This window comes from Burkholderia sp. YHN3-13 (assembly GCF_055810675.1).
In genome coordinates this window covers 1-56,344 of sequence record NZ_JBVVNQ010000030.1, presented here as the reverse complement: position 1 = coordinate 56,344, position 56,344 = coordinate 1, and the positions used below count along the sequence as shown (strand labels likewise).

The 56,344-nt window shown below is 68.3% G+C and carries 46 protein-coding genes and 7 tRNA genes; 21 read left to right on the top strand and 32 right to left on the bottom strand.

The features are described 5' to 3' along the window. On the top strand, positions 1-1,213 hold a 1,213-nt coding region (locus AC0KUR_RS35635; RefSeq protein WP_473377215.1), incomplete at its 5' end, for a pseudouridine synthase. 79 nt (positions 1,214-1,292) lie between these two features. Here AC0KUR_RS35635 and def read toward each other — a convergent pair. The 5 genes from def to AC0KUR_RS35610 all read right to left on the bottom strand — a co-directional run bounded on the left by def (position 1,293) and on the right by AC0KUR_RS35610 (position 10,029). Further along, positions 1,293-1,826 carry a peptide deformylase gene (gene def, locus AC0KUR_RS35630; protein WP_034188851.1) on the bottom strand — a complete coding sequence of 178 codons (534 nt, stop codon included), beginning with the start codon at positions 1,824-1,826 and terminating at the stop codon, positions 1,293-1,295. After that, positions 1,823-3,898 carry an NAD-dependent DNA ligase LigA gene (gene ligA / locus AC0KUR_RS35625; protein WP_473377214.1) on the bottom strand — a complete coding sequence of 692 codons (2,076 nt, stop codon included), beginning with the start codon at positions 3,896-3,898 and terminating at the stop codon, positions 1,823-1,825. The genes def and ligA overlap by 4 nt, the downstream gene beginning before the upstream one ends. A 165-nt stretch (positions 3,899-4,063) precedes the next feature. Further along, positions 4,064-5,350 (bottom strand): cell division protein ZipA C-terminal FtsZ-binding domain-containing protein, encoded by a 1,287-nt coding sequence (locus AC0KUR_RS35620; RefSeq protein WP_124610091.1) that lies wholly within the window; start codon positions 5,348-5,350, stop codon positions 4,064-4,066. An 85-nt stretch (positions 5,351-5,435) separates the two neighbouring features. After that, the gene (gene smc / locus AC0KUR_RS35615; protein WP_069706326.1) at positions 5,436-8,948 is read right to left on the bottom strand and encodes a chromosome segregation protein SMC; all 3,513 of its coding nucleotides are present in this window, start codon (positions 8,946-8,948) and stop codon (positions 5,436-5,438) included. Between the two features lie 139 nt (positions 8,949-9,087). Then, positions 9,088-10,029: a DMT family transporter gene (locus AC0KUR_RS35610; protein ID WP_034188855.1), complete on the bottom strand. Its 942-nt coding sequence runs from the start codon at positions 10,027-10,029 to the stop codon at positions 9,088-9,090. Between the two features lie 166 nt (positions 10,030-10,195). Here AC0KUR_RS35610 and dapC point away from each other — a divergent pair, with 166 nt between their 5' ends. The 6 genes from dapC (at position 10,196) to cls (ending at position 16,366) form a co-directional block, all read left to right on the top strand. Beyond that, positions 10,196-11,428 (top strand): succinyldiaminopimelate transaminase, encoded by a 1,233-nt coding sequence (dapC, locus tag AC0KUR_RS35605; protein ID WP_473377213.1) that lies wholly within the window; start codon positions 10,196-10,198, stop codon positions 11,426-11,428. Positions 11,429-11,472: 44 nt separating this feature from the next. Further along, positions 11,473-12,300, top strand: a complete 828-nt coding sequence (gene dapD, locus AC0KUR_RS35600; RefSeq protein WP_006759623.1) for a 2,3,4,5-tetrahydropyridine-2,6-dicarboxylate N-succinyltransferase — start codon at positions 11,473-11,475, stop codon at positions 12,298-12,300. Beyond that, a complete protein-coding gene (locus AC0KUR_RS35595) occupies positions 12,300-12,668 on the top strand; it encodes an ArsC family reductase (RefSeq protein ID WP_124669738.1) in 369 nt (122 codons plus the stop codon). The genes dapD and AC0KUR_RS35595 overlap by 1 nt, the downstream gene beginning before the upstream one ends. Positions 12,669-12,758: 90 nt before the next feature. Continuing rightward, positions 12,759-13,898 carry a succinyl-diaminopimelate desuccinylase gene (gene dapE / locus AC0KUR_RS35590; RefSeq protein WP_049030978.1) on the top strand — a complete coding sequence of 380 codons (1,140 nt, stop codon included), beginning with the start codon at positions 12,759-12,761 and terminating at the stop codon, positions 13,896-13,898. Between the two features lie 11 nt (positions 13,899-13,909). Continuing rightward, positions 13,910-14,818, top strand: a complete 909-nt coding sequence (prmB, locus tag AC0KUR_RS35585; RefSeq protein ID WP_034188858.1) for a 50S ribosomal protein L3 N(5)-glutamine methyltransferase — start codon at positions 13,910-13,912, stop codon at positions 14,816-14,818. A 108-nt stretch (positions 14,819-14,926) separates the two neighbouring features. Next, positions 14,927-16,366, top strand: a complete 1,440-nt coding sequence (gene cls / locus AC0KUR_RS35580) for a cardiolipin synthase (protein ID WP_473377212.1) — start codon at positions 14,927-14,929, stop codon at positions 16,364-16,366. 37 nt (positions 16,367-16,403) lie between these two features. Here the strand turns inward: cls and AC0KUR_RS35575 are convergent, their stop codons facing one another. Further along, a complete protein-coding gene (locus AC0KUR_RS35575) occupies positions 16,404-16,883 on the bottom strand; it encodes a glutathione peroxidase (RefSeq protein ID WP_034188860.1) in 480 nt (159 codons plus the stop codon). Between the two features lie 136 nt (positions 16,884-17,019). Here AC0KUR_RS35575 and AC0KUR_RS35570 point away from each other — a divergent pair, with 136 nt between their 5' ends. After that, entirely contained in the window at positions 17,020-18,951 is a 1,932-nt protein-coding gene (locus AC0KUR_RS35570; protein ID WP_034188861.1) for an ATP-binding cassette domain-containing protein, read from the top strand. 145 nt (positions 18,952-19,096) lie between these two features. Here the strand turns inward: AC0KUR_RS35570 and AC0KUR_RS35565 are convergent, their stop codons facing one another. The 3 genes from AC0KUR_RS35565 to alr all read right to left on the bottom strand — a co-directional run bounded on the left by AC0KUR_RS35565 (position 19,097) and on the right by alr (position 21,969). After that, a complete protein-coding gene (locus AC0KUR_RS35565; RefSeq protein WP_034188862.1) occupies positions 19,097-19,363 on the bottom strand; it encodes a DUF2866 domain-containing protein in 267 nt (88 codons plus the stop codon). Between the two features lie 147 nt (positions 19,364-19,510). Next, entirely contained in the window at positions 19,511-20,887 is a 1,377-nt protein-coding gene (radA, locus tag AC0KUR_RS35560; protein WP_034188863.1) for a DNA repair protein RadA, read from the bottom strand. A gap of 11 nt (positions 20,888-20,898) precedes the next feature. After that, positions 20,899-21,969 (bottom strand): alanine racemase, encoded by a 1,071-nt coding sequence (gene alr / locus AC0KUR_RS35555; RefSeq protein WP_034188864.1) that lies wholly within the window; start codon positions 21,967-21,969, stop codon positions 20,899-20,901. Positions 21,970-22,187: 218 nt separating this feature from the next. Here alr and lplT point away from each other — a divergent pair, with 218 nt between their 5' ends. Then, positions 22,188-23,495, top strand: a complete 1,308-nt coding sequence (gene lplT, locus AC0KUR_RS35550; RefSeq protein ID WP_034188865.1) for a lysophospholipid transporter LplT — start codon at positions 22,188-22,190, stop codon at positions 23,493-23,495. Positions 23,496-23,553: 58 nt separating this feature from the next. Then, positions 23,554-24,363: a bifunctional hydroxymethylpyrimidine kinase/phosphomethylpyrimidine kinase gene (gene thiD / locus AC0KUR_RS35545; RefSeq protein ID WP_200088337.1), complete on the top strand. Its 810-nt coding sequence runs from the start codon at positions 23,554-23,556 to the stop codon at positions 24,361-24,363. A gap of 18 nt (positions 24,364-24,381) precedes the next feature. On the opposite strand, the gene AC0KUR_RS35540 is transcribed toward thiD, so the two are convergent. From AC0KUR_RS35540 to tsaB, 4 genes are read right to left on the bottom strand one after another with little or no spacing between them, the layout of a single operon-like run. Continuing rightward, positions 24,382-25,344, bottom strand: coding sequence for a DUF1853 family protein (locus AC0KUR_RS35540; RefSeq protein ID WP_473377211.1), 963 nt, complete (start codon positions 25,342-25,344; stop codon positions 24,382-24,384). Next, entirely contained in the window at positions 25,341-26,333 is a 993-nt protein-coding gene (locus tag AC0KUR_RS35535; RefSeq protein WP_473377210.1) for a uracil-DNA glycosylase, read from the bottom strand. The genes AC0KUR_RS35540 and AC0KUR_RS35535 overlap by 4 nt, the downstream gene beginning before the upstream one ends. Beyond that, on the bottom strand, positions 26,320-26,820 hold the full coding sequence (gene rimI / locus AC0KUR_RS35530) for a ribosomal protein S18-alanine N-acetyltransferase (RefSeq protein ID WP_034188869.1): 501 nt from the start codon (positions 26,818-26,820) through the stop codon (positions 26,320-26,322). Before rimI ends, AC0KUR_RS35535 begins: the two co-directional genes overlap by 14 nt. Further along, positions 26,817-27,584, bottom strand: coding sequence for a tRNA (adenosine(37)-N6)-threonylcarbamoyltransferase complex dimerization subunit type 1 TsaB (gene tsaB / locus AC0KUR_RS35525; RefSeq protein WP_034188870.1), 768 nt, complete (start codon positions 27,582-27,584; stop codon positions 26,817-26,819). The genes rimI and tsaB overlap by 4 nt, the downstream gene beginning before the upstream one ends. Before the next feature lie 147 nt (positions 27,585-27,731). On the opposite strand from tsaB, the gene AC0KUR_RS35520 reads away from it, so the two are divergent. From AC0KUR_RS35520 to aceA, 3 genes are all read left to right on the top strand, one after another. Next, positions 27,732-28,001 carry an acyl-CoA-binding protein gene (locus AC0KUR_RS35520; protein ID WP_034188871.1) on the top strand — a complete coding sequence of 90 codons (270 nt, stop codon included), beginning with the start codon at positions 27,732-27,734 and terminating at the stop codon, positions 27,999-28,001. Between the two features lie 361 nt (positions 28,002-28,362). Continuing rightward, positions 28,363-29,913, top strand: a complete 1,551-nt coding sequence (locus AC0KUR_RS35515; protein ID WP_124669744.1) for a DEAD/DEAH box helicase — start codon at positions 28,363-28,365, stop codon at positions 29,911-29,913. A 397-nt stretch (positions 29,914-30,310) separates the two neighbouring features. Beyond that, positions 30,311-31,618 carry an isocitrate lyase gene (gene aceA / locus AC0KUR_RS35510; protein WP_124610100.1) on the top strand — a complete coding sequence of 436 codons (1,308 nt, stop codon included), beginning with the start codon at positions 30,311-30,313 and terminating at the stop codon, positions 31,616-31,618. A 204-nt stretch (positions 31,619-31,822) separates the two neighbouring features. Here the strand turns inward: aceA and AC0KUR_RS35505 are convergent, their stop codons facing one another. Together AC0KUR_RS35505 and AC0KUR_RS35500 are read right to left on the bottom strand one after the other, a co-directional pair. Next, positions 31,823-32,257, bottom strand: a complete 435-nt coding sequence (locus tag AC0KUR_RS35505; protein ID WP_034188874.1) for a universal stress protein — start codon at positions 32,255-32,257, stop codon at positions 31,823-31,825. 129 nt (positions 32,258-32,386) lie between these two features. After that, complete coding sequence (locus AC0KUR_RS35500) at positions 32,387-33,322, bottom strand: LysR family transcriptional regulator (RefSeq protein WP_301741542.1); 936 nt, start codon at positions 33,320-33,322, stop codon at positions 32,387-32,389. 154 nt (positions 33,323-33,476) lie between these two features. On the opposite strand from AC0KUR_RS35500, the gene AC0KUR_RS35495 reads away from it, so the two are divergent. Both AC0KUR_RS35495 and aceB read left to right on the top strand, forming a co-directional pair. Beyond that, positions 33,477-34,238: a haloacid dehalogenase type II gene (locus AC0KUR_RS35495; protein WP_473377209.1), complete on the top strand. Its 762-nt coding sequence runs from the start codon at positions 33,477-33,479 to the stop codon at positions 34,236-34,238. 67 nt (positions 34,239-34,305) lie between these two features. After that, complete coding sequence (aceB, locus tag AC0KUR_RS35490; RefSeq protein ID WP_343727426.1) at positions 34,306-35,898, top strand: malate synthase A; 1,593 nt, start codon at positions 34,306-34,308, stop codon at positions 35,896-35,898. A gap of 123 nt (positions 35,899-36,021) precedes the next feature. On the opposite strand, the gene AC0KUR_RS35485 is transcribed toward aceB, so the two are convergent. Beyond that, the gene (locus AC0KUR_RS35485) at positions 36,022-36,438 is read right to left on the bottom strand and encodes a gamma-glutamylcyclotransferase family protein (RefSeq protein ID WP_034188877.1); all 417 of its coding nucleotides are present in this window, start codon (positions 36,436-36,438) and stop codon (positions 36,022-36,024) included. A gap of 255 nt (positions 36,439-36,693) precedes the next feature. Here AC0KUR_RS35485 and AC0KUR_RS35480 point away from each other — a divergent pair, with 255 nt between their 5' ends. Continuing rightward, positions 36,694-37,572, top strand: a complete 879-nt coding sequence (locus AC0KUR_RS35480; protein WP_034188878.1) for an AraC family transcriptional regulator — start codon at positions 36,694-36,696, stop codon at positions 37,570-37,572. 23 nt (positions 37,573-37,595) lie between these two features. Here AC0KUR_RS35480 and AC0KUR_RS35475 read toward each other — a convergent pair whose 3' ends face one another. The 9 genes from AC0KUR_RS35475 to gltX form a co-directional block, all read right to left on the bottom strand. Further along, on the bottom strand, positions 37,596-38,060 hold the full coding sequence (locus AC0KUR_RS35475; RefSeq protein WP_034188879.1) for a GNAT family N-acetyltransferase: 465 nt from the start codon (positions 38,058-38,060) through the stop codon (positions 37,596-37,598). A 337-nt stretch (positions 38,061-38,397) separates the two neighbouring features. Beyond that, positions 38,398-38,474, bottom strand: a tRNA-Asp gene (locus AC0KUR_RS35470). Between the two features lie 73 nt (positions 38,475-38,547). After that, positions 38,548-38,623 (bottom strand) — tRNA-Glu (locus AC0KUR_RS35465). 65 nt (positions 38,624-38,688) lie between these two features. Continuing rightward, positions 38,689-38,765 (bottom strand) — tRNA-Asp (locus AC0KUR_RS35460). 79 nt (positions 38,766-38,844) lie between these two features. Further along, positions 38,845-38,920, bottom strand: a tRNA-Glu gene (locus tag AC0KUR_RS35455). Positions 38,921-38,983: 63 nt separating this feature from the next. Then, a tRNA-Asp gene (locus tag AC0KUR_RS35450) sits at positions 38,984-39,060 on the bottom strand. Positions 39,061-39,141: 81 nt separating this feature from the next. Further along, positions 39,142-39,217, bottom strand: a tRNA-Glu gene (locus AC0KUR_RS35445). Between the two features lie 137 nt (positions 39,218-39,354). After that, positions 39,355-39,430 (bottom strand) — tRNA-Ala (locus tag AC0KUR_RS35440). A gap of 127 nt (positions 39,431-39,557) precedes the next feature. Further along, on the bottom strand, positions 39,558-40,967 hold the full coding sequence (gene gltX, locus AC0KUR_RS35435; protein WP_034188880.1) for a glutamate--tRNA ligase: 1,410 nt from the start codon (positions 40,965-40,967) through the stop codon (positions 39,558-39,560). 279 nt (positions 40,968-41,246) lie between these two features. On the opposite strand from gltX, the gene AC0KUR_RS35430 reads away from it, so the two are divergent. After that, entirely contained in the window at positions 41,247-42,161 is a 915-nt protein-coding gene (locus AC0KUR_RS35430; RefSeq protein WP_034188881.1) for a patatin-like phospholipase family protein, read from the top strand. A 135-nt stretch (positions 42,162-42,296) separates the two neighbouring features. Here the strand turns inward: AC0KUR_RS35430 and AC0KUR_RS35425 are convergent, their stop codons facing one another. From AC0KUR_RS35425 to AC0KUR_RS35400, 6 genes are all read right to left on the bottom strand, one after another. Then, positions 42,297-42,971, bottom strand: a complete 675-nt coding sequence (locus tag AC0KUR_RS35425) for a C40 family peptidase (protein WP_034188882.1) — start codon at positions 42,969-42,971, stop codon at positions 42,297-42,299. Between the two features lie 128 nt (positions 42,972-43,099). Further along, entirely contained in the window at positions 43,100-44,722 is a 1,623-nt protein-coding gene (locus AC0KUR_RS35420) for an ABC transporter ATP-binding protein (protein WP_473377208.1), read from the bottom strand. Beyond that, entirely contained in the window at positions 44,719-45,816 is a 1,098-nt protein-coding gene (locus AC0KUR_RS35415) for an ABC transporter permease (protein ID WP_034188884.1), read from the bottom strand. Before AC0KUR_RS35415 ends, AC0KUR_RS35420 begins: the two co-directional genes overlap by 4 nt. A 48-nt stretch (positions 45,817-45,864) precedes the next feature. Then, on the bottom strand, positions 45,865-46,908 hold the full coding sequence (locus AC0KUR_RS35410; protein WP_034188885.1) for a microcin C ABC transporter permease YejB: 1,044 nt from the start codon (positions 46,906-46,908) through the stop codon (positions 45,865-45,867). 51 nt (positions 46,909-46,959) lie between these two features. Then, on the bottom strand, positions 46,960-48,843 hold the full coding sequence (locus tag AC0KUR_RS35405; protein WP_473377207.1) for an extracellular solute-binding protein: 1,884 nt from the start codon (positions 48,841-48,843) through the stop codon (positions 46,960-46,962). 150 nt (positions 48,844-48,993) lie between these two features. Beyond that, entirely contained in the window at positions 48,994-49,359 is a 366-nt protein-coding gene (locus AC0KUR_RS35400) for a hypothetical protein (protein WP_034188887.1), read from the bottom strand. 296 nt (positions 49,360-49,655) lie between these two features. On the opposite strand from AC0KUR_RS35400, the gene AC0KUR_RS35395 reads away from it, so the two are divergent. The 4 genes from AC0KUR_RS35395 to AC0KUR_RS35380 all read left to right on the top strand — a co-directional run bounded on the left by AC0KUR_RS35395 (position 49,656) and on the right by AC0KUR_RS35380 (position 55,815). After that, positions 49,656-52,874 carry an efflux RND transporter permease subunit gene (locus AC0KUR_RS35395; protein WP_034188990.1) on the top strand — a complete coding sequence of 1,073 codons (3,219 nt, stop codon included), beginning with the start codon at positions 49,656-49,658 and terminating at the stop codon, positions 52,872-52,874. Further along, the gene (locus tag AC0KUR_RS35390; RefSeq protein ID WP_473377206.1) at positions 52,864-54,039 is read left to right on the top strand and encodes an efflux RND transporter periplasmic adaptor subunit; all 1,176 of its coding nucleotides are present in this window, start codon (positions 52,864-52,866) and stop codon (positions 54,037-54,039) included. Before AC0KUR_RS35395 ends, AC0KUR_RS35390 begins: the two co-directional genes overlap by 11 nt. Further along, complete coding sequence (locus AC0KUR_RS35385; RefSeq protein WP_124670786.1) at positions 54,032-55,447, top strand: efflux transporter outer membrane subunit; 1,416 nt, start codon at positions 54,032-54,034, stop codon at positions 55,445-55,447. Before AC0KUR_RS35390 ends, AC0KUR_RS35385 begins: the two co-directional genes overlap by 8 nt. Before the next feature lie 110 nt (positions 55,448-55,557). Then, positions 55,558-55,815 (top strand): DUF4148 domain-containing protein, encoded by a 258-nt coding sequence (locus tag AC0KUR_RS35380; RefSeq protein WP_124609704.1) that lies wholly within the window; start codon positions 55,558-55,560, stop codon positions 55,813-55,815. 73 nt (positions 55,816-55,888) lie between these two features. On the opposite strand, the gene AC0KUR_RS35375 is transcribed toward AC0KUR_RS35380, so the two are convergent. Then, positions 55,889-56,344 (bottom strand): response regulator transcription factor (locus AC0KUR_RS35375; RefSeq protein ID WP_473377205.1); only part of this gene is annotated, 456 nt, incomplete at its 5' end.

The following is a 56,344-nucleotide window of genomic DNA, read 5'->3' as shown; positions in this document are numbered from 1 at the left end:
CCCCGCTGGCGACGACGACAAACGCCCGTCCTATCGCGACAAGGCTGCCGGCGAAGGCGCAAAACGCAGCTTCGGCGACCGCCGCCCGTCGTCCGACCGTCCGCCGCGTCGTGACGACGATGCCCGCCCGCGCCGTGCGGGTGGCGACGACGACAAACGCCCGTCCTATCGCGACAAGGCTGCCGGCGAAGGCGCAAAACGCAGCTTCGGCGACCGCCGCCCGTCGTCCGATCGTCCGCCGCGCCGCGATGACGATGCGCGCCCGCGCCGCGCAGGCGCCGACGACGGCAAGCGTCCGTCCTATCGCGACAAGGCATCCGGCGAAGGCGCGAAGCGCAGCTTCGGCGACCGTCCGGCCCGTCCCGCACGCGATGGCGAGCGCCGCTCGTTCGGCGCGGTCAAGACCGCGCAACCGGTCAAGCGTGCGTCGGCCGACGTCGACTACGGCGACGAAACGGGCCTGATGCGCCTGTCGAAGCGGATGTCCGAGCTCGGCATGTGCTCGCGCCGCGAAGCCGACGAATGGATCGAAAAAGGCTGGGTGCTCGTCGACGGCGAACGCATCGACACGCTCGGCACCAAGGTCCGCGCGGACCAGAAGATCGAGATCGACGAGCGCGCGAGCGCCGCGCAGGCCGCGCAGGTGACGATCCTGCTGCACAAGCCGGTCGGCTACGTCTCGGGTCAGGCCGAAGACGGCTACGAGCCGGCGGCCGTGCTGATCACGCGCGCGAACCGCTGGAGCGGCGACCATTCGCCGGTGCGCTTCTCGCCGCAACACCTGCACGCGCTCGCGCCGGCCGGCCGGCTCGACATCGACTCGACCGGCCTGCTCGTGCTGACGCAGAACGGCGTGATCGCGAAGCAGCTGATCGGCGAGCAGTCGGACATCGACAAGGAGTACCTGGTGCGCGTGCGCTTCGGCGAGCGGCTCATCGACATCGACCAGCACTTCCCGGCGGAATCGCTCGCGAAGCTGCGCCACGGCCTCGAACTCGACGGCGTCGCGCTGAAGCCCGCGATGGTCAGTTGGCAGAACGGCGAGCAACTGCGCTTCGTGCTGCGCGAAGGCAAGAAGCGCCAGATCCGCCGCATGTGCGAACTGGTCGGCCTCGACGTGATCGGCCTGAAGCGCGTGCGCATGGGCCGCGTGATGCTCGGCGCGCTGCCGCAAGGCCAATGGCGCTACCTGTCGGCCGACGAGACGTTCTGAGCGCGGGCACACCCGGTGCGCCATGCAATGAAAAAGCCCGCGCAAGCGGGCTTTTTTCTTGTCCGCCGGACGCGGACGATCAGTCGTCGTCGGTCGGGTCGAGCCCCGGGAACAGCACCTCGGTGAAGCCGAAGCGCGTGAAGTCGGTGATCCGCATCGGATACAGCTTGCCGATCAGGTGATCGTATTCATGCTGGACCACGCGCGCGTGGAACCCGTCGGCGACGCGGTCGATCTTCGCGCCGAACTGGTCGAAGCCGCTGTAGCGCACCTTCGCGTAGCGGCTGACGACGCCGCGCATGCCCGGCACCGACAGGCAGCCTTCCCAGCCCTCTTCCATGTCCGGCGGCATGTACTCGACCTTCGGGTTGATCAGCACGGTCTCCGGCACCGGCGGCGCGTCCGGGTAGCGGTTGTTGTTGCCGAAGCCGAAGATGATGATCTGCAGGCCGATGCCGATCTGCGGCGCGGCCAGCCCGGCGCCGTTCGCGTGATGCATCGTCTCGAACATGTCCGCGACGATTTCGTGCAGTTCGGGGGTATCGAACTGCTCGACCGGCTTGGCGATGTCGAGCAGGCGCGGATCGCCCATCTTCAGGATCTCGCGAATCATGGCGTATTGCCCTCCAGGAGTTGGTGCAGACCGTCTTCGTCCAGCACGGGGATGCCGAGTTCCTCGGCCTTCGCGAGCTTGCTGCCGGCTTCGGCGCCCGCGACCACGTAATCCGTCTTCTTCGATACCGAGCCCGCGACCTTCGCGCCCGCCGCCTCGAGCATCTCCTTCGCGGCATCGCGCGTGAGGTTCGGCAGCGTGCCCGTCAGCACGACCGTCTTGCCGGCCAGCACGCCCTGCGGCGCCTTCGGCGCGGGCGGCCCTTCCGGCCACGTGACCTTGCCCGGCGCGCGCAGCTGCTCGATCACCGTCCGGTTGTGCGCTTCCGCGAAGAACTGGTGGATCGACTCGGCGACGATCGGGCCGACGTCGTTGACTTCGAGCAGTTCCTCGATCGACGCGTCCATGATCGGCGTCAGCGAGCCGAAATGCTTCGCGAGATCCTTCGCGGTCGATTCGCCGACGTGGCGGATGCCGAGGCCGTAGATGAAGCGCGCCAGCGTCGTGTGCTTCGCCTTCTCGAGCGAGTCGAGCAGATTCTGCGCGGACTTCTCCGCGAAGCGGTCGAGCTCGGCCAGCGTCGCGAAACCGAGATTGAACAGGTCGGCCGGCGTGCGCACGAGATTCAGCTCGACGAGCTGGTCGATGATCTTCTCGCCGAGCCCGTCGATGTCGAGCGCGCGGCGCTGCGCGAAGTGCCACAGCGCCTGCTTGCGTTGCGCCGGGCAGAACAGGCCGCCCGTGCAGCGGGCGATCGCCTCGTCCGGCAGGCGCTCGATCTTCGAGCCGCACACCGGGCATTCGGTCGGCATCACGAATTCGGCCGCGTCGGCCGGACGCCGGTCGAGCAGCGCGCCGACCACCTCGGGAATCACGTCGCCCGCGCGGCGCACGATCACGGTGTCGCCGATCCGGATGTCCTTGCGGCGCACTTCGTCCTCGTTGTGCAGCGTCGCGTTGGTCACGGTCGCGCCGCCGACGAACACGGGCTCGAGGCGCGCGACCGGCGTGATCGCGCCGGTACGGCCGACCTGCACGTCGATCGCGACGAGCTTCGTCAGCGCTTCCTGTGCGGGAAACTTGTGCGCGAGCGCGAAGCGCGGCGCACGCGACACGAAGCCCAGGCGCTCCTGCTCGTCGCGCCGGTTGACCTTGTAGACGACGCCGTCGATGTCGTACGGCAGCGACTCGCGCTTCTCGCCGACCTGGCGGAAGAAATCGAGCAAGCCCTCGGCGCCGTGCACGACCGCGCGCTCGCGGTTCACGGGCAGGCCGAGCGACTCGTACCAGTCGAGCAGCGCGCTGTGCGTGTCGGGCATCGGCATCCCGTCGAGCACGCCGATCCCGTACGCGAAGAACGACAGCGGACGCTGCGCGGTGATCTTCGAATCGAGCTGGCGCAGGCTGCCGGCCGCCGCGTTGCGCGGGTTCGCGAATTCGCGCTGCTCGGCCGCGCGCTGGCGTTCGTTCAGGCGTGCGAAATCGCGCTTGAACATCAGCACCTCGCCGCGCACGTCGAGCACGGCCGGTACGTGCTTGCCCTTCAGTTTCAGCGGAATCGAGCGGATCGTGCGCACGTTCTCGGTCACGTCCTCGCCCGTCGTCCCGTCGCCGCGCGTCGAAGCCTGCACGAACACGCCCTGCTCGTAGCGCAGCGAGATCGCGAGACCGTCGAATTTCAGTTCGCACGCGTATTCGACGGGTTCCGTCACCGAGCCGGCGAGATCGGTCGGCTTGTCGAGCGCATCGGCGACACGCTTGTCGAATGCGACGATGTCCTCGTCGGCGAAGCCGTTGTTCAGCGACAGCATCGGCGCGTCGTGGACGACCGGCGTGAAGCCGCCGGCCGCCTCGCCGCCCACGCGCTGCGTCGGCGAATCGGGCGTCACGAGTTCGGGATGGTCGGTTTCGAGCTGCTGCAGTTCGAGGAACAGCCGGTCGTATTCGGCGTCGGGCAGATCCGGCTGGTCGAGCACGTAATAGGCGTGGTTCGCCCGCTCGAGTTGGTCGCGCAGCCACGCGGCACGCGCGTCGGGCTGGCTGGCTGGCGGTTCGGCTTGGGTTCGGGCCATGCTGGCGGCAGATTCGTTCTGAAAAATCGGATGCCCGATTATCTCAGTTTGACGCCGCGACGGGGCGTGCAATGCAAGCCCGACGAGCGTGTTGCGGCGCACACGGAAGGGGGTGCGCCGCGGCGGCGAACGGTGGCGCGCACGCCCGCCGTCCGCGCCGTCGCGTTACTGGCTGAAGAGGCGGCGCGTGACGGCCGAACCGGCCGGGATGCCGGCTTCCTCGAGCTTCGCGTACAACTTCATCAACTGCTGCTCGATCGCGAGCAGCGTCGATTCCGGCAACGGCCGGCGCGAATCGTCGACGACGCGCGCGCCGATCCGTTCGGACAGCGATTTCGCGTAGTCGCACATCAACCGGAACGGCAGGATGTCCTCTTCGGCAACCGGCACGTCGAGCACCAGCGTGATCATGTTGCCGCCCTTGTAGGTCAGGTCGTCGCGCAGGAAGTTCGTGTCACCGAACTGCAGCATGAACACCGGGTTCTGCTTCGCGTCGAGCTTCACGAACCGCGTGCCGTCACGCGACAGCAGCAGCCCGTCCTGCGACGCGACCGCCTGCACGTAGTTCGCCGACCACGGCGCGCCGTCCGACATCACGTTGATCGACAGCTGCGCGTCGCACTGCGCGGCGAACGCGTCGAGCTCGCGCGCCATCGCGACCGTTTCCATCATGTCCGGGAATTCCGGGGCGCCGTCGATCGTGTCGGCGAACTGCTGGACGCCCGTCACGAATTCCGAGAATTCGAGTTCGTTGAGCGCGCCGCTGCGGTTCGCGAGCTGCGCGGCCGCGCGCAGTTCCTCGTAGCGCACGCCGTTCTGCAGCAGCTCCCACTGGCCGCCTTCCGGCTTGCCTTCGATGTGCACGGGCTTGCTGCCCGCGCGGCGCAGCCGCTGCGCGGCCGGCAGGATCTTGTCGCCCGGCAGCGGCCCGGCGAGGCGGATCGGCACGATGCAATCGATCCGGCGATCGACGATCGCGGGCGGCGCCGACGAAATCGTCGTCGCGGCCGGGATCACGGGTTCGGTCGGCTCGACCGGTTCGGCCGCCTCGCCGGTTGCCGCGTGCTCGGCGGCGTGTGCGGCCGCTTCACCGGCGGCCGGTTCGATCGCCTCGGACGGCGTATCGCCGCCGGTCGCCTCGGCCTGCAGATCGGCCGGCGTGTCGGCCGGTGCGACCCCGCCGAACGTCGGTTCGACGCGCGCGACATCCGCCGACGCAGCGGCGGCGGCCGCGACCGGAGCCGCGGGCTCGCGGCGCACCGGCTGACGCACCGGCTCGATGAACGGCAACTCTTCGTCGCGCTCGGGGCGGTTCATCGCCTCGGCCGCTTCCTCCGGCATCGGGCGCGGCATCCTGCGCCGTACTTTCGCGCCCTGCCACGCGTTGTAGACCACGACGCCGCCCACCACGACAGCACCCGCGCCGATCAAACCGAGTGTCAACTCGTCCATGCACGCTCCATCAGCAATTCTTTTTGTCGGGACCGCGAACGGGCGCGTCATGCGCCGCGCGAACGCGATCCGGTTTCGTCAAACGTCAATTCTGGGCAAAACCCGCGGCCGTTTCCATGTCCACCGCGACGATCCGCGACACGCCCTGCTCCTGCATCGTCACGCCGATCAGTTGCTGCGCCATTTCCATCGCGATCTTGTTGTGCGAGATGAACAGGAACTGCGTCTTGTCGGACATCGCGCGCACGAGATTCGCGAAACGCTCGGTGTTCGCGTCGTCGAGCGGCGCGTCGACCTCGTCGAGCAGACAGAACGGCGCCGGGTTCAGCTGGAACATCGCGAACACCAGCGCGGTCGCGGTCAGCGCCTTCTCGCCGCCCGACAGCAGGTGAATCGTCGCGTTCTTCTTGCCCGGCGGCTGCGCCATCACCTGCACGCCGGCATCGAGAATCTCGTCGCCCGTCATGATCAGCTTCGCCTGGCCGCCGCCGAACAGACGCGGGAACAGGTCGCTGAAATGGCGGTTGACCTCGTCGAAGGTGCCCTGCAGCAGCGTGCGGGTTTCCTGGTCGATCTTGTGGATCGCATCCTCGAGCGTCGTGATCGCGTCGATCAGGTCGGCCGACTGCGCGTCGAGGAACACCTTGCGCTCGCTCGCGGCCTTCAGCTCGTCGAGCGCGGCCATGTTCACCGGGCCGAGCGCGTTGATCGCGTTGTTCAGGCGCGTGACTTCGCCCTGCAGGTACGACGGCTTCAGGTCCGGCGTCAGCTTCGCGGACAGCGCGGCCTCGTCGACCTCGGCCGTCGCGAGCTGCTCGGCGAACTGCTCGACGGACAGGCGCGCGGCCTGCTCCTTCAGCTGCAACTCGGTGATGCGGTCGCGCAGCGGCTGCAGCGAGCGCTCGGCCACGAGGCGTTGCTCGTCCGACGCGCGCAGCTTCGCGGTCAGGTCGTCGAGCTCGATCCGTGCGGCCTGCAGCGCCTCTTCCTTCACCGCGCGAATCTCGAGCGCGTCCTGCAGGCCCGTGTGCGCGGTCTGCTCGTTGATCGTCTCGAGTTCGGCGCGCGCGTCTTCGAGCGACCCGGCGACGCGCTCGCTCTGCTCGTGCGCGACCTGGATGCTGCGCTTGAGCTCGTCGATCCGCGTCACCGCGTTGCGCGCGGCGAAGCGCGCGTCGTTCGCGCCGCGCTCGAGGTCGCGCGATTCCTGGCGCGCCTGCGTCAGCGATTCGTCGAGCGATTCGAATGCGAGCTGGTTGTCTTCGAAGCGCGCCTGCAGCTCCGCGAGCTCGCCGTCGAAGCGCTCGAAATTCGCTTCCGATTCCGCGCGCAGCGCGCGCTGCTCCTCGATCTGCGCGCCGATTTCCTCGAGTTCCTCGCGGATCTGCGTGCTGCGCTGCGTGTAACGTTCGTGCGCCTGCGCCAGCTTCAGCACGTCCATCTGCAGCGCGTGCACGCGCTGGGTCGCACGTTCGGCCTGCGCGCGCACGTCGCCGAGCGCCTGCGTGGCCTGCGTGTGCGCGGCTTCCGCACGCACGGCGGCCGTGCGCGCCTCGTCGGCGAGCAATGCCTGCGCACGCACCTGGCGCGTCAGGTTTTCGATTTCCTGCTGGCGGGCCAGCATCCCGGCCTGCTCCGAATCGGCGGCGTACAGCTGCACGCCGACGCGCGTGACGATATGGCCGGCCTTCACGACGAACGCGCCGCCTGCCGGCAGCTGCGCACGCGCGGCAAGCGCCTGCGCGACGTCGTCGGCGACGTACACGCTGCCGAGCCAGTCGTTGAGCACCGCGCGGATGCCCGCGTCGTCGATGCGCACGAGCGACAGCACCGGACGCAGCCCGGCCACCGCGGCGGGCGGCTCACCGGCCGCGGGCGGCGCGTAGAACGCGAGCTTCGCCGGCGGCGCATCGGTCGCGAACGCCTTCACCCAGTCGAGATTCGACACTTCGAGCGCCGCGAGGCGCTCGCGCAGCACGGCCTCGAGCGCCGCTTCCCAGCCGGCCTCGACGTGCAGCTTCTTCCACAGACGCGGCAACGCGCCCAGCTCGTGCTTGTCGAGCCACGGCTGCACCTTGCCTTCGGTCTGCACGTTTTCCTGCAGCTGCTTCAGCGCGGCGAGGCGCGCCTCGAGCTGGTGGATCTGCGCGGCTTCGGCCTGCACGCGCTCCTGCGCGGCGCGGCGCTCGCCGTCGAGGCGCGGCACGGTTTCCTGCGCGTCGGCCAGGCGCGCCTGCGCTTCGGCGAGGATCTCTTCCTGCTCGGCCAGCTGCATGCGCAGCTCCTCGAGCTGCGCCTCGTCCGGCGCGTCGAGCCCGCCCGCTTCGCTCTTCAGGCGCTCGTGGCGCTGCTGAAGCTGCTGCAGCTGCTGGTCGGCGTTGCGCTGGTGCGCCGCCTCGAGCTTCAGCGACTGCTCGGTCTGCGCGATCCGCGCGCGCTCGTCGTTGAGCTGCGCCTGCGCGTCGCGCCACTTCGCTTCGAGCGCCGGCAGCGCATCGTGCTTCGCGGCCGCGTTGTCTTCGGCGAGCGCGGCCTTTTCGTCGGCCATCGCGCGGGCCTCCTCGGCCTCCTCCAGCTCGTCCTGCGACTTCTCGGCCTGCGCGCGCCATTGCTCGCGCTGCGCGTTCAGCGCGGCGATCTGCGCCTGCACGCGATTGCGCGATTCGACGATGAACTTGATCTCGGCTTCGAGGCGGCTGACCTCGGCGTTGGCCTCGTAGAGCGCGCCCTGCGCGCCCTGCATCGCGTCGCTTGCCGAGTAGTGCGCGACGCGCAGCGTCTCGAGCTGCGCCTCGACTTCGCGCAGCTTCGCCGTCTGCGCCTCGAGGTCGATCTGCGCCTGCTCGATCGCGCGCTGCTGCTTCTGCTGCTCTCCGGCGGCCTCGTTCTTGCGCAGCAGCCACAGCAGGCGCTGCTTCTCCTCGCCGTCGGCGACGAGTTCCTTGTACCGGGTCGCGACGACGGCCTGCGCCTCAAGCTTCTCGAGGTTCGCGCCGAGCTCGCGGACGATGTCCTCGACGCGCGTCAGGTTCTCGCGCGTGTCGTGCAGGCGGTTCTCGGTTTCGCGGCGGCGCTCCTTGTACTTCGACACGCCGGCGGCTTCCTCGAGGAACACGCGCAGCTCTTCCGGCTTCGCCTCGATGATCCGCGCGATCATGCCCTGCCCGATGATCGCGTAGGCGCGCGGCCCGAGGCCCGTGCCGAGGAAGATGTCCTGGATGTCGCGGCGGCGCGCCGGCAGGTTGTTGATGTAGTAGCTCGACGTGCCGTCGCGCGTGAGCACGCGCTTCACGGCGATCTCGCCGTACTGGCCCCACTGCCCGGCCGCGCGGCCGTCGGAGTTGTCGAAGATCAGCTCGACGCTGGCCCGGCTGCCGGGCTTGCGTGCGGTCGAGCCGTTGAAGATCACGTCCTGCATCGACTCGCCGCGCAGCTCGGAGGCGCGCGACTCGCCGAGCACCCAGCGCACGGCATCGATGATGTTGGACTTGCCGCACCCGTTCGGGCCCACCACGCCGACAAGCTGGCCCGGAACCTGGAAATGCGTGGGATCGACGAAGGATTTGAAGCCAGCGAGTTTGATCGAGCTCAGACGCACGGCGGTATCGGATGTGAAGAAGGTGTGAAACGGACGAGGCCGCACTGCGCGGGGCCGGAGGGCCCCTGCGCGCGACGCGCCCCGGAATTCAAAAACGGGGCCGCGCGCATCCAGCGTTGGGCCCCGCAAACGGCTTCCATCATACCATCGCGCGTGCGCCGTCCCGACCGTCGCCGGGTTTGCCCGATGCGGGCGCGGCACGATGGACCCGGCTCGACAGCAGCGTGGCCAGCACGATGCACGCGCCGCCCGCCCATTCGCGCGCGGTCGGCAGCTCGCTGGCGAACACCCACGCCGACAGCGCGGTGATCACGATCTCGAACAGCATGATGATCGACGCGCGGTTCGCCGGCACGCGGGCGAGGCCGTATTGCACGAGCAGGTTGTTCGACGCCATCGTCACGCCGATCGCGGCGATGATCAGCGCGGCCACGCCGAGCTGGCCGCCTGCCGGTGCGGCCGGCAGCCCTTCGAACAGCGACGCGATCGCGCCGAACACGGCCGCGCCGCCGAACAGCGTCGCGGTGCGCATTTCCGCGCGCATCTCCGGCAGTTCGCGGCTTGCCTTGATCACGAGCACGTTGCTCATCGCGAAGCTCAGCCCGGCCGCGAGGCCGGCCCATTCGGCCGGGTTGGCCGGCAGCGGCAGGCCGAGCTTCGGCGACCACAGCATCAGCATCGCCCCGCCGATCGACAGCGCCGCGAGCCCCGCGCCGGCCCAGGTCAGCCGCTCGCGCAACAGGAAGTGCGCGTAGACCGCGGTCCAGGCCGGGGTCAGGTAGAACAGCAGCATCACGCGCAGCACCTCGCCGTGGATCGTGCCCCACACGAAGCCGAGGTTCGTCACGCCGGCCGTCAACGCGATGCCCGGCAGCACCCAGTGCCAGCGCAGCGTCGCGATCGTGCGGCGCCGCGCGACGACCACGAACAGGAAGGCGACGAGGCTCGTCAGCGCGCTGGCCAGCGTACCCGTCACGCCGAGCGACGCGAGGATCCGCAACGGATACCAGATCAGGCCCCATACCGATGCGCCGATCAGGATGGCCAGCGTCGGCAGGCTGCCGCGTACCGCGTTATTCATTTGGTTCAATACCCTTCATTCCCTTTATTCGGCGGGCCTGGCCGCCGTTCCGGCCGGCCGTGACCGCATTCCGTCACGCTATAATCGTCCGTTGCGACCCGCGCCGTCGGCGCCCGTTCGCAGCCGTGCGGCACGCCCGCCGCTTCTTTCGCTCCAACCGGCCGCGATGGCCGCTTCGCCCGTGAACCCTCGACTCGACTCGCTCCAGCCCTATCCCTTCGAAAAGCTGCGCGCCCTGTTCAAGGACGTGACGCCTTCCGGCGACCTCAAACCGATCAGCTTCGGAATCGGCGAGCCCAAGCACGCGACGCCGGCGTGGATCCGCGACGCCGTGGTGGCCGCCCTCGACGGCCTCGCGTCGTACCCGGCCACGGCCGGCTCGGACGCGCTGCGCACGTCGATCGCGCACTGGCTCGAGCGCCGCTACGGGCTGCCGGCGATCGATCCGGCCACGCAGGTGCTGCCCGTGTCGGGGTCGCGCGAGGCGCTGTTCTCGCTCGCGCAGACGGTGATCGACGCCCGCCCGACCGCGCACGGCGAGAAGGCGATCGTACTCTGTCCGAATCCGTTCTATCAAATTTACGAAGGCGCGGCGCTGCTGGCCGGTGCCGAACCCTATTTCGCGAACAGCGACCCGGCCCGCAACTTCGCGTGCGACTACGCGGCCGTGCCGGATGACGTCTGGGCGCGCACGCAGCTGCTGTACGTGTGCTCGCCGGGCAACCCGACGGGCGCCGTGCTGACGCTCGACGACTGGCGCGAACTGTTCGCGCTGTCCGACCGCCACGGTTTCGTGATCGCGTCCGACGAGTGCTACTCGGAAATCTATTTCGACGAAGCCGCACCGCCGCTCGGCGGCCTCGAGGCCGCGCACCGCCTCGGCCGCGGCTTCGAGCGGCTCGTGATGCTGTCGAGCCTGTCGAAGCGCTCGAACGTGCCGGGCATGCGCTCGGGCTTCGTCGCCGGCGACGCGGCGTTGCTGAAGCAATTCCTGCTGTACCGCACGTACCACGGCGCGGCGCTGTCGCCGGTCTGGCAGCACGCGAGCATCGCCGCGTGGAACGACGAGGCGCACGTGCGCGAGAACCGCGCGCTGTACCTGCAGAAGTTCAATACGGTCACCCCGATGCTCGCCGACGTGATCGACGTGAAACTGCCCGACGCCGCGTTCTACCTGTGGGCCAACGTGTCGCGCACCGGCCTGTCGGACACCGAGTTCGCCCGCCGCCTGTACGCCGACTATAATGTGACGGTTCTGCCCGGCTCGTACCTGGCGCGCGATGCGCACGGCACGAATCCGGGCCGCGATTTCATCCGGATCGCGCTCGTCGCGGGCACCCCCGAATGCGTCGAGGGCGCGCAACGCATCGTCGATTTCTGCCGGGCTCTCGCGCGGTAATCGTCCATCCCGATCAATTCCATCCATCTCCTGCGAAAACGAACATGTCGCAACAACTTCAGCAAATCATCGATACCGCCTGGGAAAACCGCGCCGAGCTGTCGCCCAAGGCCGCGCCCGCCGACGTCCGCGAAGCCGTCGCTCACGCGATTGAGCAACTCGACCGCGGCGCACTGCGCGTCGCCGAGAAGATCGACGGCAACTGGACCGTGCACCAGTGGCTGAAGAAGGCCGTGCTGCTGTCGTTCCGCCTGGAAGACAACGCGCCGATGCCGGCCGGCGGCTACTCGCAGTTCTACGACAAGGTGCCGTCGAAGTTCGCGAACTACACGGCCGAAGATTTCGCCGCGGGCGGCTTCCGCGTCGTGCCGCCGGCGATCGCACGCCGCGGCTCGTTCATCGCGAAGAACGTCGTGCTGATGCCGTCGTACACCAACATCGGCGCGTACGTCGACGAAGGCACGATGGTCGATACGTGGGCAACGGTCGGTTCGTGCGCGCAGATCGGCAAGAACGTGCACCTGTCGGGCGGCGTCGGCATCGGCGGCGTGCTCGAGCCGCTGCAGGCGAACCCGGTCATCATCGAAGACAACTGCTTCATCGGCGCACGCTCGGAAGTCGTCGAAGGCGTGATCGTCGAGGAAAACTCGGTGATCTCGATGGGCGTGTACCTCGGCCAGAGCACGAAGATCTACGATCGCGAGACGGGCGAGGTCAGCTACGGCCGCATCCCGGCCGGCTCGGTCGTCGTCGCCGGCAACCTGCCGTCGAAGGACGGTTCGCACAGCCTGTACTGCGCGGTGATCGTCAAGAAGGTCGACGCGAAGACGCGCGCGAAGGTCGGCCTGAACGAGCTGCTGCGAGGCGACTGATGGCCAAGCCGCACACCGTGGTCGTCTACGGCATTCCGAACTGCGACACCGTGAAGAAGGCCCGCGTGTGGCTCGACGATCACGGCGTCGAGTTCGAGTTTCACGACTTCAAGAAGCTCGGCGTCAGCGCGCCGCTGATCGAGGACTGGCTGAAGGACGTGTCGCTCGACGCGCTCGTGAACAAGCGCGGCACCACGTGGCGCGGCCTGGACGACGCCATGAAGGCGGCCGCCGAAACGAAAACCGGCGCGGTCGCGCTGATGACCCACAAGCCGTCGGTGATCAAGCGCCCCGTGCTCGTCGTCAACGGCCGCGTGAAGTCGCTCGGCTTCGTGGCCGATCAATACGCGGCGCTGTTCGCCGCCTAGGGCCGCCCGCGCTGCGCCCGTCGGCGCAGCCCGACGTCCCGTCGCTGCCGGCCACCGCGCCGGCATTTTTTATCGAAAGTGGTCCGAACCATGTCCGCCACCCTAGCCCTTACCGAACAGCTGATCGCCCGCGCGTCCGTGACGCCCGACGACCAGCACTGCCAGCAGATCATGACCGAGCGCCTCGCCGCGCTCGGCTTCGAATGCGAGACCATCGCGTCGCACGGCGTGACCAACCTGTGGGCCGTCAAGCGCGGCGCCGACGGCCGCGCCGGCAAGCTGCTCGCGTTCGCGGGCCACACCGACGTCGTGCCGACCGGCCCGCTCGAGCAATGGACCTCGCCGCCGTTCATTCCCGCCCATCGCGACGGCAAGCTGTACGGCCGCGGCGCGGCCGACATGAAGACGTCGCTCGCGGCGTTCGTCGTCGCGTCCGAGGAATTCGTCGCGGCCCACCCCGGCCACCGCGGCGCGATCGCGTTCCTGATCACGAGCGACGAGGAAGGCCCGGCCACCGACGGCACCGTGAAGGTCGTCGAATTGCTGCAGGAGCGCGGCGAACGCCTCGACTACTGCATCGTCGGCGAGCCGACGTCGACGACCGAGCTCGGCGATGTCGTCAAGAACGGCCGCCGCGGGTCGATGTCGGGCGAACTGGTCGTCAAGGGCGTGCAGGGCCACATCGCGTACCCGCATCTCGCGAAGAACCCGATCCACCTGCTCGCGCCGGCGCTCGCCGAGCTCGCCGCCGAGCAGTGGGACGAAGGCAACGAATATTTCCCGCCGACCACCTGGCAGGTGTCGAACCTGCACGCCGGCACCGGCGCGACCAACGTGATCCCCGGCCACGCCGACCTGATGTTCAACTTCCGCTTCTCGACCGCCAGCACGGTCGAGGGCCTGCAGGCACGCGTGCACGCGATTCTCGACAAGCACGGCCTCGAATACACGCTGAAGTGGTCGGTCAGCGGCCTGCCGTTCCTCACGCCGCGCGGCGAACTGTCGGGCGCGCTGGAGAACGCGATCCGCACCGAGACCGGCATCACGACCGAGCTGTCGACGACGGGCGGCACGTCGGACGGCCGCTTCATCGCACGCATCTGCCCGCAAGTGATCGAATTCGGCCCGCCGAACGGCAGTATCCACAAGATCGACGAGCACATCGAGGTGCGCTTCGTCGATCCGCTGAAGAACGTGTACCGCCGCGTGCTCGAACAACTGATCGCCTGATGGAGCCTCGCATGACGACACCTTTTGCCACCGTTCGCGACCTGCTGCGCTACGCGGTCACGCGTTTCTCGAAGGCGAAGCTCGCGTTCGGCCACGGCTCGGACAATGCGTACGACGAAGCGGCCTACCTCGTGCTGCGCACGCTCGACCTGCCGCTCGACACGCTCGAACCGTTCCTCGACGCGCGCCTGCTGCCCGACGAGATCGCGGCCGTGCTCGCGGTAATCGAGCGGCGCGCGGCCGACCGCGTGCCGGCCGCGTACCTCACGCATGAAGCGTGGATGCACGGCCACCGCTTCTACGTCGACGAACGCGTGATCGTGCCGCGCTCGTTCATCGGCGAGCTGCTCGACGACGGCCTGCAGCCGTATGTCGCCGACCCCGAGCAGGTCGGCGCGGTGCTCGAACTGTGCACGGGCTCGGGCTGCCTCGCGATCCTCGCCGCGAGCGCGTTCCCGAATGCCGAGATCGACGCGGTCGACCTGTCGGACAAGGCGCTCGAAGTCGCCGAGATCAACGTGCGCGACTACGGCCTCGAGGACCGCATCGGGTTGTACCGCGGCGACCTCTACGCACCGCTGCCCGCCTTCCGCACCGACCCGGGCTCGCGCTACGACGTGATCCTGACGAATCCGCCGTACGTGAATGCGGCGTCGATGGCCGCGCTGCCGCCCGAATACCGGCACGAGCCGGAGATGGCGCTCGCGGGCGGCGACGACGGCATGGACATCGTGCGGCGCATCGTCGCCGAAGCGCACCGCTGGCTGCACGACGACGGCGTGCTCGTCGTCGAGATCGGCAACGAGCGCGAGCACGTCGAAGCCGCGTTCGGCGGCCTCGAACTCACGTGGCTGCCCACCAGCGCGGGCGACGACGCCGTCTTCCTGATCCAGGCGTCGGACCTGCCGCGCAAGGCCTGAGCCTTTCCGGCCCGCCCGCCGTGCGGCGCACCATTGCGCCGCACGGTTGGGTAAGATGCGCGTAGGCGGCCGCCCGGCCGCCCGACTTCAGGAGTCCGTCACGCGCCCATGACCCTCGACTGGCTACATCTCGGCACCCTGATCCTGACCGTCCACGTGCTCGGGATCGTCGCGGCGTGCCACGCGATCATGAACACGCGCACATCGCAAGGCGCGATCGCGTGGGCCGTCTCGCTTGCGGCCATGCCGTACCTGACGCTCGTTCCGTACCTGTTCCTCGGCCGCAGCAAGTTCTCCGGCTACGTCGACGCGCGACGCCACGAGCTGGAAATGTTGCGCATGCACACACCGCGCTCGCCGTGGCTCAGCACCGACGCGACCGACGGTCCGGCCGCCGACGCGCTCGGCCAGTCCGCCGTGCTCGCGCTGACGCGGCTCGGCGGCATGCCGTTCCTCGGCGGCAACTCGGTGCGCACGCTCGTGAACGGCGACGCGACGTTCTCGGCGATCCTGTCGGCGATCGACGCCGCGCGCGACTACGTGGTCGTCCAGTTCTTCATCGTGCGCGACGATGCGCTCGGCCAGACGCTGCGCGACTCGCTGCTCGCGCGCGCGGCCGCCGGCGTGCGCTGCTGCCTGCTGTACGACAGCATCGGCAGCTTCGACCTGCCGCACAGCTACGTCGACGCCTTGCGCCGCGGCGGTGTCGAGGTCCATCCGTTCGCGACCAACCGGAAGTTCGTCAACCGCTTCCAGCTGAACTTCCGCAACCATCGCAAGATCGTCGTGGTCGACGGCAATCGCGCGTTCGTCGGCGGCCACAACGTCGGCGTCGAGTATCTCGGCGCGAAACCGCGCCTGTCGCCGTGGCGCGACACGCACATCGAGATCCGCGGCCCGGTGGTCGCGAGCATCCAGTACGTATTCGCCGAAGACTGGCACTGGGCGACGCAGAAGCTGCCGCCGATCGCGCTGCCGCCGCCGGCCGAGCCCGGCGACGGCATGCATTGCCTCGCGGTGCCGATGGGGCCGGCCGACAAGCAGGAAACCGGCTCGCTGTTCTTCGTCGAGGCGATCAATGCCGCACGCGAGCGGGTCTGGATCACCACGCCGTATCTCGTCCCCGACGAGGCGGTGATCTCCGCGCTGAAGCTCGCGGTGATGCGCGGCGTCGACGTGCGCATCCTGATCCCGAGCCGGCGCGATCACTACGTGGTGTTCGAGGCGTCGAAGCTGTACGCGCGCGACCTCGTCGATGCGGGCGTGAAGGTATTCCGCTACCGGCCCGGCTTCCTGCACCAGAAGGTCGTGCTGATCGACCGCATCGCCGCGGCGATCGGCAGCGCCAATCTCGACAACCGCTCGTTCCGGCTCAATTTCGAGATCATGGTGCTGACCGTCGACCGCGCGTTCGCCGGCGAGGTCGAGGCGATGCTCGAGGCCGACTTCGCGCAGGCTTACGAGGTCGACGCGAACGAATACCGCCAGTCGCCCGCGTGGCGGCGCATCGCGATGCACGTCGCGCGGCTGTTCGCGCCGATCCTGTAGCGGCCCGGGCAACATCGGAGCCGCCCGGCCGCCGCCCTCACAGCAGCTTGTCGATGTCGGCGGCGATTTCCTCGGGCTTCGTCGACGGCGCGTAGCGCTTGACGATGCGCCCGTCGCGATCGACCAGGAACTTCGTGAAATTCCACTTGATCGCCTTGAGGCCGAGAATGCCCGGCGCCTCGTCGGTCAGGTAGCGGTACAGCGGATGCGCGTGATCGCCCTTCACGTCGATCTTCGCGAACATCGGGAACGTGACGCCGTAGTTGCGCTCGCAGAACGCGCCGATCTGCGCGGCGTCGCCCGGCTCCTGCTTGCCGAACTGGTTGCACGGGAAACCGAGCACGAAGAAGCCGCGCGCCGCGTACTGGTCGTACAGCTTCTGCAGGCCCGCGTACTGCGGCGTGAAACCGCACTCGCTCGCGGTGTTGACGATCAGCAGCACCTTGCCGCGATACGCGTCGAGCGGGGCCGGCGCGCCGGCGAGTGTCTCTGCGCTGAACGAATACAGGGTGGACATCGGGCACTCCTTTTACGAAACCGGATCGACGTGGAGTCTAGGCGAAATTGCGCGGTTGCGGCATTCGCCGAGCGGCCGATGCCCGGCGAGCGCGGCGCGCAGTCTAGAATAGCGGTTTTGGCCAGTTATTTCCGCCGTGATCCGTTTCAATCAGTTCAGTCTTGCGCGCGGCACCAAGCCGCTGTTCGAGTCGACCTCGTTCGTGCTCAATCCCGGCGAGAAAGCCGGCCTGATCGGCGCGAACGGCGCCGGCAAGTCGACGCTGTTCGCGGTCCTGCGCGGCGAGCTGCACTCGGACGGCGGCGATTTCTCGATGCCGCCGTCGTGGCGAATCGCCCATGTGTCGCAGGAAACGCCCGCCGTCGACCGCTCGGCGCTCGACTACACGCTCGACGGCGACGCCGCACTGCGCGAGATCGAAGCGCGCATCGCCGCAGCCTCCGCCGCGCATGACGGGGCGGCGGAAGCCGACGCGCACGCGGCGTTCGCCGACGCCGACGGCTACACCGCGCCGGCCCGCGCCGAAGCGCTGCTGCTCGGCCTCGGCTTCACGCTCGCGCAGACGCGCGAATCCGTCGCGAGCTTCTCCGGCGGCTGGCGCATGCGCCTGAACCTCGCGCAGGCGCTGATGTGCCGTTCCGATCTCCTGCTGCTCGACGAACCGACGAACCACCTCGACCTCGACGCGATCGTCTGGCTCGAAGACTGGCTGCACCGCTACCCCGGCACGCTCGTCGTGATTTCGCACGACCGCGAGTTCCTCGATTCGATCTGCAACGTCACGCTGCATCTGGAAAACCGCCAGGTGAAGCGCTACGGCGGCAACTACTCGCAGTTCGAAGTGCTGCGTGCGCAACAACTGGCGCTGCAGCAAAGCGCATACGAAAAGCAGCAGAAGACGATCGAACACCTGCAGAGCTTCGTCGACCGCTTCAAGGCCAAGGCGACCAAGGCCAAGCAGGCGCAGAGCCGGATGAAGGCGCTCGAGAAGATGGAGCTGATCGCGCCCGCGCACATCGCGTCGCCGTTCACGTTCGAATTCCGCACGCCCGACGCCGCGCCGAACCCGATGATGGTGATGGAAGACGTCCGCTGCGGCTACCATGCCGACGACGGCGCGGACATCCCGATCGTCGAGCGCGTCGCGCTGTCGATCCAGAACGGGCAGCGCATCGGCCTGCTCGGCGCGAACGGCCAGGGCAAGTCGACGCTGATCAAGACGCTGGCCGGCACGCTCGCGCCGCTGTCGGGGCACGTCCGCGACGGCAAGGGCCTGACGATCGGCTATTTCGCACAGCACCAGCTCGAAACGCTGCGCGAGGACGATTCGCCGCTCGCCCATCTGGCGCGGCTCGCGCCCGACACGCGCGAGCAGGAACTGCGGGACTTCCTCGGCGGCTTCAATTTCTCGGGCGACATGGCGACGAGCCCGGTCGGCCCGTTCTCCGGCGGCGAAAAGGCGCGCCTCGCGCTGGCGCTGATCATCTGGCAGAAGCCGAACCTGTTGCTGCTCGACGAACCGACAAACCACCTCGACCTCGAAACGCGCCACGCGCTGACGATGGCGCTCGCGCAGTTCGAAGGCACGCTGATCCTCGTGTCGCACGACCGCCACCTGCTGCGCGCGACGACCGACCAGTTCATGCTGGTCGCGAAGCACCGGCTGCAACCGTTCGACGGCGACCTCGACGACTACCGCGACTGGCTGCTGCAGCACGCGGCCGAGCAACGCGCGGCCGCGAAGGCCGATAGCGCGGCTTCGCCGGGCGCCGGTGCCGCGGCCACCCGCAAGGACCAGAAGCGGCAGGCCGCCGAGGAACGGCAACGCCTGTCGGTGCTGAAAAAGCCGCTGCAGACGCGCATCACGAAGCTCGAAAAGGAAATGGAGACGCTGCACGCGGAGAAGGCGCGGCTCGACGCGTTCGTCGCCGATCCGGCCAGCTACGAGGCCGAGCGCAAGACGGCGCTGACCGACGCGATCCGCAAGCTCGGCGACGTCAACACGCGTCTCGAAACGGTCGAGGCCGACTGGCTCGCCGCACAGGAAGAACTCGAGCAGATCGGCTGATACACGCGCGCGGTGCGCCGGCTGCCCCGGGGCGATTCGACACGTCGCCGGGCACGCTCCGACCCCGGATACGACAAGGCCGGACGCACCGGCCCGGCCTTGCAGACTGGATTGCCGCAGCCCGGCGGTTCGCCGCGCCGCCGGCTCAGCGCCGCGGCAACGTATCGCGCGGCATCTGCTCGTCGTCACTCATCAGGTATCGGCGCCCTTCGGTCGGCCGCCGGATCGCGGCAGCGACTTCCGCTTCCGTCACGTCCTCGGACACGACCTTGCGCGCGAGGCGCCCTTCGTCGTCGATCCATTCGACGATCCGGCATCCGCCGCCCCACGGCTGGCGAATCGGCTCCGACACGCGGCAGCCGCGCAGGTTGTAAAGGCGTCCGCCCGGCGCTTCACCATACGATTTCAACATAGGTTCCCTTCGCATTGCGCGGTTCGACAACCCGGCAAAGGATAGGGAAAAGCGATGTCCGGCGGGTTACAGGAGCCTACATATTCTTTACAACGAATTACGCGCCAGATCGCCGGGCATGCCCGGCCCGCATGCCTGCCCGGCCGGTCACTCGAGATCGCGCACGCGGTCGATCGCCTGCTCGAGGCGATCGACGGCCATCACGTTCAGCCCGTCGATCGGCTGCTTCGGCGCATTCGCCTTCGGGATCAGCGCGGACGTGAAACCGAGCTTCGCGGCCTCGCGCAGCCGCTCCTGCCCGCGCGGCGACGGCCGGATCTCGCCCGCCAGCCCCACTTCGCCGAACACGATCAGCCCCTTCGGCAGCGCCTTGTTGCGCATCGACGAATGGATCGCGAGCAGCACCGCGAGGTCGGCCGCCGGCTCGGTGATCTTCACGCCGCCCACCGCATTGAGGAACACGTCCTGGTCGAAGCACGCGATGCCCGCATGCCGGTGCAGCACCGCGAGCAGCATCGCGAGCCGGTTCTGCTCGAGGCCGACCGCGAGCCGTCGCGGGTTCGGCACGTGCGCGGTATCGACGAGCGCCTGGACTTCGACGAGCAGCGGCCGCGTGCCTTCCTGCGTGACGAGCACGCACGAGCCGGGCACGACCTGCTCGTGCTGCGACAGGAACAGCGCGGACGGATTCGCGACGCCGCGCAGCCCGCGCTCGGTCATCGCGAACACGCCGAGTTCGTTGACCGCGCCGAAGCGGTTCTTGAACGCGCGCACGAGCCGGAACGACGAGTGCGTGTCGCCTTCGAAGTACAGCACGGTGTCGACGATGTGTTCGAGCACGCGCGGGCCGGCCAGGTTGCCTTCCTTCGTCACGTGACCGACCATGATGATCGCGGTGCCCGACTGTTTCGCGATGCGCGTGAGCTGCGCCGCGCACTCGCGCACCTGCGCGACCGAGCCCGGCGCCGACGTGAGCGCTTCCGAATAGACGGTCTGGATCGAGTCGATCACGGCCACGTCCGGCCGTTCCGCATCGATCGCGGCCTGGATCTTCTCGAGCTGGATCTCGGCGAGCAGCTTCAGCTCGTCGGCCGGCGCGCCGCCGTCGAGCAGCGCAAGCCGTTGCGCGCGCAGCGCGATCTGCGCGGCCGACTCCTCGCCGCTGATATAAAGCGCGCGCCGCTCGCTCGCGATATCCGCGAGCGACTGCAGCAGCAGCGTCGACTTGCCGATGCCGGGATCGCCGCCGATCAGGACGACACCGCCCGGGACCAGGCCACCGCCAAGTACACGGTCGAATTCGCCGATGCCGGTCGAGAAGCGCGGCACGTCGGCCGCTTCGATATCGACGAGACGCTGCACGGGCGCCCGCTTCGCGAGCGACTGGAAACGATGGGCAGCCGGCGATTCGGCGACCGATTCGACGAGCGTGTTCCAGGCCTGGCACGACGGGCACTGGCCCTGCCACTTCGGGGTCTGTCCGCCGCACTCGCTGCAGACATAAACGGTTTTCTGTTTGGCCACGCGCGACGCCCTTATTCCGCTCGCACGGGCACGCGGCCGGCGACCGCGCACATCAGCTCGTAACCGATCGTCCCGCAATGGCGCGCGACGTCGTCGATCGGCAGCGCGTTGCCCCACAGCTCGACACGCGCGCCGACGCCGGCCTGCGGGCACGGGGTCAGGTCGACCGTAATCATGTCCATCGACACGCGGCCGACGATCCGCGTGCGGATGCCGTCGACGATCACCGGCGTGCCTTCGGGCGCGACGCGCGGATAGCCGTCCGCGTAACCGCACGCGACGACGCCGATCCGCATCTGCGCCTGCGCGGAGAAGGTCGAGCCATAACCGATCGCCTGGCCCTTCGCGATCGTCTGCACGGCGATCAGCTCGGACGCGAGCGTCATCGCGGGCTTCAGCCCGGTGTCGGCGATATCGGACGACAGCCCGGACGGCGACGCGCCGTACAGCACGATCCCCGGCCGCACCCAGTCGAAGTGCGTATCCGGATGCCACAGCACGGCCGCCGAATTCGCGAGGCTGCGCGCGCCGGCGATGCTCTCCGCGCCGCGCTCGAAGGTCGCGAGCTGCTCGGCGACGCCGCGCTCGTTGTCCGCATCCGAAAAATGGGTCATCAACGTGATCTGGCCGATGCCGGGACACGCCCGGGCACGCTCCCACGCCGCACGATATTTTTCCGGCACGTAGCCGAGCCGGTTCATCCCGCTGTTCATCTTGAGCTGCACGTTGACGGGCTTCGACAGCCGCGCCGTTTCCAGCATCCGCATCTGCTCGTCGTTGTGGACGGTCGTGGTCAGGCTGTAGCGGTCGATCACGTCGATGTCGGTCGACCGGAAGAAGCCTTCGAGCAGCAGGATCGGGCCGGCCCAGCCGAGCTCGCGCAGCTTCACGGCTTCGTCGAGGTCGAGCAGCCCGAAGCCGTCGGTGCCGCGCAGGCCCGGAAACACGCGGGCGAGACCGTGCCCGTACGCGTTGGCCTTGACGACCGCCCAGACCTTGGACGGGCCGGCAAATCGACGGACGACGGAGAGATTGTTCGCGAGAGCGGCGGTGTGGATGGTGGCGGAGATCGGGCGCGGCATGGGAAATTTACGTAAAGACGCTTGCGAATCATCAGCTTACCGCGCCTTTTGAGCACCGAAGCCGACAATTTGCGGAACGATCGGGGAATCTTGCTAGTCCGAATTGGCGTATTTTCATGTTATAAAGCCGTGCGCACAACCCATTTCGAACGGAATAAGCCGATCGCATACCAGGCGGCCTACGCGGCCCTGCCGCAGCGACGAAAGCATCGCATCAGATGAAAAAAGGTTTTTACACCATCATGGCCGCGCAGTTTTTCTCGTCGCTGGCCGACAATGCGCTCCTCATCGCCGCCATCGCCCTGCTGAAAGACCTCCACGCCCCCAACTGGATGACACCGCTGCTGAAGCTGTTCTTCGTGTTGTCGTACGTGGTGCTGGCGGCGTATGTCGGTGCGTTCGCGGATTCGCGCCCGAAGGGCCGCGTGATGTTCATCACGAACTCGATCAAGGTGATCGGCTGCCTGATCATGCTGCTCGGCGCCCATCCGCTGATCGCGTACGGGATCGTCGGCTTCGGCGCGGCCGCCTACTCGCCCGCCAAATACGGGATTCTCACCGAGCTGCTGCCGGCCGACCGGCTGGTCGCCGCGAACGGCTGGATCGAAGGCACGACCGTCAGCTCGATCATCCTCGGCACCGTGCTCGGCGGCGCGCTGATCAGCCCGCACATCGCCTCGCACGTGATCGCGCACACGCCCGCCTGGATCGGCACGCCCGCCGAAGCGGCGATGGCGATCATCATGGCGATCTACGTGGTCGCCGCGCTGTTCAACCTGCGCATTCCCGACACGGGCGCCCGCTACCCGAAGCAGGAACGCGGCCCGGTCAAGCTCCTCACGGATTTCGCCGACTGCTTCATGGTGCTGTGGCGCGACAAGCTCGGGCAGATCTCGCTGGCCGTCACGACGCTGTTCTGGGGCGCGGGCGCGACGCTGCAGTTCATCGTGCTGAAGTGGGCCGAGGTATCGCTCGGCATGTCGCTGTCGGAAGGCGCGATCCTGCAGGCCGTGGTCGCGGTCGGCGTCGCGGCCGGCGCGATCGCCGCCGCCGCCCGGATCCCGCTGAAGAAGTCGCTGACCGTGCTGCCCGTCGGCATCATCATGGGCATCGCGGTGATGCTGATGGCGTTCTACACGCGCGACCTGTTCCCAGCGCACTGGGCCGTGCACGTCGGCCACCTGCGCATGCCCGTCTACCTGATCATCGCGTATCTCTTCCTGATCGGCGTCGGCGCGCTGTCGGGCTACTTCGTCGTGCCGATGAACGCGCTGCTGCAGCATCGCGGCCACGTGCTGCTGTCGGCCGGCCACTCGATCGCGGTGCAGAACTTCAACGAGAACCTGTCGGTGCTCGTGATGCTGTGCCTGTACGCGGTACTCGTGTGGCTCGACGTGCCGGTCGGCGTCGTGATCGTGCTGTTCGGCACGTTCGTCTGCCTGACGATGTGGCTCGTGATGCGCCGCCACCAGGCGAACCAGCGTCAGTTCGACTCGGTCGCGCTGATCGGCGAATCGCGGCACTGACGCTACACTTCCCGTTTCCGTCCGCCGGCGCCGGTCTTCGAACCGGCGCGCTGCCCTCATGACGCAACCGATACCCAACCTCCTGACGATCGCCGGCTCCGATTCGGGCGGCGGCGCGGGCATCCAGGCCGACCTGAAGACCTTTTCCGCGCTCGGCGCGTACGGCGCGAGCGTGATCACCGCGCTGACCGCGCAGAACACGCGCGGCGTGACGGGGGTACACGCGCCGGACGCCGCATTCGTCACCGCACAGCTCGACGCGGTGTTCGACGACATCCGCATCGATGCGGTCAAGATCGGCATGCTCGCGAACGCGGCGATCGTCCACGCGGTCGCCGACGCGCTGCGGCGTTACGCGCCGCGCTTCGTCGTGCTCGACACGGTGATGATCTCGAAGAGTTCGCACGCGCTGCTCGCGCCCGATGCAGTCGATGCGCTGCGCGACGCGCTGCTGCCGCTCGCGACGGTCGTCACGCCGAACCTGCCCGAAGCGGCCGCGCTGCTGGGCGATGCGCCCGCCACCACCGAGGACGACATGGTCCGGCAAGGCCACGCGTTGCTGCAAACGGGCGCGCGCGCGGTGCTGATGAAAGGCGGTCACCTGCCCGACGCGTCCGCGAGCCCCGACTGGCTCGTCGAGGCGGCGCGCACCGTGCGGCTCGACGGCGCGCGCGTGCCGGTCAGCAACACGCACGGCACCGGCTGCACGCTGTCGTCGGCGATCGCCGCACTGCTGCCGCAGCAGCCCGACCTCGAAAGCGCGGTGCGTGAAGCCAAGGCCTACCTGACCGGCGCGATCGCCGCGAGCGGGCACCTCGACGTCGGCCACGGCGTCGGCCCCGTCCATCACTTTCATCGCTGGTGGTAAGCGCCCGCTGACGCGGCGTCAGTGATCCTGCGCGGCGAACGCCCGCGCACGCGCCGGCCAGTCGTCGGGCACGACGAAGCCGCGCGCCGTTTCGCGCCACGTGCCGTCGCTGCCCTTTTCATGGATGCCGATCAATGAGGGCGCCTCGCGCGTCAGCACGGGCGGCAGTTCCAGGGCCGCCGCCAGCGGTTCGGGTTCGAAGCCGGCATCGGCGGCAACCCGCCGCGGCGCGAGCCACGCCAGCCGCGGCAATACACTCCACGCGAGACCGGCACGCTGCGCGGCCGCCCACGCCTGCCACTGCGCGTGCGTCAGCCAGAATCCACGCGGATGATCCGGCGCGATTTCCGCTGAAACCGGCGGCAACGGCGCGCCGTGCGGATAGAACAGCCAGCCCTTGATGAACATCTGCGCGTCGGACGGCGCGCCATAGCCGAGCCGCGCGAACCCGTCGTGTTCGCCGAGCCGCAACTGGTGATCGAGCAACCGGCCGCGCTTGCGGTCGAACCGGTCGACGAGATTGGGGCCGACGAAATCGGCGAGCGTCGCGCCATCGTGCACCGGTGCGCACAGATAGCACTTCACCGCGAGTTCCCAATGCAGGCGCTGCCCGTCCGGCGCATCGACGAGGAAATCGACTTCGCCGAGCGTCCTGCCGTTGCTGCGCAGCGGGAGATTGGCCGCGACCAGCCGCAGCGACGGGCCGTGCGTGAGGAAATATTCGAGCAGGCATTCCGCGTAACGGCCGAGCCGGGTCGGCCGGAACCCATCGAGCGCGCGATGCAGCGGCTCGGGCTGCGCATCGAGCGCGGCGAGCCACGCTTCGACGGCCGCTCGCCCGGCCGCATCCGGCCACGGCCGCGCAAGCGGCGCGCCCGGCACCGCGGTCAGCAGGCTCGGGCTGGCCAGCAGCCAGCCGAGATCGCGAACCGCGGTATCGCGCAGCGTATCGACGAATGCGTACGCCGCGCCGGTCGTCATTGCCCGGCCGGCCCGCTCGCGTCGGCGCCTTCCGTACGCTGGAACGTGTCGCGCGCAAGGCACAGGTCGGCCCACGCCTTCGACTTGTCCTGCAGGCTGCGCAACAGGTACGCCGGGTGATAGGTGACGATCACCGGCACGCCTTCGTAGGCATGCACGCGGCCGCGCAGCGACGCGATGCTCGCGTCCGTCTTCAGCAGCGTCTGCGCGGCGAAACGGCCGAGCGCGACGATCAGCTTCGGCTTCACGAGCGCGACCTGGCGCTGCAGATAAGGCTCGCAGCTGGCGACCTCGTCCGGCTCCGGGTTGCGGTTGCCGGGCGGGCGGCACTTGATCACGTTCGCGATGTACACGTTGTCGCCACGCTTGAGGGACAGCGACTGCAGCATGTTGTCGAGCAGCTTGCCGGCCTGGCCGACGAACGGCTCGCCCTGCTTGTCCTCGTTTTCGCCCGGCGCTTCACCGATCAGCATCCAGTCGGCTTCGCGGTCGCCGACGCCGAACACCGTGTTGGTCCGCTTCTCGCACAGCCGGCACAGCGTGCAGTCGGCCACGCGCGCGGCCAGCGCCTCCCAGTCGAGGGTGGCGACCGGCGGGCCGGCGGGACGCGCTTCGGCCACCGGCGCGGGATTGCCCGGCGGCGCCGCGTCGAACCACGCGAAATCGTCGGCGCCGGCGGGCGGCACGTCGTCCATCGGCGGGATCGTGTCGGCCGAGGCAACCGGCGCGGGCGCGCGATCGCCCGCGGCAACACGGCGCGCCGGTGCAGCATCGTCTGCGCTTACCGCTGCAGGCGATGCATCGTCTTGTACCGGCGGGCGCGCCGTGCGTCCCGGCCGCTCGGCCGCGGCGGCGGACACCCCGTCGTCCGGCCCGGCTTGCGCAAGAACGGGCGCTTCGGCCGCCGCACCGTTATCCGCGCGCTGCCCGCGTCGCACCCAGATCTGCGCGAGGCCCAGTTCCTCGAGCGCCGCTTCAGCCCATGCCATGCGCGTTCCCCTCGTCCTTGTTCAGCGTCAGACGCATCACGATCGCGTCCTCCCGGCTGCGATGCTTCGCCGGATAGTAGTTCTTGCGGCGGCCGATCGTCACGAAGCCGAACCGTTCATACAGATGAATCGCACGCGGATTGGACGGCCGCACCTCGAGCAGCACCCCGTCGAGCCGCTCCGCGCGCGCAATGCGCACGGCCTCGCGCAGCAGCGCAAGGCCCGCGCCCGCGTGCTGCGCGGCCGGCGCGACGCACAGGTTCAGCAGGTGCATCTCGTCGATCACGGGCATCAGCACGCAATAGCCGACGAGCGTCCCCGTCACGTGCCGCAGGCACACGCCCAAGTAGCCGTTGCGCAACGAATCCTCGAAGTTGCCGCGGCTCCACGGGAATTCGTACGCGACGTGCTCGATCGCGACGACCTCGTCGAGATCGGCGTCCGTCATCGGCGTGAGATAGCGGTCGCTCAGCAAAACCCCTGTCATCCCTTCGCTCCGCCCGTCTGCGCGGCCCGTGCCGCGACGCGCTCGGCGGTCGTCTGCGCGACCTTGTCACGTACGTATTCCGGCGCGGCCTGATCGGCCGGCACCACCCGCCCGGCGCGGAAGGCGCGCAGCGCGGCATGCGCGACGGCCAGCGCATGCGGCATCGCGTCGCCGTCGATCACGGCCGCACGCGCCGCGGCCGGCAACTGCGCGCCGAACGCGGCGGCCGCGTTGCCCGCGAGCGTGAACGGCACGTCGGGCACACCGACGGCACCCGGCGCATCGAGCGAAGCCGGATGCAGCGTGCGCCAGTCGCCGGCGGCGGCGTCCCATTCGAAATCGGCCCAGTAGGCCTCATCCATCCGCGCATCCAGCGCGGCCAGCACGCGGGTCGTGCCGGGTGCGCGCAGTCGCGCGTGCTCGGCGCACGCGAGCAGCGTGCCGATCGGCACGACCGGCAGCCCGCCGCCGAACGCGAGGCCTTGCGTGATGCCGGTCGCGGTGCGCAGGCCCGTGAACGAGCCGGGGCCCGCGCCGAACGCGATCGCGTCGCAATCGGCGAGCGTCAGCCCCGATTCGGCGAAGAGTTCCTGGATCGCCGGCAGCACGCGCGTGCTCGACACGGCGCCCGTCGGTTCGTGGCGGACCCAGGTTTGCGGGGAGGAAACGGCGTCATCGGCATGGGCCGAGCGCAGCAGCGCGACCGAGCAGTATTCGGTCGACGTATCGATGGCGAGGAGCACTGTTTGCGTCATGGCCGACATTGTAATGCGGCGCCCCGCTCCCACGGGCGATCGGGACCGATCCGTGCGCATACGCGGCAGCGGCGGCGGTTTGGAAGGATCGCTCGACCCCGCGCGGCGGTCCGCTTGTTAAGATCGCCCGATCTGAAACCCTTACGGAGACACCCGATGAGCGAACTCGCCGCCCAATTCGACCAGGCCCAGATCGACGTCAAGCAACTGACCGAACGCCCGGGCAACCTGACCCTGCTGCGCCTCTACGCGCTGTTCAAGCAGGCCACCGACGGCGATGCGCATGGCGACAAGCCGGGCTTCACCGACATCGTCGGCAAATACAAGTACGACGCGTGGGACGCGCTGAAGGGCACGTCGCCGGATGCGGCAAAGCAGCAGTACGTCGAACTCGTCGAATCGCTGAAAAACGGCACGGCTTCCTGAGCGGATCGCCCGCCGCCGCAATAGGCAATCAAATCAGTGGCGCAGCGCAGCAAATATCTTTATAATGCTGGCTGCGTCACCTCCCGCGCTCGGCTCGCAAGCCGTTCCGGCCAGACGCCTCGTAGCGTTAAGCTCCAATCCGGTTTAGAACCTGTCCCCTCCTGCTTCGACCTTCGCGGTCGTCACTTATCAGGCTGGCGGCCCCGCTCCTGAAGCGCGCCGCACCCAAAACAGCTTCTAATGCCTCATCCGCCGACGGTTCGGCGGATTGCACCCGTTTCCCGATTTGCTCGCTGAATCCGACGACTTGGGTATGCGCGATTGGCGCCGACGTTTCACCCACTGTGTTTCAAGGATTGTTATGACTTCGAGCATCAACTCCAGCCCGCTCAACGCGATTGCCGACCAAGCGCTCGGTCTCGACGACGCCGCCGCACCGGCCGCGGTCGAACCGGCGTCGGACGAGCCGAGCTTCGCGTCGCTCGGGTTGTCGCCGGAGATCGTCTCCGCGCTGCAGGCCGCCGGCTACGTGAAGCCGACGCCGGTCCAGCAGCGCGCGATTCCGGCCGGCATCGCCGGCCGCGACCTGCTGGTGTCGAGCCCGACCGGTTCGGGCAAGACCGCCGCATTCATGCTGCCCGCGATCGAACGTTTCGCGCAGCTCCAGAAGACGCTGGCGCAGCAACCGCGCGCGCCGCGTGAACCGAACCAGGGCGACCGCCGTGCGCGCCGCCCGCAACCCGTCGCGCGCCCGGGCCTGCTCGTGCTGACGCCGACCCGCGAACTCGCGATGCAGGTCACCACGGCCGCATCGACGTACGGCAAGCACCTGAAGCGCCTGCGCACGGTCAGCATCCTCGGCGGCGTCGCCTACGGCCAGCAGCTGATGCTGCTCGCGAAGAACCCGGAAATCCTGGTCGCCACGCCGGGCCGTCTGCTCGATCACCTCGAGCGCGGCCGTATCGACCTGTCCGAACTGAAGATGCTCGTGCTCGACGAAGCCGACCGCATGCTCGACATGGGCTTCATCGAAGACATCGAAACGATCGTCGACGCCACGCCCGCGTCGCGCCAGACGATGCTGTTCTCGGCCACGCTCGACGGCAAGATCGGTTCGCTGACGAGCCGCCTGCTGAAGGATCCGGAACGCATCGAGATCCAGCAGCGCCTCGAGTCGCGCGCCAACATCGCGCAGACCGTGCACTACGTCGACGACCGCGATCACAAGGATCGCCTGCTCGATCACCTGCTGCGCGACGACGCACTCGACCAGGCCATCATCTTCACGGCAACCAAGATCGACGCCGACCAGCTCGCCGGCCGTCTTGCCGATGCAGGCTTCGAATCGGCCGCGCTGCACGGCGACCTGCCGCAGGGCGCGCGCAACCGCACGATCCGTGCGCTGCGCGAGCGCCGCGTGCGCGTGCTGGTGGCCACCGACGTCGCGGCACGCGGCATCGACATCCCGGGCATCACGCACGTGTTCAACTACGACCTGCCGAAGTTCGCGGAAGATTACGTTCACCGTATCGGCCGTACCGGCCGCGCAGGCCGTTCGGGCACGGCAGTGAGCCTCGTGCACCACGCCGAGCAAGGCGCGCTCAAGCGCATCGAGCGCTTCGTGCGCTCGCCGCTGCCGGTCAACGTGATCGAAGGGTTCGAGCCGCGCAAGGCGCCCCCGCGCAACGGCGCCACCGGCGGCCGCGGCCGTCCGGGCGGCGGTAACGGCGGCGGTCGTCGCTTCGGCGGCAAGCCGGGCGGCGGTTACGCCGGCAACGGCAGCGGCGGCCGCAGCTACGGCGGCGGCAATGGCGGCGGCTGGAGCGGCAAGCCGGGTGGCAGCCGTGACGGCGGCCCGCGTCGCGACGGCCAGCGCAGCGGCGGCCCGCGCCGCAGCAACTCCGCGTCGTAAGCACGCACGGGCGGCGCCTCGCCGCCGCCCCATGGATGGGCCCCACCCGTCCAGCCGACCGGCGCACCTGCGCCGGTTTTTTTTCGCCTCGCCCGACATTTCACGATGCGAAAAATTTTTTTGCGTCGTAAAAAATCATGTTGCACGGCACAACCGGTGCGATTGCGGGATGGGAAAAAGCATTTCTTATCTCGAAATGATAAATATAAATCGTTGATTTAAAACGGTTAAAAATTTACCCGATCCCGTGCAAAGCCCCCTGTTTCGCGCCTGCCGATTTGCCTAGACTCTTATACAAGACTTCACGAAACGGAATGGCACGCGCCCCGCTTCGCGAACCGCATCACGACCGTCAGATTCGGCGCATTCGGCAATACACCGCATCAAGGAGCTCATCATGTCGCGTCAGCAACAGGCACTGGAACTGCAGAAGCAATGGGAAACCGATCCGCGCTGGAAGGGCATCAAGCGCGGCTACTCGGCGGAGGACGTCGTCCGCCTGCGCGGCTCGGTCCCGATCGAGCACACGCTGGCCAAGCGCGGCGCGGAAAAGCTGTGGGGCCTCATCAACAACGAACCGTTCGTCAACGCGCTCGGCGCGCTGACCGGCAACCAGGCGATGCAGCAGGTGAAGGCCGGCCTGAAGGCCATCTACCTGTCCGGCTGGCAAGTGGCCGGCGATGCGAACGTCGCGGGAGAAATGTACCCGGACCAGTCGCTGTACCCGGCGAACTCGGTGCCGCTCGTCGTGAAGCGCATCAACAACACGCTGACGCGCGCCGACCAGATCCAGTGGTCGGAAGGCAAGAACCCGGGCGACGAAGGTTATGTCGACTTCTTCGCACCGATCGTCGCCGACGCGGAAGCCGGTTTCGGCGGCGTGCTGAACGCGTTCGAGCTGATGAAGGCGATGATCGAGGCCGGCGCATCGGGCGTCCACTTCGAGGACCAGCTCGCGTCGGTGAAGAAGTGCGGCCACATGGGCGGCAAGGTGCTGGTGCCGACGCGCGAAGCCGTCGCGAAGCTGTCGGCCGCGCGTCTCGCGGCCGACGTGATGGGCACGCCGACTGTGCTGGTCGCGCGTACCGACGCGGAAGCGGCCGACCTGATCACGTCCGACGTCGACGACAACGACAAGCCGTTCCTGACCGGCGAGCGCACGGTGGAGGGCTTCTTCCGCACCAAGCCGGGCCTCGGGCAGGCGATCTCGCGCGGCCTCGCGTACGCGCCGTACGCCGACCTGATCTGGTGCGAAACCGGCAAGCCGGATCTCGAGTACGCGAAGAAGTTCGCGGAAGCGATCCACAAGCAGTTCCCGGGCAAGCTGCTGTCGTACAACTGCTCGCCGTCATTCAACTGGAAGAAGAACCTCGACGACGCGACGATCGCGAAGTTCCAGAAGGAACTCGGTGCGATGGGCTACAAGTTCCAGTTCATCACGCTGGCCGGCTTCCACGCGCTGAACTACTCGATGTTCAACCTCGCGCACGGCTATGCCCGCACGCAGATGAGCGCGTTCGTCGAATTGCAGCAGGCCGAGTTCGCGGCCGCCGACAAGGGCTTCACGGCCGTCAAGCATCAACGCGAAGTCGGCACCGGCTACTTCGACGCGGTGACGCAGACGGTCGAGCGCGAAGCGTCGACGACCGCGCTGCACGGCTCGACCGAGGACGAACAGTTCTTCGACGGCAAGAAGGTCGCGTAACACGCGCAAACGCCGCGCCGGGGCGCGCCTCGTCACGGCGCGGCGCCGGCCACCGGACAACAATCAGGGAGGAGACGGCAGGCGCGCGATGCGAATCGCGCGACCGGCCGCGCGGCCTGCGGGCCGCCTGCAACGATGCGCGCCGGCTTCGTCCGGCGCGCCCTTTTTTGCGACGCTGCCCGCCCGGCCGAGGGCGGCACCGCCCTACCGATAAACGATCACCGGAATTTTCGTATGGGTCAGCACGCGCTGCGTCTCGCTGCCGATCAGCAGGCTGCCGAGCCCGCGGCGTCCGTGGGACGCCATGAAGATCACGTCGCAACCGCCGCGTTCGGCCGCCTCGATGATGCCGAGATACGGCGACGGATGCACGCTCGTCCACGTGTCGCAGACGACACCGGCCGCCCGCGCGGCCGCTTCGACCTCGCCGAGATGCGCGCGTGCCTCGCGCTCGCTGCGCGCGCGGAAATCCGCGGGCGGTTCGATGATCACTTCGGAAAACGGCGAGTACGGGTACTGCGGCAGGCACGCGTAGGCCGTCACGCGCGCGCCGACCGCGCGCGCCAGGTCGATCGCGCCGTCGATCGCCTTCTGCGACAGTTCGGAACCGTCGGTTGGAACGAGGATGTGCCGGAACATCGCGCCCTCCTTCGTCAATCGCACGCCGCGCGCCGCGAACCCGTCCGGACCGGCCGCGACGCATCGGAGATGCCTCTTACGATTGTAGTGCGCGAAATCGCCCGACCGGCACCGGCAGCGGGTTCGCCCTCATATCGGAAACGCGCGGGCGCGCGCCGCCTGCTCGCCCCAATAACCGGGCTGCTCGTAGGTGTGCTTCAGGTAATCGAGAAACAGGCGCACGCGCAGCGGCAGATGACGGCGCTGCGGAAACACCGCGTGGATGCCGATCGGCGGCGCGGCAAACGCGTCGAGCACGCTGACGAGCCGGCCGGCCGCGATGTCGTCGCCGACCTCCCACCACGAACGCCATGCCAGGCCGTAACCTTCGAGGCACCACTCGTGCAGCACCGCGCCGTCCGAGCATTCCATCGTGCCGTTCACGCGGATCGACACGACCTTGTCGCCCTCCTGGAACGTCCAGCCGCGCTGCTGGTTCGCGTTCGCCGCGAGCGCGAGGCAGTTGTGCCGTGCCAGCTCCGCGAGCGTGACCGGCGTGCCGCGCCGCGCCAGATAGGCGGGAGACGCGACGCAGACGCGGCGGTTCTCGCCGAGCTTCAGCGACACGAGCGACGAATCGGGCAGCTCGCCGAGCCGCACCGCGCAATCGAACCCCTCGTTGACGAGGTCGACCATCCGGTCGGACAAGTCGAGCGTGACCGATACGTCCGGATGCCCGACGCTGAATTCGGGCACGAGCGGCGCGACGTGCCGCCGGCCGAAGCCGGCCGGCGCGGAAATCCGCAGGTGGCCGCTCGCCTTGACGCCGCCGGCCGACACGCTCGCCTCCGCGTTCTGCATGTCGTTGATGATCCGCTGGCAATCCTCGAGAAACGCCGAGCCTTCGAACGTCAGCGTGAGCTTGCGCGTGGTGCGCACCAGCAGCTTCACGCCGAGCCGCTCCTCGAGCGCGTCGAGGCGGCGGCCGATGATCGCCGGCGCGACCCCTTCCGCGTGCGCGGCCGCCGACAGGCTGCCCTTCGCCGCGACCGCGGCGAACGTTTCGATCTGCTTGAACCGGTCCATGAGTCGCAAGGACGGCACCGCCGTCCGTCAAATAGCTTGAGCCGCTCGAGATTAGGTATATGAAAGTAAAAGATCAAGTGATGAATAGCGTCTTTTTTAGACCATACGATCACGAATAGAATCGATCCGACCTCTGAAACTGGAGCGCAAGGCTATGTCGGCCACAACGACACTCTCCTCTCCCGACGCCATCCTCTTCGACGCATTCGGCACGTTGTTCGACGTCCGGGCGGTCCTGGCCGCGGCGGAGCAGATGTTTCCCGGACACGGGGAACGGTTGTCGCAGCTGTGGCGACGCAAGCAAATCGAATACTCGCAGCTGCGCACGCTCGCCGATCCGGGCGGTGCGCACTATCGCCCGTTCCGGGACGTCACGCTCGACGCGCTGCGCTTCGCCGCGCGTCGGCTCGGGCTTGCGCTGAACAGCGCGGCCGAGAAGCGGCTGATGGACGAATACGCGTGCCTGTCCACCTATCCCGACACCGTGCCCGCGCTGCGCAAGCTGCGCGCGCTCGAACCGCGCCCGCCGCTCGGGATCCTGTCGAACGGCACCCCGCAGATGCTCGACATCGCGATCAAGAGCGCCGGCATGTCCGGACTGTTCGATCGCGTGCTGTCGGCCGACACGGCGCGTGCGTACAAGCCGAGTCCGGCCGCCTACGCGCTCGGCACCGCCGCGTTCGGGTCGAACCCGCGCGGCATCGTGTTCGTGTCGTCGAACGCGTGGGACGTCGCCGGTGCCGTCTGGTTCGGCTACACGACGTTCTGGCTCAACCGTACGGGCGCGCCCGCCGAGGAACTCGGCGCGCCGCCCGACGGCACGGGCACCGGCATGGCCGATCTGCTCGCCTTCCTCGCCGCCCCGGCTCCGTCCGGCAGGCCCGCAAACCGCACGCGCCCCGGCCCGGGCGCATGACGTTCGCGGCGCTGCCGCCTTCCCCCTTCACCGAAACCGCAACTGACCGACCAAGGAGATGAGACTCATGAGCACCCCGATCACGCTGCCGCAAGGCATGACGATCACCGGCGAAATCAAGCCGGGTTACGAAGCGATCCTGACGCCCGCGGCACTGGAACTCGTCGCCGCGCTGCACCGCGCGTTCGAACCGCGTCGCCAGACGCTGCTGCAGGCGCGCGTCGAGCGCACCAAACGCCTCGACGCGGGCGAGCGCCCCGACTTCCTGGCCGAAACGAAGTCGATCCGCGAAGGCGACTGGAAGGTCGCGCCGCTGCCGGCCGACCTGCAATGCCGCCGTGTCGAGATCACGGGGCCCGTCGAGCGCAAGATGATCATCAACGCGCTGAACTCGGGCGCCGATTCGTACATGACGGACTTCGAGGACTCGAATGCGCCGAGCTGGACCAACCAGATCGACGGCCAGATCAACCTGAAGGACGCGGTGCGCCGCACGATCTCGCTCGAGCAGAACGGCAAGTCGTACCGGCTGAACGACAAGGTCGCGACGCTGATCGTGCGTCCGCGCGGCTGGCACCTCGACGAGAAGCACGTGACGGTCGACGGCCAGCGCGTGTCCGGCGGCATCTTCGATTTCGCGCTGTTCCTGTTCCACAACGCGAAGGAACTGATCGCGCGCGGCTCGGGCCCGTACTTCTACCTGCCGAAGATGGAAAGCCATCTCGAGGCGCGCCTGTGGAACGACATCTTCGTCGCCGCGCAGGAAGCGGTCGGCGTGCCGCGCGGCACGATCCGCGCGACGGTGCTGATCGAGACGATCCTTGCCGCGTTCGAGATGGACGAGATCCTGTACGAACTGCGCGAACACAGCTCGGGGCTGAACGCCGGCCGCTGGGACTACATCTTCTCGGCGATCAAGAAATTCAAGAACGACCGTGACTTCTGCCTCGCGGACCGTTCGAAGATCACGATGACGGTGCCGTTCATGCGCGCGTACGCGCTGCTGCTGCTGAAGACCTGCCACAAGCGCAACGCGCCGGCGATCGGCGGGATGAGCGCGCTGATCCCGATCAAGAACGATCCGGAAGCGAACGACAAGGCGATGGGCGGCGTGCGCTCGGACAAGCAGCGCGACGCGACCGACGGCTACGACGGCGGCTGGGTGGCGCACCCCGGCCTCGTGCCGATCGCGATGGAAGAGTTCGTCAAGGTGCTCGGCGACCGGCCGAACCAGATCGCGAAGCAGCGCGACGACGTGCAGGTCGAAGGCAGCAACCTGCTCGACTTCCAGCCGGAAGCGCCGATCACCGAGGCCGGCTTGCGCAACAACATCAACGTCGGCATCCACTACCTCGGTGCATGGCTCGACGGCAACGGCTGCGTGCCGATCCACAACCTGATGGAAGACGCGGCCACGGCCGAGATCTCCCGCTCGCAGGTGTGGCAGTGGATCCGCTCGCCGAAGGGCGTGCTCGACGACGGCCGCAAGGTCACGGCCGAGCTCGTGCGCGCATTCGCGAAGATCGAGCTCGACAACGTCAAGCGCTCGGTCGGCGGCAACACGCAGCCGTACGAGCGCGCCGCGGCCATCTTCGAACAGATGTCGACGTCGGAAGGCTTCACCGAATTCCTGACGCTGCCGCTGTACGAGGAAATCTGACGCCGCGACACGCAGCGACCGGCGGCCTGCCACGCGTCGCCGCCCGTCCCCTGCGATGACCGCAAAAAAGCGCCCTGCGGGGCGCTTTTTCATTTGACGCGAATCCGGCTGCCGCCGGAACGCTCACGCGGTTTCCTGCTCGCGTCGGTGCTGGGCCCAGTCACCCGATTCGATACGCGGACGCCCGGCGACCGCATGCGCGGCGATCGGATAATACAGGCATGCATACTGCCGGCCGCCCAGCGCGACGGTCACTTCTTCCGGCTTGAACAGCGAGTCGACGCCCGGATAGACGCGCTCGATCTCGTCGAGCACGGGGACGAGTCGCTCGTCGACCTCGTAGACATCGCCCCAGACCAGCGACTTGCCGGACACCGGCCCGGCGATCATTCCCGGATACGTGCCGAAATCGTACAGCTCGCCCGGCAGCGCGGCCGCGCCCAGCAGCGTCGGCGCCGCGATTCCGTGCCGTGCGGCCGCATGGCCGATGTCGTTGGCTTGTCCGGCACGCAAGGTGCCGTAGACGAATACGTAACGCATCGTGGTTCTCCTCTTCGATTCGTGATTGCCGTGTTCGCGCGCTTTACATGAAAATGCGCCTGCCACGATAGACCGCGATACCGGCCGGATGGTTCGAAGCCGCCGGCGCTCGCAGCGGCGGCCCGCTGCCCGGGAAGCGCCGGCGCCCACACAACGTTCATTTGAACACGGCATGATCGCCCGGGAAACCGCCGCATGCGCACGCGCTGCGCCTTCTAAAATAACGGCATCGCCGCCGCGCTGCCCGAACCGCCCATGAATCCGCCCGTCCAAGCCGACGCATCGAACCCGTACGACGTCATCGACATTCCGCCCGAATTCGCGCCGACCGCCGTCCATCCGATGCGCGTGCGCGCGCGGCAGGTCGACGCCGGCCGCCGCATCCCGCTGCATACGCACGCGTGGGCGCAGCTCGCGTATGCGTCGCGCGGCGTGCTGCGCGTCGCGACGACCGGCACGACGTGGATGGTGCCGCCGTCCCGCGCGATCTGGGTGCCGCCGCACGTGACGCACGAGGTCGTGATCGTCGAGGAGGCCTATCTGCGGACGCTGTATATCGACGAGTCGATCGTGCCGGACGGGCTCGACGCGTGCCGCGTCGTCGAGGTGACGGGGCTGCTGCGCGAGCTAATCGTCGCGCTCGACGCACGCGACCTGAGCGCCGCGCGCGAGCGGCTGCTGTGCGGCCTCGTGCTCGACGAGCTGAGCCACGCCGAACCGCTGCCGCTCGCGGTGCCGATGCCCGACGAGAAGCGTCTGCGCATGCTGTGCGAATCGGTGCTCGCGCACCCGGCGCATGCGGAGTCGCTCGAACACTGGGCGAGCGAGGTCGGCGCGAGCACACGCACGATTTCGCGGCTCTTCAAGCAGGAGCTGGGCGTGAGCTTTTCGCAGTGGCGCCAGCAGGCGCTGCTGGCGCGGGCGATCCCGCTGCTGAACCAGGGGCGCCCGCTGTCGCATATCGCGCGCGAACTCGGCTACCAGAGCCAGAGCGCGTTCTCGGCGATGTTCCGCCGTGCCTTCGGTCAAAGCCCGCGCGCGTTCATGCTGCGCGGCTACGAGCATCGCGGCGCGGAAGGCAGCCTCGCGGAAGACGAAACACCCGACGACAACGCGATCGACGCGGCTCGCTGACCGCGCGCCGCATCGCCAGACCTTCAGACCGGCCGCACCATGTGGCGGATCGAGCCCAGCTGCGAGAGCCGCGGCCCGGCGACCCGGTAGCCCATGCGCAGGTAAAGGCGCGCGGCGGGATTGTCGACGAACACGCGCAGCTGCAGTTCGTGCAGCCCGCGCGCACGCGCCCAGCGATGCGACATGTCGAGCATGTAGGTGCCGGCCCCCTGCCCGCGATGGCCGGCCGCGATCTGCACGTCGCGGATGTGCAGCGAATCGCCTTCCTCGGTCACGCGCAGCACGCCGATGCGCTCGCCGTCGGCCTCGAGGATGAAGTTCTCGGATTCACGCCAGCTCGCGTAGAACAGGTCGCTGCGCCACACGAGTCCATGGCGCTTGTAATAGCCGCCCATGTTGCCGTGCGTCAGCGCTTCGGCGAACGGGAAATCGCCGGGTTCCGCGGGCCGGAGCTGATACAGGAGTCGCAGGTCGGTCGGGTCGAGCATCACGCAGGGGTCAAGAACGCATCCCGCCACGATAACGCAGTCGCGCGCGGATGCAATCGCGAATTTCTCGTAGCGGTGGGCGGGTGCGCGACCGGTGATATGCGCGACGACGATGCAAATGAAAAAGCCCGCGCGAGGCGGGCTTCTTCATTTTTTGGCGGAGCGAACGGGACTCGCCTACATCCTGCAGGCCGCGGATGCGCGTGCACGCGCATCCCTTCGAGTCCCGCCGGAAGCCGCGCAGGCGGCTTCCTCCGCTCCGCGGTCACGCGCCCGCCAGCGGGCGCGACGACGATGCAAATGAAAAAGCCCGCACGAGGCGGGCTTCTTCATTTTTTGGCGGAGCGGACGGGACTCGAACCCGCGACCCCCGGCGTGACAGGCCGGTATTCTAACCGACTGAACTACCGCTCCAGTCTTGCTGCTTGCCTGGCAGGCGTCGGTTACTTCCTGCCGGCGCATCGTTTGTTCGAACGACGCCGAAATCTGGCGTCCCCTAGGGGATTCGAACCCCTGTACTCACCGTGAAAGGGTGATGTCCTAGGCCTCTAGACGAAGGGGACAACGTACTGCTTACATCCTTAACGAGAAAGCCCGTTCAAAAACGTTCTTTGAACGGGCTTCGTTCTGGCGGAGCGGACGGGGCTCGAACCCGCGACCCCCGGCGTGACAGGCCGGTATTCTAACCAACTGAACTACCGCTCCAGCTTTCTGCACCACCGCCTGCAGGATCTCGTCACGTTCCTGCACGCGTTGCGACACTTCGATGAAACGCCGCTGAATCTGGCGTCCCCTAGGGGATTCGAACCCCTGTACTCACCGTGAAAGGGTGATGTCCTAGGCCTCTAGACGAAGGGGACAACGTACTGCTTACATCCTTAATACAAAAGCCCGCTCAAAAACGTCTTGAACGGGCTTCGTTCTGGCGGAGCGGACGGGACTCGAACCCGCGACCCCCGGCGTGACAGGCCGGTATTCTAACCGACTGAACTACCGCTCCAGCTTTCTTACCCAACCCGCAGGACGTCGGTTACGTTCCTGCAAGCCTCGCGACACTTCTACGACGAAACGCCGCTGAATCTGGCGTCCCCTAGGGGATTCGAACCCCTGTACTCACCGTGAAAGGGTGATGTCCTAGGCCTCTAGACGAAGGGGACATGATCTTTTCAGATCCGTCTGACTTTCGCTATTCACTTCTGGTCAACAGCGAAGGCCGAAATTCTAACTGCTTTGAATCATTTTGTGAAGCATTTATTACCACCACTGCTTCGCAAATCAACTCAGCTTGTTCTGTTGGTGGAGGTAAGCGGGATCGAACCGCTGACCTCTTGCATGCCATGCAAGCGCTCTCCCAGCTGAGCTATACCCCCTTGCAGAACAGAAATGAGATTATATGGACCTACTTTGAACTTGTAAATACCCTTTTTGCGATTCGCGCGAAATATTTTGCGAAGCTGCCGCGCACCCGCACGCGGACAGCTTCGTCGACGCACGACCTCAGGCGAGCGCGGCCTCGATGCGCGACACCACGACGTCGCGACCGAACAGCACGAGCACCGCATCGATCGACGGCGTATGCGTCGTGCCCGCCACCAGCAGACGCACCGGCATCGCGAGCTGCGGCATCTTCAGCTTGTGCGTGGCAAGCGTCGCCTTCAGCGCGGCCGACACCGCTTCCTTCGTCCAGTCGGCCGCCTTCAGCGCGGCGGCGAGATCGGCCAGCGCCGGGCGCACCGCATCGGTCACGTGCTGAGCAAGTGCGTCGGCTTCCGGTGCCGGCACCCGGTAGAACATCGTCGCGCCTTCGGCGATCTCCTTGACCGTCGTCGCGCGATCCTTCATCAGGCCGACCACCGCGTCGAGCGCCGGACCCGTCGCGATCGCCGCGTCGTCGATGCCGAGCGCGTCGAGGAACGGCTTCGCGAGTTCGGCAAGGCGCGCGTTGTCGGCTTCCTTGATGTAATGCGCGTTCAGCCAGCTCAGCTTGCTGTGGTCGTACTGCGCGGGCGACTTGCCGAGATGCTCGAGATCGAACCATTCGACGAACTGCTCGCGCGAGAAGATCTCGGCGTCGCCGTGCGACCAGCCGAGGCGTGCGAGATAGTTGACGACCGCCTCCGGCAGGAAGCCCGCGTCGCGGTACGCCATCACGCTCATCGCGCCGTGCCGCTTGCTCATCTTCTCGCCCTGCTCGTTCAGCACGGTCGGCAGGTGCGCGTAGACGGGCGGCTCGCCGCCGAGCGCATTCAGGATGTTGATCTGGCGCGGCGTGTTGTTCACGTGGTCGTCGCCACGGATCACGTGCGTGATGCCCATGTCCATGTCGTCCACCACCACGCAGAAGTTGTAGATCGGCGTGCCGTCGGGGCGCGCGATCACGAGGTCGTCGAGTTCCTCGTTCGAGATCTCGACACGCCCCTTCACCGCGTCGTCCCACACGACCGTGCCCGTCAGCGGATTGCGGAAGCGCAGCACGGGCTTCACGCCGGCCGGCGGCTCCGGCAGCACCTTGCCGGGCTCCGGACGCCACGTGCCGTCATAACGCGGCTTCAGGCCGGCTTCGCGCTGGCGTTCGCGCAGCGCGTCGAGTTCCTCGGCCGACATGTAGCACGGGTAGGCGAGGCCCTTCTCGAGCATCTGTGCGAGCACTTCGCGATAGCGGTCCATCCGCTGCATCTGGTAGATCGGGCCTTCGTCGAAATCCAGGCCGAGCCATTGCATCCCCTCGAGGATCGCATCGACCGCTTCCTGCGACGAACGCTCGACGTCGGTATCCTCGATGCGCAGCACGAACGTGCCCTTCATCTTGCGGGCGAATGCCCACGGATACAGTGCGGAGCGGATGTTGCCGAGGTGAATGAAGCCGGTGGGACTCGGCGCGAAGCGGGTACGGACAGGACGGGTCATAAACGGTAACTCGAACGCCTGGGGCGCATGAATGATTCGACGCGGGACGGCGGCGGCAGCCCGGACAGCAACGGAGCCGGCGACGCCCGGAACGGGAAAGAAGCCGGAATTATACTCGCGCCGGACATCGCGCCAAGCGCGCCGCTTGCTTTATGATGTGCGCGCCGCGGCCGCCAGCCGGCGCGGCGCCGGCCGCCCGGAACCTGCCGCGCGGCCGCTCGAAACCTATCGCCGCCGCGGGCCGTGTAACCCGCCGCCAAGCCGCCGGAGAACCATTCGATGTCGTCCCCTCGCCTGTCGCGCCGCCACTTCACGATCGCCTGCGCGTCCGCCAGCCTCGCCGCCTGCACGTCATTCGGCGACAAGTCCCGCCCCAACCCGGCCCAGTCGCAGGAAAAGCCCGTGAAGATCGGCATCGCGCTCGGCGGCGGTGCCGCGCGCGGCTTCTCGCACATCGGTGTGCTGAAGGCGCTCGAAGCGCGCGGCATCCCGGTCGAGATCGTCGCCGGCACGAGCGCGGGATCGGTGGTCGGCGCGCTGTATGCGTCCGGCATGAGCGCGCTGCAGATCAACAAGATCGCGCTCGACATGGACCAGGCGGCCATCAGCGACTGGGCGCTGCCGTTCCGCTCGCGCGGCCTGCTGCAAGGCGTCGCGCTGCAGAACTTCCTGAACAAGACGCTCAACAACCGGCCGATCGAGAAGATGGCGAAGCCGCTCGGCGTCGTCGCGACGGATCTGCAGAGCGGCCAGCCGATCCTGTTTCAGCAGGGCAACACGGGCCTCGCGGTGCGCGCGTCGTGCAGCGTGCCGTCGGTGTTCGAACCGGTGAAGATCGGCAATCGCGAATATGTCGACGGCGGCCTCGTGAGCCCGGTGCCCGCGTCGTACGCGCGCAAGATGGGCGCGAGCTTCGTGATCGCGGTCGACATCTCGGCGCGGCCGGACGGCGCGGCAACCAACAACCCGATCGAGATGCTGCTGCAGACCTTCACGATCATGGGCCAGACGATCAAGACCTACGAGCTCGACAAGTACGCGGACGTCGTGATCCGCCCGAACCTCGCGGCGATGGGCGGCAGCGACTTCAACCAGCGCAACGCGGCGATCCTCGCGGGCGAGGAAGCGGTCGCGCGGATCATGCCGGAACTGCAACGCAAGCTCGCGGCCGCGCGCGGCGTGGCTGCCGCGTAAGCCCGGCTGTCGCCGCAACGGGCGGCCCGGGCCGCCGCCCCGCGACCCGCCTCGCCACCAACGCCGGCCCCAAAAACGAAAAACCCTGCCGCCTTTCGGTGACAGGGTTTTTCCGGTCCGACCGACCGGCGAACGTCAGTTGTTGCCGTTCGCCGAATCGTCGCCGATCGTCGCGCGCACGCGCCGCAGGTCTTCCGGCTTCATCGCCGGGAATTCCGATTCGATGCGGCGCGCGCCGGTGAACCGCTTTTCCCAGTAGCCGCTGTCGAGATCGTCGACGCGAACGGTGCTGCCCGTCGACGGCGAGTGCACGAACTTGTTGTCGCCGATGTAGATGCCGACGTGCGAGAACGTACGGCGCATCGTGTTGAAGAACACCAGATCGCCCGGCTTCAGGTTGCTCATGCTCACCTTCTCGCCGACGCGGCTCATCTCTTCCGCGCGACGCGGCAGCGACATGCCGAGCGTGTCCTGGAACACGTAGCGGACGAAGCCGCTGCAGTCGAGGCCCGAATCCGGCGAGTTGCCGCCCCAGCGATAACGCACGCCGATCATGTTCAGCGCGCCGACGACCACGTCGCCCGCCTTGCCGGCCATGCCGGCGAGGAACGACTTCGCGCCGCCGCTCGACGGCTGCGTGCTGGCCTGCTGGAGGGAGGAACCCGACCCGATCTGAGTCGAATTGGTGACATTCTGGTTAAAACTGCTGACTTCGTCGGCGAACGCGCCGGGAGCTGCTGCGAACAGGGCGCCGATGAATAGCCCGGCGATGGTGCGCGCGCATGCCTGGGTCAGGGATCGATGCTGCATTGGTCGATGGAATGTGCTTAAAAATCAGCTGATTGGCGGAAAATTTCGGTCGATACTAGCCAGCGCGTAATCGTTTGTCAAAACAAATTAATAAATACAATCGAGATGATCAGACCATTGGACGCCTATCACGCTTTCCAGACCGCTTTCAACAGCTTTTGTGTGTAAGGATGTGACGGTCTCGCGAAGATGTCGGACACGTCCCCCGACTCGACGACGGCGCCGCCCTGCATCACCGCGACGCGGTGCGCCATCGCGCCGATCACCTCCAGGTCGTGGCTGATGAACACGTAGCCGAGGTTGTATTTCTGTTGCAAATTCGCGAGCAGCTTCAGCACCTGCTGCTGGATCGACACGTCGAGCGCCGACGTCGGCTCGTCGAGGATCAGGATCCGCGGCTCCAGCACCAGCGCCCGCGCGATCGCGATCCGCTGGCGCTGGCCGCCCGAGAATTCGTGCGGATAACGCTGCAGCACCGTGCGGTCGAGGCCCACCTCGCGCAGCACCGCGAGCGACTTCGCGCGGCGCGCGTCGGGCGTCATGTCCGGGCGATGCAGTTCGAGCCCCTCGCCGACGATCCGCTCGATCGTGTGACGCGGCGAAAGCGAACTGAACGGATCCTGAAAGACCACCTGCATGTTCGAGCGCAGCGCGGTCTGCTCGCGGCCGCGATAGCTCGACAGCGCGCGCCCCTGGAATTCGATCTCGCCGCCGGCCGTCTTCTGCAGCCCGAGCAGCGCCATCGCGAGCGTCGACTTCCCCGACCCGGATTCCCCGACGATGCCGAGCGTCTCGCCCTGCCGCACCGACACCGACACGTCGGCGACGGCCGTCACCGGCACCGTGCCGAACCAGCCCGCGAAACCCGGCCGCTTGCGCGCGAACTGCACGCTCACGTGCCGCGCGTCGAGCACGACGGGCGCGATCGGCATCACCGGCATGACCGTGCGCTGCGGCCGGCTGTTCAGCAGCCGCTGCGTATATGGATGCTCGGGTTGCGCGAAGATCCGCTCGACCGGCCCGCTCTCGACGAGCCGGCCATGCTCCATCACCGCGACGCGCTCGGCGAAATGCCGCACCAGATTCAGGTCGTGCGTGATCAGCAGGATCGCCATCCCGCGCTTTTCCGCTTCCTCGCGCTGCAGCTCCAGCAACAGGTCGACGATCTGCGCGCGGATCGTCACGTCGAGCGCGGTGGTCGGCTCGTCGGCAAGCAGCAGCCGCGGCCGGCACGCGAGCGCCATCGCGATCATCGCGCGCTGCCGCTGGCCGCCCGACAACTGGTGCGGATAGCTGTCGACGCGCCGGTCCGGCTCCGCGATGCCCGTGCGCGCGAGCAGCGCGATCGCGCGCTTGCGCGCCTCGACGGCCGAGACGCCGTCGTGCAGCACGATCGTCTCGCCGATCTGCACGCCGATCGTATACAGCGGGTTGAGCGCCGTCATCGGCTCCTGGAAGATCATCGCGATGTCCGAGCCGCGCAGCCCGCGCATCTCGCGCTCGCTCCTGGTCGAAAGGTCCTGCCCCGCGAAGCGGATCGCGCCGCTGACCTCGGCGTCGCGCAGCAACCGCAGGATCGACAGCGCGGTCACGCTCTTGCCGGAACCCGACTCGCCGACGAGCGCGACGCGCTCGCCGCGGCCGATCGCCAGCGTCACGTCGTCCACCGCGACCGTGTCGCCGAAGCGCACGCGCAGATGCTCGAGCGACAGCAGCGGCTCGCGCTGCGTCGATACGGTCGGCTCGCTCATCGCTGCCCTCCCGCCGCGCGCACCGAATCGGCGATCCGCGTGTCGAGCGCATTGCGCAGCGCATCGCCCATGAAGGTCAGCAGCAGCAGCGTCGCGACCAGCACGCCGAACGTCGACAGCGAGATCCACCACGCGTCGAGGTTGCCCTTGCCCTGCGCGAGCAATTCGCCGAGGCTCGGCGTCGGCGGCGGCACGCCAAGCCCGAGGAAATCGAGGCTCGTGAGCGCGAGGATCGAGCCGCTCATCCGGAACGGCAGGAACGTGATCACCGGCGTGAGGCTGTTCGGCAGCACGTGGCGCCAGATGATCTGCCAGTTCGTGAGCCCCATCGCGCGGGCCGCGCGCACGTAGTCCTGCGTGCGGTTGCGCAGGAACTCCGCGCGCACGTAGTCGGCGAGCCCGATCCAGCCGAACAGCGACAGCAGCACGATCAGCAGCAGGAAGCTCGGCTCGAAGATCGACGCGAAGATGATCAGCAGGTACAGCTCGGGCAGCGAGCTCCAGATCTCGATCAGCCGCTGCCCGACGATGTCGATGCGCCCGCCGAAGAAGCCCTGCACGGCACCCGCGGCGATCCCGAGCAGCGTGCCGATCACGGTCAGGATCAGCCCGAACTCGACCGAGATGCGAAACCCGTAGACGAGCCGCGCGAGCAGGTCGCGCCCCTGCGCGTCGGTGCCGAGCCAGTTCTCGCGCGACGGCGGCGCCGGGTTCGGCACGTTCGAGAAGTAGTTCAGCGTGTCGTAGTAATAGCGGTTCGGCGGATAGACGACGAAGTTGCCGGGCGCCTCGAGCCGCTTGCGCACGTACGGATCGAGGTAGTCGGCCGGCGTCGGGAAATCGCCGCCGAAGGTCGTTTCCGGATACGCATGGAACATCGGGAAATAGGTCTGGCCGTCGTAGCGCACGACGAGCGGCTTGTCGTTCGACCACAGCGGCGCCGCGAGGCTCGCGGCGAACGCGACGACGAAGATCACGAAGCTCCAGTAGCCGAGACGCTGCTGCCTGAAGCGCTGCCACACGCGGCGCGCGGGCGACGGCGACACGCGCGCACGCGCGGCGTCGATGCGGGATGACGCGACGGCCCGGTTCATCGCGCCCCTCGCCCGATCACGCCGGGCATGCGAATGGATCGTTTCATGTCAGCGTTCCAGGTTGTCGAATTGAATGCGCGGATCGACCCACACGTAGCAGAGATCGGAGAGCAGCTTGGTCGCGAGCCCGATCAGCGTGAACAGGTACAGCGTGCCGAGCACGACCGGATAGTCGCGCCGCACGACCGACTCGTACGACAGCAGCCCGAGGCCGTCGAGCGAGAACAGCGTCTCGATCAGCAGGCTGCCGGTGAAGAACGCGCCGATGAACGCAGCCGGGAAGCCGACGATCAGCGGCAGCATCGCGTTGCGGAACACGTGCTTCCACAGCACGCTGCGCTCGGAGAGCCCCTTCGCGCGCGCGGTCAGCACGTATTGCCGGCGGATCTGGTCGAGGAACGCGTTCTTCGTGAGCATCGTGACGACCGCGAAGCTGCCGACGACCGACGCCGTGATCGGCAGCGCGATGTGCCACAGGTAGTCGAGCACCTTGCCGACGAGCGACAGCTGCGCGAAATTGTCCGACGTGAGGCCGCGCAGCGGAAAGAGCTGCCAGAACGAGCCGCCGCCGAACAGCACGAGCAGCAGCACGCCGAGCACGAAACCCGGGATCGCATAACCGACGAGCACGACGAGGCTGGTCGCGACGTCGAACGGCGAACCGTTGCGCACGGCCTTCGCGATGCCGAGCGGCACCGAGATCAGGTACGTGAGGAAGAAGGTCCACAGCCCGATGCTGATCGACACGGGCAGCTTCTGCACGACCAGCGACCACACGCTCTGGTGGCGAAAGTAACTGTCGCCGAGATCGAAGCGCGCGAAGCGCTTGAGCATCAGCCAGTAGCGTTCGAGCGGCGGCTTGTCGAACCCGTACAGCGCCTTGAGCTGCGCGAGCTGCTGCGCGTCGACGCCGGTGTGCGCGCGCATGCCGAACGGCACCGCGCCCTGCTCCGTCGCGCCCTTGCGCAATTCCTGCACGGCCTGCTCGACGGGGCCGCCCGGCACGAACTGGATCACCGCGAACGTCAGCGTCAGCACGCCGACGAGCGTCGGGATCATCAGCAGCAGGCGTTTGAGGATGTAGCTCCACATAGGGCGTCGACTCGTGATCGGTTGGGCGATTGGACGAAAGGCGGGTGCGGGTCAGTGATCGGGCTTCGCCCACCAAGTCGACACGACCCAGCCTTCGGCCGAATAGTACAGCGGCAGCGTCTGCGGATAGGCGAGCGAGCGCTTGTAGGCGATCCGGTGCGTCGTGCTGTACCACTGCGGCACCGCGTAGTAGCCGTGCATCAGCACGCGGTCGAGCGCGTGCGTCGCGTCGAGCAGATCCTCGCGCGTCTGCGCGGTACCGAGCGCGTGCAGCAATGCGTCGACGGCCGGCGACTTCAGCCCGATGAGGTTGTCGGAGCCCGGCTCGTCGGCGAACTTGCTCGCGTAACGCGAATATTGCTCGGCGCCCGGCACCTGCACGCCCGGCAGGCGGATCGTCGTCATGTCGTAGTCGAACGCGTCGAGACGCTTCTGCAACAGCGCGAAATCGGCCGTGCGAAAACGTACGGCGATGCCGAGCTTCGCGAGGTTGCGCTGGTACGCGGTCACGACGCCTTCCATCGCGCCCCCCGCATCGTCGAGGATCTCGAACGCGAACGGCTCGCCCTTCGCGTTGCGCAGCGCGCCGTCGCGATAGGTCCAGCCGGCCTGCGCGAGCAATGCGCGCGCCTTCAGCAGGTTCGCGCGCAGCGAACCCGGCGGATTCGTGTCCGGCTGCGTGACCATCGGGCCGAACACGGCCGGATCGAGCTGCGCGCGCAGCGGCTCGAGCAGCTTCAGCTCGCCCTCGCCCGGCATGCCGGTCGCCTGCAGGTCGGTGTCGGCGAAATAGCTGTCGAGGCGCGTGTACGCGCTGTAGAACAGCTGGCGGTTCAGCCATTCGAAGTCGAACGCGAGGTCGAGCGCCTGGCGCACGCGCGCGTCGCGAAACAGCGGACGGCGCAGGTTCATGAAGAAACCCTGCATGCCGGCGCCGTTGTGCTGGCGAAATTCGCGCTTGACGAGCTCGCCGCTGTCGAAACGCTTGCCGACGTCGCGCCGCGTCCAGTTGCGCGCGATGTACTCGACGAGCACGTCGTATTCGCCGGCCTTGAACGCCTCGAGCCGCGCGACGCCGTCGCCGTACAGCTTGTAGACGATCCGCTCGAAGTTGTTGGTGCCGATCCGCACCGGCAGGTCGGCGCCCCAGTACGCGGGGTTGCGCCGATAGGTGATCGTGCGGCCATTGTCGTAGCGCTCGATCAGATACGGGCCGCTGCCGATCGGCTGCTCGAACGCGAGCTGGTCGAACGGGATGCGCGAGCCGTCCGCGCGCACGCCCCACTTGCGCGAGAACACCGGCACGCCGCCGGCGATCAGCGGCAGCTCGCGGTTCGAGCTGCGGAACTCGAAGCGCACGGTGGCCGGATCGACCACCACGGCCTTCGCGATTTCCGCGAAATACGCGCCGAACTGCGGCGCGGCCTGCTTGCTCTTCAGCGTATCGAACGAAAACTTGACGTCGTCGGCCGTGACGCGATCGCCGTTCGAGAAACGCGCGCGCGGATTCAGGTGGAACGTGACCGCACGACGATCGGGCGCGACGTCGATGTCGTCGGCCAGCAGCCCGTAGGCGGATGCCGGTTCGTCCGAGCTGCCGGTCGCAAGGCTCTCGAACAGCATGTCGATGCCCGGCGCCGGATTGCCGCGCATCGTGAACGGATTGAACTTGTCGAACGACGTCAGCCGGTTCGGGTTCGCGAGCACGAGCGTGCCGCCCTTCGGCGCATCGGGGTTGACGTAGTCGAAATGCTTGAAACCCGGCGGATACTTCGGCTCGCCGTACTGCGCGATCGCATAGGCCGCGTGCGCGGCCGGCGTGGTCAGCGCGGCGCATAGCGCAAACGCCGCGGCCGCGCGGCCGGCAGCCCGTACGGCACGCAGCGCGCCGGAACCGGCCCGCACGGCGGCGGCCCGGGGCGAACCCTTCGTCATAGAGGCCCTGTCGGTCGAATGAGGGTAGTAACGTGGGACGATTCTACCCATTCAATCGGCCGGGCCAAAAGAAAACCGCCACGCGGGCGGTTTCCGGTCTTGTTGACGGGCAGACGGCGCGCACGCGTCACGCGCGCACACCGCGCCATATCAGCGCCAGCCGTTGTGGCGACCGTTGTCCCAGTGACCGTGACCGCGGTCCCAGCCGGGACGCCCGCCATGGTGGCGATACCAGTCGTCGCGGCCCCAGTAGCGGCGGCCGTCCCAGTAGCGGTCGCCGTGCCAGCCGATCACGATCGCCGGTCCCGGCGCGTACACGGGCGCCGGCGCATACACCGGCGCAGGCTGGTAGACGACCGGCGGCGGGGGCGGCGGCGCATACACGGGCGCGGGCGCGACGTAGACCGGCGCCGGCACGCCGACGTTGATCCCGACATTGACTCCCGCCATTGCTGCGCCCGACACGAGCAAGGCCGTCATACCGGTCAAGAGCGAGGCAACACGCAAGGTCTTCATGGATTCCTCTTCTGGTTGTGTCATGTGTGACTGGACTATAACGGCAAGCCCCGCCTCCGCATATTTCAAGTTTGTAAGAACTGATGCGTCACATCGCAACGGAAAGCCCGCGCTAACGTCTTGTAACAATCGGCGCCCGTCCGCCCCCGCCGTGCCCTTTCCTAAAACTTCTTTCATCCTGCCTCGCGCCCGGCGTTAAGCGCCGCCTCGCACACTGCGCGAGCCGGATCGGGCGCCCGCCACGCTTCGGCACTTTGCTGACAGGCCGGCGCCCCGCGCCGGCGGAGACCTCGCCGATGCTGAAACTCGTCCGACTCGCGCTCGCGCGCCCCTACACGTTCATCGTCCTCGCGCTGCTGATCCTGATCGCGGGGCCGCTCGCCGCGCTGCGCACGCCGACCGACATCTTTCCCGACATCCGGATCCCGGTCATCAGCGTCGTATGGAACTACGCGGGCCTGCAGCCGGCCGACATGTCCGGGCGCATCGTCACGTATTACGAGCGCACGCTCGGCACGACGGTCAACGACGTCGCGCACATCGAGTCGCAATCGTTCCGCAGTTTCGGGATCGTCAAGATCTTCTTCCAGCCGAGCGTCGACATCCGCACCGCGACCGCGCAGGTCACGTCGATCTCGCAAACCGTGCTCAAGCAGATGCCGCCCGGCACCACGCCGCCGCAGATCCTCAACTACAACGCGTCGACGGTACCGGTGCTGCAGCTCGCGCTGACCAGCGACACGCTGAACGAACAGCAGCTCGGCGACTACGCGACCAACGTGATCCGGCCGCAGTTGCTGTCCGTCGCGGGTGTCGCGATTCCGTCGCCGTACGGCGGCAAGGTGCGCCAGGTGCAGATCGACCTCGACCCGCAGGCGCTGCAGGCCAAGGGGCTGTCCGCGCAGGATGTCGCGACCGCGCTCGCGCAGCAGAACCAGATCATCCCGGCCGGCACGCAGAAGATCGGCGGCTTCGAATACAACATCCGCCTCAACGACAGTCCGCTGACCATCGACCAGCTCAACGCGCTGCCGATCCGGACGGTTAACGGCGCGGTGATCTTCATGCGCGACGTCGCGCATGTCCGCGACGGCTTTCCGCCGCAGGGCAACATCGTGCGCGTCGACGGCCGCCGCGCGGTGCTGATGAGCGTGCTGAAAAGCGGCTCGGCGTCGACGCTCGACATCATCGCGGGCGTCAAGGCGCAGTTGCCGCGCATCGAGGCGACGCTGCCGCCGTCGCTGCGGCTCGTCGTGATGGGCGACCAGTCGGTGTTCGTCAAGGGCGCCGTGAGCGGCGTCGCGCGCGAAGGCCTGATCGCCGCGGCGCTCACTTCCGCGATGATCCTGCTGTTTCTCGGCAGCTGGCGCTCGACGCTGATCATCGCCGCATCCATCCCGCTCGCGGTGCTGGCGGCGATCGCCGCGCTGGCGGCCGCGGGCGAGACGCTCAACGTGATGACGCTCGGCGGGCTCGCGCTCGCCGTCGGCATTCTGGTCGACGACGCGACCGTCACGATCGAGAACGTCAACTGGCACCTGGAGCAGGGCAAGGACGTGCGCAGCGCGATCCTCGACGGCGCGTCGCAGATCGTCGCGCCGGCCTTCGTGTCGCTGCTGTGCATCTGCATCGTGTTCGTGCCGATGCTGCTGCTCGACGGCGTCGCGCGCTTCCTGTTCGTGCCGATGGCCGAAGCCGTGATCTTCGCGATGATCGCGTCGTTCGTGCTGTCCCGCACGTTCGTGCCGATGATGGCCCGTTACCTGCTGAAACCGCATGCCGCCCATCCGGCCGCCGTGCTCGCGCCGCACGGCGCGCCGTTCGCGCCGCCGCGCGCACGCAATCCGCTCGTCGCGTTCCAGCAAGGCTTCGAACGCCGCTTCGCCGCGCTGCGCGCCGGCTACCGCGTCGTGCTCGGGCTGGCCCTCGCCCACCGCGGCCGCTTCGTCGCACTATTCCTCGCCGCGGTCGCCGTGTCGTTCGTGCTGGTGCCGGGGCTCGGCCGCAATTTCTTCCCATCGGTCGACTCGGGCGAGATCGCGATCCACGTGCGCGCACCGATCGGCACGCGCATCGAGGAAACGGCCGCGCTGTTCGACCGCGTCGAGCGCACGGTGCGCGGCGTCGTGCCGCCGCGTGCGCTCGCGAGCATCGTCGACAACATGGGCCTGCCGAACAGCGGGATCAACCTCACGTACAGCAACAGCGGCACGATCGGCCCGCAGGACGGCGACATCCTCGTGTCGCTCACCGGCGACCACGCGCCGACGGCCGGCTACGTGAAGCAACTGCGCACCGCGCTGCCGCGCGCGTTTCCGGGCGTGACGTTCTCGTTCCTGCCCGCCGACATCGTGAGCCAGATCCTCAACTTCGGCGCCCCCGCGCCGATCGACGTGCAGGTGACCGGCCCCGACCGGGCAGCCAACCGCGCGTACGCGACCGAGTTGCTGCGCCGCATCCGCACGGTACCGGGCGTCGCCGATGCGCGCGTGCAGCAGGCGTCGACCTATCCGCAGTTCACGGTGTCGGTCGACCGCGCGCGCGCCGCGCAGCTCGGCGTCACCGAGCAGGACGTCACCAATGCGGTGGTCGCCAGCCTGTCCGGCACGAGCCAGGTGTCGCCGACCTACTGGCTCGATCCGCACAACGGCGTGTCCTATCCGATCGTCGCGCAGACGCCGCAGTACCGGATGACGTCGCTGTCGGACCTGCGCGCGTTGCCCGTCACGGGCCGCACGGGCGCCCCGCAACTGCTCGGCGGCCTCGCGACGATCGTGCGCGGTCAGACCGACGCGGTCGTCTCGCACTACGACATCGCGCCGCTGTACGACATCTTCGCAACGACGCAGGATCGCGATCTCGGCGCGGTCAGCGCCGACATCGAACGCGTGCTGCGCGCGAATGCCGCCGGCCTGCCGAAGGGCTCGCGCGTGACCGTGCGCGGCCAGGTGCAGACGATGAACGGCGCATTCGGCGGACTGCTCGCCGGCCTCGCCGGCGCGGTGCTGCTGATCTACCTGCTGATCGTCGTGAACTTCCATTCGTGGCGCGACGCGTTCGTGATCGTGAGCGGGCTGCCCGCGGCGCTCGCCGGCATCGTCTGGATGCTGTTCGTCACGCGCACGCCGCTGTCGGTGCCGGCGCTGACGGGCGCGATCCTGTGCATGGGGGTCGCGACCGCGAACAGCATCCTCGTCGTCACCTTCGCGCGCGAACGGCTCGCGCACACCGCCGACGCGGCCGTCGCCGCGCTCGAGGCCGGCTTCACGCGCTTTCGGCCCGTGATGATGACCGCGCTCGCGATGATCATCGGCATGGCGCCGATGGCGCTCGGTCTCGGCGACGGCGGCGAACAGAACGCCCCGCTCGGCCGCGCGGTCATCGGCGGCCTGCTGTGCGCGACCGTCGCGACGCTGGTGTTCGTGCCGGTCGTGTTCAGCCTCGTCCACCGGCGCGATCGCGCGCCGCGCCCCGAATCCCTTTCCGTCACTCCGGGAGAACAGCATGTCCACTGAATTCGAAGTCCGTCCCCCCGGCACGCCGCGCTACCTGAAGCCGCTCGCGATCGCAGGCGCCGTCGCCGCGCTCGCGGTCGCGGCCGCCGGCGTCCTCGCCCGCGTGCACGACGCGCACGCGGTCGCCGCGTGGACCGCGCAGCAAGCGATCCCGACCGTCGCCACGGTCGCGCCGCAGCCGGCCGCGGCCGACGCACTCGTGCTGCCGGGCCGGCTCGACGCCTATGTCGACGCCCCGATCTACGCACGCGTGCCGGGCTACCTGCATGCGTGGTACGCGGACATCGGCGCGCACGTGAAGGCGGGCCAGCTGCTTGCGTCGATCGACACGCCCGATCTCGACCAGCAGTTGCAGCAGGCCCGCGCGGACCTGCAAAGCGCGAGCGCGAACGAGCGGCTCGCCGCGATCACGGCCGCCCGCTGGGCCGAGATGCTTGCGCAGGATTCGGTGTCGCAGCAGGAGGCCGACGAGAAACGCAGCGACCTCGATGCGAAACGCGCGGCCGTCGCCGCGCGCACCGCCGACGTACGGCGGCTCGAAGCGCTCGAATCGTTCAAGCGGCTCACCGCGCCGTTCGACGGCGTCGTGACGGCCCGCAAGACCGACGTCGGCGCGCTGATCGACGCGGGCAGCGGCAACGGCGCCGAGCTCTTCACCGTGTCGGATGCGCGGCGACTGCGGCTGTACGTCCACGTGCCGCAGGACGACGCGGCCGCGATCCACGCGGGCATGCAGGCCGTGCTGACCGTACCCGAGCGCCCGGGCCAGACGTTCGACGCCACGCTCGCGGATTCCGCGCAGTCGATCGACCCGGCGTCCGGCACGCTGCTCGCGCAGTTTTCGATCGCCAATCCGGCGGGCACGCTCTTTCCCGGCGAATACGCGCAGGTGCGGCTTGCGATGCCCGGCGCCGCGCATGCGCTGACGATTCCGGCCAGTACGCTGATCTTCCGCCACGACGGGTTGCAGGTCGCTGTGCTCGACGCGAACGGGCATGCGAGGTTGCGCAACGTGTCGATCGCGACCGATCTCGGCACGCGCGTCGAGATCGCCTCGGGACTCGCGGCCGGCGATCGCGTGATCGACAATCCGCCCGATTCGCTCGCGGACGGCGACCCTGTACGCATCGCCGGCACCGCCACGACGGAGCACGCGCATGGCTGACCGACTGCTTGCCGCATGGCTGGGCAGCATCGCGCTGCTCGCCGGCTGTTCGCTCGCACCGGCCTACCGCGTGCCGGCCGTTCCGGTGCCGGCCGCGTTTCGCGAAACGGGCCCGTGGGTCGATGCCGCGCCGGCCGACCGCCTGCCGCGCGACGGCTGGTGGCGCGTGTACGGCGACGCGACGCTCGACCGGCTCGAACCGCTCGTCGCACGCGCGAATCCCGACCTCGCGGCCGCCGTCGCGCGGCACGACGAGGCGACCGCGCTGTTCGACGAAGCGCATGCGGCGTTGCTGCCGAGCGTGGGTATCGAAGCCGAACCCGACCGCGACCGGCAGTCGGCGCGCCGGCCGCTGCGCGGCAGCGGCCAGCCCGACGTCTACGAGTCGAACACGCTCGAAGCCGGCATCGGCTACGACGTCGATCTGTGGGGCAAAGTCCGCAATACGGTCGCGGCCGGCCGCGACGACGCGCAGGCGGCCGACGACGATCTCGCGTCGGTCCGGCTCAGCCTGCAGGCCAGCGTGGCCGCCACCTACTTCGACCTCGCGGGCCTCGACCGCGAAGCGGCCACGCTCACGCAAACGATCGACACGTATCGCCGCGCGTGGCAACTCACGGTCAGCCGTCATCGCGGCGGCCTCGCGTCGGGGCTCGACGTGTCGCGCGCACGGACACAACTCGCGCTCGCCCGGGCACGCGCCTCCGACATCGCCGCCCGCCGCGCACTCGACGAACACGCGATCGCCGCGCTCGTCGGCGCATCCGCGTCGACGTTCACGCTGCCGCCCGTCGCGGCGCTGCCCGGCGTGCCGGCGATTCCGACCGGCCTCGCGTCGACGCTGCTCGAACGCCGGCCGGACATCGCCGCCGCCGAACGTCGCGTCGCGGCGGCGAACGCGCGAATCGGCGTCGCCCGCGCCGCCTATTTCCCCGACCTGTCGCTCGGCCTCGCTGCCGGCTTCCAGAGCGATACGTTCTCGCCATGGCTCGCCGCGCCGAACGAGATCTGGTCGATCGGGCCGCGTCTCGCGGCGACGCTGTTCGACGGCGGCCTGCGCGCCGCGGGCGTACGCAAATCACGTGCGCAATTCGCCGAGCAGGGCGCGCGCTATCGCGCCGTCGTGCTGCAGGCATTCCGGGAAGTCGAGGACGATCTCGCGCTGCTGCACCGCCTCGGCGACGAATCCGACCAGGACGACGCGGCGCTCGTCGCGGCGCGGCAGTCGCTCGCACTCGCGATGTCGCGCTATCGCGACGGCGCGGTCAGCTATCTCGACGTGGTCACGGCGCAGACGACCGAACTCGATACGCAGATCGCGTCGCTCGATGCCGACGCGCGACGCCTGCAGGCATCCGTCGGGCTCGTGCGCGCGCTCGGCGGCGGCTGGCACGGCACGCATTCATGAACGTTTCTTCATCGGCGCGCCCGGCGCCCGCACGGGCGCGCCCGATAACGTGGTGCCTGCCGGCATCGCCATCACGTCACCGGCTACTGTCACTTGAAAAGGACCACGCCATGAAGACCCTGATGTTCACCTCCCTCCTCTGCGCCCTCTGCGTCACGTTGCCCGGCCGGGCCAGCGCGATGCCGCCCGCCGCGGCGACCGCACCACACACGTTCGCGTCGGCCGCACCCGCACCGCTGCCGTCGCGACCGGCATGGACGGCCTCGCCAGCCGCGCCGCTCACGCGCGCGCAGGTCTATCGCGAACTCGTCCACGCCGAACGCGACGGGCAGCTCGCGCAACTCAACCGCGAACTGTATTCGCACTGACTGCACGCACACGGACGTGTCGCGCGACGCGCGGCACGCCTGCGCTCGTGGCACACAACGCGCTACCGCGCCGTCATCCGCCCGCGTCGAACCTGAACCCGAATCGCGCGACGGTCTCGATGCGGGCGGTGAATGCGTGGGCGGCCAGCTTGCGCCGTAACCGCACGACCAGCGCATTGACCGTTTCGGGTTCGATATCGGCGTCGCCCCATGCATAACGCAGCACGGCGTCGCGCCCGACCGGCCGGCCCGATTCGCGCAGCAGGCATTCGACGAGACGGAATTCCCGCGCACTGAGCGCGAGCCGCCTGCCGTGCTCCTCGAGCGCTCGCGTCGCCGCGTCGAGCCGGACCGGCTCGCGCGTCCCGATCGCGCCGGTCCGGCGCCACAGCGCGCGCAACCGTTCGTGCAGCTCGACGAACGAACACGGATGGGCAAGACACACGTCGCACCCGGCCTGCAGCATCCGCGCGCGCTGCACGGGCGTGGCGCCGGTGACGATCGCGGCGATCGTCGCGCCGCCGGCCGA

Bases quoted from the DNA above. Each gene is read 5' to 3' on its own strand.
- cls (WP_473377212.1), top strand. From the start codon at position 14,927: ATGACCCTCGACTGGCTACATCTCGGCACCCTGATCCTGACCGTCCAC.
- thiD (WP_200088337.1), top strand. From the start codon at position 23,554: ATGACGCAACCGATACCCAACCTCCTGACGATCGCCGGCTCCGATTCG.
- AC0KUR_RS35400 (WP_034188887.1), bottom strand. From the start codon at position 49,359: ATGAAGACCTTGCGTGTTGCCTCGCTCTTGACCGGTATGACGGCCTTG.
- dapC (WP_473377213.1), top strand. From the start codon at position 10,196: ATGGCCGCTTCGCCCGTGAACCCTCGACTCGACTCGCTCCAGCCCTAT.
- AC0KUR_RS35430 (WP_034188881.1), top strand. From the start codon at position 41,247: ATGTCGTCCCCTCGCCTGTCGCGCCGCCACTTCACGATCGCCTGCGCG.
- AC0KUR_RS35540 (WP_473377211.1), bottom strand. From the start codon at position 25,344: ATGACGACCGGCGCGGCGTACGCATTCGTCGATACGCTGCGCGATACC.
- ligA (WP_473377214.1), bottom strand. From the start codon at position 3,898: ATGGCCCGAACCCAAGCCGAACCGCCAGCCAGCCAGCCCGACGCGCGT.
- aceB (WP_343727426.1), top strand. From the start codon at position 34,306: ATGAGCACCCCGATCACGCTGCCGCAAGGCATGACGATCACCGGCGAA.
- AC0KUR_RS35415 (WP_034188884.1), bottom strand. From the start codon at position 45,816: ATGAACCGGGCCGTCGCGTCATCCCGCATCGACGCCGCGCGTGCGCGC.
- AC0KUR_RS35595 (WP_124669738.1), top strand. From the start codon at position 12,300: ATGGCCAAGCCGCACACCGTGGTCGTCTACGGCATTCCGAACTGCGAC.
- AC0KUR_RS35405 (WP_473377207.1), bottom strand. From the start codon at position 48,843: ATGACGAAGGGTTCGCCCCGGGCCGCCGCCGTGCGGGCCGGTTCCGGC.
- tsaB (WP_034188870.1), bottom strand. From the start codon at position 27,584: ATGTCGGCCATGACGCAAACAGTGCTCCTCGCCATCGATACGTCGACC.
- AC0KUR_RS35495 (WP_473377209.1), top strand. From the start codon at position 33,477: ATGTCGGCCACAACGACACTCTCCTCTCCCGACGCCATCCTCTTCGAC.
- AC0KUR_RS35480 (WP_034188878.1), top strand. From the start codon at position 36,694: ATGAATCCGCCCGTCCAAGCCGACGCATCGAACCCGTACGACGTCATC.
- AC0KUR_RS35575 (WP_034188860.1), bottom strand. From the start codon at position 16,883: ATGTCCACCCTGTATTCGTTCAGCGCAGAGACACTCGCCGGCGCGCCG.
- AC0KUR_RS35380 (WP_124609704.1), top strand. From the start codon at position 55,558: ATGAAGACCCTGATGTTCACCTCCCTCCTCTGCGCCCTCTGCGTCACG.
- AC0KUR_RS35500 (WP_301741542.1), bottom strand. From the start codon at position 33,322: ATGGACCGGTTCAAGCAGATCGAAACGTTCGCCGCGGTCGCGGCGAAG.
- dapD (WP_006759623.1), top strand. From the start codon at position 11,473: ATGTCGCAACAACTTCAGCAAATCATCGATACCGCCTGGGAAAACCGC.
- prmB (WP_034188858.1), top strand. From the start codon at position 13,910: ATGACGACACCTTTTGCCACCGTTCGCGACCTGCTGCGCTACGCGGTC.
- AC0KUR_RS35475 (WP_034188879.1), bottom strand. From the start codon at position 38,060: ATGCTCGACCCGACCGACCTGCGACTCCTGTATCAGCTCCGGCCCGCG.
- AC0KUR_RS35485 (WP_034188877.1), bottom strand. From the start codon at position 36,438: ATGCGTTACGTATTCGTCTACGGCACCTTGCGTGCCGGACAAGCCAAC.
- def (WP_034188851.1), bottom strand. From the start codon at position 1,826: ATGATTCGCGAGATCCTGAAGATGGGCGATCCGCGCCTGCTCGACATC.
- rimI (WP_034188869.1), bottom strand. From the start codon at position 26,820: ATGACAGGGGTTTTGCTGAGCGACCGCTATCTCACGCCGATGACGGAC.
- AC0KUR_RS35520 (WP_034188871.1), top strand. From the start codon at position 27,732: ATGAGCGAACTCGCCGCCCAATTCGACCAGGCCCAGATCGACGTCAAG.
- AC0KUR_RS35610 (WP_034188855.1), bottom strand. From the start codon at position 10,029: ATGAATAACGCGGTACGCGGCAGCCTGCCGACGCTGGCCATCCTGATC.
- AC0KUR_RS35515 (WP_124669744.1), top strand. From the start codon at position 28,363: ATGACTTCGAGCATCAACTCCAGCCCGCTCAACGCGATTGCCGACCAA.
- AC0KUR_RS35390 (WP_473377206.1), top strand. From the start codon at position 52,864: ATGTCCACTGAATTCGAAGTCCGTCCCCCCGGCACGCCGCGCTACCTG.
- AC0KUR_RS35535 (WP_473377210.1), bottom strand. From the start codon at position 26,333: ATGGCATGGGCTGAAGCGGCGCTCGAGGAACTGGGCCTCGCGCAGATC.
- AC0KUR_RS35420 (WP_473377208.1), bottom strand. From the start codon at position 44,722: ATGAGCGAGCCGACCGTATCGACGCAGCGCGAGCCGCTGCTGTCGCTC.
- gltX (WP_034188880.1), bottom strand. From the start codon at position 40,967: ATGACCCGTCCTGTCCGTACCCGCTTCGCGCCGAGTCCCACCGGCTTC.
- alr (WP_034188864.1), bottom strand. From the start codon at position 21,969: ATGCCGCGCCCGATCTCCGCCACCATCCACACCGCCGCTCTCGCGAAC.
- AC0KUR_RS35410 (WP_034188885.1), bottom strand. From the start codon at position 46,908: ATGTGGAGCTACATCCTCAAACGCCTGCTGCTGATGATCCCGACGCTC.
- AC0KUR_RS35505 (WP_034188874.1), bottom strand. From the start codon at position 32,257: ATGTTCCGGCACATCCTCGTTCCAACCGACGGTTCCGAACTGTCGCAG.
- AC0KUR_RS35620 (WP_124610091.1), bottom strand. From the start codon at position 5,350: ATGGACGAGTTGACACTCGGTTTGATCGGCGCGGGTGCTGTCGTGGTG.
- AC0KUR_RS35425 (WP_034188882.1), bottom strand. From the start codon at position 42,971: ATGCAGCATCGATCCCTGACCCAGGCATGCGCGCGCACCATCGCCGGG.
- aceA (WP_124610100.1), top strand. From the start codon at position 30,311: ATGTCGCGTCAGCAACAGGCACTGGAACTGCAGAAGCAATGGGAAACC.
- AC0KUR_RS35385 (WP_124670786.1), top strand. From the start codon at position 54,032: ATGGCTGACCGACTGCTTGCCGCATGGCTGGGCAGCATCGCGCTGCTC.
- dapE (WP_049030978.1), top strand. From the start codon at position 12,759: ATGTCCGCCACCCTAGCCCTTACCGAACAGCTGATCGCCCGCGCGTCC.
- lplT (WP_034188865.1), top strand. From the start codon at position 22,188: ATGAAAAAAGGTTTTTACACCATCATGGCCGCGCAGTTTTTCTCGTCG.
- AC0KUR_RS35395 (WP_034188990.1), top strand. From the start codon at position 49,656: ATGCTGAAACTCGTCCGACTCGCGCTCGCGCGCCCCTACACGTTCATC.
- AC0KUR_RS35565 (WP_034188862.1), bottom strand. From the start codon at position 19,363: ATGTTGAAATCGTATGGTGAAGCGCCGGGCGGACGCCTTTACAACCTG.